At 45.1% G+C, this 57,671-nt stretch carries 53 protein-coding genes and 1 pseudogene (1 of these 54 running past the window's edge); 21 read left to right on the top strand and 33 right to left on the bottom strand.

Translation table 11 applies throughout. The features are described 5' to 3' along the window. The 13 genes and pseudogenes from FFM78_RS07530 to FFM78_RS07470 form a co-directional block, all read right to left on the bottom strand. Nucleotides 1-100 carry the 5' portion of a glycosyltransferase family 2 protein gene (locus FFM78_RS07530; protein ID WP_137637836.1) on the bottom strand. The gene continues 749 nt to the left of window position 1, outside the view, so 100 of the gene's 849 nt are visible here — the first part of the coding sequence; its start codon is at nucleotides 98-100; the stop codon falls past the left edge of the window. Between the two features lies 1 nt (nucleotide 101). Next, nucleotides 102-764: a hypothetical protein gene (locus FFM78_RS07525; RefSeq protein WP_137637835.1), complete on the bottom strand. Its 663-nt coding sequence runs from the start codon at nucleotides 762-764 to the stop codon at nucleotides 102-104. 71 nt (nucleotides 765-835) lie between these two features. After that, nucleotides 836-1,060: a glycosyltransferase gene (locus FFM78_RS07520; protein ID WP_137637834.1), complete on the bottom strand. Its 225-nt coding sequence runs from the start codon at nucleotides 1,058-1,060 to the stop codon at nucleotides 836-838. Nucleotides 1,061-1,104: 44 nt separating this feature from the next. Beyond that, nucleotides 1,105-2,034 carry a capsular polysaccharide synthesis protein gene (locus FFM78_RS07515; RefSeq protein WP_137637833.1) on the bottom strand — a complete coding sequence of 310 codons (930 nt, stop codon included), beginning with the start codon at nucleotides 2,032-2,034 and terminating at the stop codon, nucleotides 1,105-1,107. Nucleotides 2,035-2,064: 30 nt separating this feature from the next. Further along, the gene (locus FFM78_RS07510; protein WP_137637832.1) at nucleotides 2,065-2,880 is read right to left on the bottom strand and encodes a LicD family protein; all 816 of its coding nucleotides are present in this window, start codon (nucleotides 2,878-2,880) and stop codon (nucleotides 2,065-2,067) included. Beyond that, a complete protein-coding gene (cps2T, locus tag FFM78_RS07505) occupies nucleotides 2,880-4,058 on the bottom strand; it encodes a beta 1-4 rhamnosyltransferase Cps2T (protein ID WP_137637831.1) in 1,179 nt (392 codons plus the stop codon). The genes FFM78_RS07510 and cps2T overlap by 1 nt, the downstream gene beginning before the upstream one ends. A gap of 60 nt (nucleotides 4,059-4,118) precedes the next feature. Continuing rightward, the gene (locus FFM78_RS07500; RefSeq protein ID WP_171001860.1) at nucleotides 4,119-4,817 is read right to left on the bottom strand and encodes a sugar transferase; all 699 of its coding nucleotides are present in this window, start codon (nucleotides 4,815-4,817) and stop codon (nucleotides 4,119-4,121) included. A 20-nt stretch (nucleotides 4,818-4,837) separates the two neighbouring features. Further along, nucleotides 4,838-5,608 carry a tyrosine-protein phosphatase gene (locus tag FFM78_RS07495; protein WP_223877031.1) on the bottom strand — a complete coding sequence of 257 codons (771 nt, stop codon included), beginning with the start codon at nucleotides 5,606-5,608 and terminating at the stop codon, nucleotides 4,838-4,840. Then, on the bottom strand, nucleotides 5,605-6,348 hold the full coding sequence (locus tag FFM78_RS07490) for a CpsD/CapB family tyrosine-protein kinase (protein WP_137637829.1): 744 nt from the start codon (nucleotides 6,346-6,348) through the stop codon (nucleotides 5,605-5,607). Before FFM78_RS07490 ends, FFM78_RS07495 begins: the two co-directional genes overlap by 4 nt. Beyond that, entirely contained in the window at nucleotides 6,348-7,160 is an 813-nt protein-coding gene (locus FFM78_RS07485; protein WP_137637828.1) for a YveK family protein, read from the bottom strand. Before FFM78_RS07485 ends, FFM78_RS07490 begins: the two co-directional genes overlap by 1 nt. A 399-nt stretch (nucleotides 7,161-7,559) precedes the next feature. Continuing rightward, nucleotides 7,560-8,690: a serine hydrolase domain-containing protein gene (locus tag FFM78_RS07480; protein ID WP_137637827.1), complete on the bottom strand. Its 1,131-nt coding sequence runs from the start codon at nucleotides 8,688-8,690 to the stop codon at nucleotides 7,560-7,562. Between the two features lie 419 nt (nucleotides 8,691-9,109). Next, nucleotides 9,110-11,452, bottom strand: a complete 2,343-nt coding sequence (locus FFM78_RS07475) for an ABC transporter permease (RefSeq protein WP_223877030.1) — start codon at nucleotides 11,450-11,452, stop codon at nucleotides 9,110-9,112. Beyond that, nucleotides 11,452-12,066 (bottom strand): annotated as a pseudogene (locus tag FFM78_RS07470) (ABC transporter ATP-binding protein); the annotation flags it as partial. The pseudogene FFM78_RS07470 and the gene FFM78_RS07475, both read right to left, overlap by 1 nt. Nucleotides 12,067-12,920: 854 nt before the next feature. Between FFM78_RS07470 and FFM78_RS07465 the strand changes: the two are divergent. After that, nucleotides 12,921-13,310 (top strand): hypothetical protein, encoded by a 390-nt coding sequence (locus tag FFM78_RS07465; RefSeq protein ID WP_137637826.1) that lies wholly within the window; start codon nucleotides 12,921-12,923, stop codon nucleotides 13,308-13,310. On the opposite strand, the gene FFM78_RS07460 is transcribed toward FFM78_RS07465, so the two are convergent. The 5 genes from FFM78_RS07460 to FFM78_RS07440 all read right to left on the bottom strand — a co-directional run bounded on the left by FFM78_RS07460 (nucleotide 13,307) and on the right by FFM78_RS07440 (nucleotide 16,976). Then, nucleotides 13,307-13,681 (bottom strand): hypothetical protein, encoded by a 375-nt coding sequence (locus FFM78_RS07460; RefSeq protein WP_137637825.1) that lies wholly within the window; start codon nucleotides 13,679-13,681, stop codon nucleotides 13,307-13,309. The two genes, FFM78_RS07465 and FFM78_RS07460, sit on opposite strands and share 4 nt — an antisense overlap. A gap of 18 nt (nucleotides 13,682-13,699) precedes the next feature. Continuing rightward, nucleotides 13,700-14,269 (bottom strand): hypothetical protein, encoded by a 570-nt coding sequence (locus tag FFM78_RS07455; protein ID WP_137637824.1) that lies wholly within the window; start codon nucleotides 14,267-14,269, stop codon nucleotides 13,700-13,702. Nucleotides 14,270-14,313: 44 nt separating this feature from the next. Beyond that, nucleotides 14,314-15,078, bottom strand: a complete 765-nt coding sequence (locus FFM78_RS07450; RefSeq protein WP_137637823.1) for a YibE/F family protein — start codon at nucleotides 15,076-15,078, stop codon at nucleotides 14,314-14,316. Then, nucleotides 15,075-16,175, bottom strand: a complete 1,101-nt coding sequence (locus FFM78_RS07445) for a YibE/F family protein (RefSeq protein WP_137637851.1) — start codon at nucleotides 16,173-16,175, stop codon at nucleotides 15,075-15,077. The genes FFM78_RS07450 and FFM78_RS07445 overlap by 4 nt, the downstream gene beginning before the upstream one ends. A 273-nt stretch (nucleotides 16,176-16,448) precedes the next feature. Further along, the gene (locus tag FFM78_RS07440) at nucleotides 16,449-16,976 is read right to left on the bottom strand and encodes a GNAT family N-acetyltransferase (RefSeq protein ID WP_137637822.1); all 528 of its coding nucleotides are present in this window, start codon (nucleotides 16,974-16,976) and stop codon (nucleotides 16,449-16,451) included. 260 nt (nucleotides 16,977-17,236) lie between these two features. Here FFM78_RS07440 and FFM78_RS07435 point away from each other — a divergent pair, with 260 nt between their 5' ends. The 4 genes from FFM78_RS07435 (at nucleotide 17,237) to pgmB (ending at nucleotide 24,011) form a co-directional block, all read left to right on the top strand. Further along, entirely contained in the window at nucleotides 17,237-17,929 is a 693-nt protein-coding gene (locus FFM78_RS07435) for a hypothetical protein (RefSeq protein ID WP_137637821.1), read from the top strand. Between the two features lie 74 nt (nucleotides 17,930-18,003). Beyond that, complete coding sequence (locus FFM78_RS07430) at nucleotides 18,004-20,310, top strand: glycoside hydrolase family 65 protein (RefSeq protein ID WP_137637820.1); 2,307 nt, start codon at nucleotides 18,004-18,006, stop codon at nucleotides 20,308-20,310. 224 nt (nucleotides 20,311-20,534) lie between these two features. Continuing rightward, on the top strand, nucleotides 20,535-23,279 hold the full coding sequence (locus tag FFM78_RS07425; protein WP_137637850.1) for a glycoside hydrolase family 65 protein: 2,745 nt from the start codon (nucleotides 20,535-20,537) through the stop codon (nucleotides 23,277-23,279). Between the two features lie 60 nt (nucleotides 23,280-23,339). After that, on the top strand, nucleotides 23,340-24,011 hold the full coding sequence (pgmB, locus tag FFM78_RS07420; protein WP_137637819.1) for a beta-phosphoglucomutase: 672 nt from the start codon (nucleotides 23,340-23,342) through the stop codon (nucleotides 24,009-24,011). 227 nt (nucleotides 24,012-24,238) lie between these two features. On the opposite strand, the gene FFM78_RS07415 is transcribed toward pgmB, so the two are convergent. The 7 genes from FFM78_RS07415 to FFM78_RS07390 form a co-directional block, all read right to left on the bottom strand. After that, on the bottom strand, nucleotides 24,239-25,426 hold the full coding sequence (locus FFM78_RS07415) for an MFS transporter (RefSeq protein WP_137637818.1): 1,188 nt from the start codon (nucleotides 25,424-25,426) through the stop codon (nucleotides 24,239-24,241). 221 nt (nucleotides 25,427-25,647) lie between these two features. Further along, nucleotides 25,648-26,304 carry a DUF6198 family protein gene (locus FFM78_RS07410; RefSeq protein WP_137637817.1) on the bottom strand — a complete coding sequence of 219 codons (657 nt, stop codon included), beginning with the start codon at nucleotides 26,302-26,304 and terminating at the stop codon, nucleotides 25,648-25,650. A gap of 115 nt (nucleotides 26,305-26,419) precedes the next feature. Then, the gene (locus FFM78_RS07405) at nucleotides 26,420-27,247 is read right to left on the bottom strand and encodes an undecaprenyl-diphosphate phosphatase (protein WP_137637816.1); all 828 of its coding nucleotides are present in this window, start codon (nucleotides 27,245-27,247) and stop codon (nucleotides 26,420-26,422) included. An 83-nt stretch (nucleotides 27,248-27,330) separates the two neighbouring features. Further along, nucleotides 27,331-28,515 carry a hypothetical protein gene (locus tag FFM78_RS07400; protein ID WP_137637815.1) on the bottom strand — a complete coding sequence of 395 codons (1,185 nt, stop codon included), beginning with the start codon at nucleotides 28,513-28,515 and terminating at the stop codon, nucleotides 27,331-27,333. Between the two features lie 91 nt (nucleotides 28,516-28,606). After that, the gene (locus FFM78_RS13855; protein ID WP_171001859.1) at nucleotides 28,607-28,780 is read right to left on the bottom strand and encodes a hypothetical protein; all 174 of its coding nucleotides are present in this window, start codon (nucleotides 28,778-28,780) and stop codon (nucleotides 28,607-28,609) included. Between the two features lie 146 nt (nucleotides 28,781-28,926). Further along, complete coding sequence (locus FFM78_RS07395) at nucleotides 28,927-31,308, bottom strand: ATP-dependent DNA helicase (protein ID WP_137637814.1); 2,382 nt, start codon at nucleotides 31,306-31,308, stop codon at nucleotides 28,927-28,929. Between the two features lie 49 nt (nucleotides 31,309-31,357). Continuing rightward, on the bottom strand, nucleotides 31,358-31,819 hold the full coding sequence (locus FFM78_RS07390; protein WP_137637813.1) for a MerR family transcriptional regulator: 462 nt from the start codon (nucleotides 31,817-31,819) through the stop codon (nucleotides 31,358-31,360). A 171-nt stretch (nucleotides 31,820-31,990) separates the two neighbouring features. Here FFM78_RS07390 and FFM78_RS07385 point away from each other — a divergent pair, with 171 nt between their 5' ends. Continuing rightward, on the top strand, nucleotides 31,991-33,475 hold the full coding sequence (locus FFM78_RS07385) for an MDR family MFS transporter (RefSeq protein ID WP_137637812.1): 1,485 nt from the start codon (nucleotides 31,991-31,993) through the stop codon (nucleotides 33,473-33,475). Continuing rightward, the gene (locus tag FFM78_RS07380) at nucleotides 33,472-34,215 is read left to right on the top strand and encodes a DUF4811 domain-containing protein (RefSeq protein WP_137637811.1); all 744 of its coding nucleotides are present in this window, start codon (nucleotides 33,472-33,474) and stop codon (nucleotides 34,213-34,215) included. The genes FFM78_RS07385 and FFM78_RS07380 overlap by 4 nt, the downstream gene beginning before the upstream one ends. 129 nt (nucleotides 34,216-34,344) lie before the next feature. On the opposite strand, the gene FFM78_RS07375 is transcribed toward FFM78_RS07380, so the two are convergent. After that, a complete protein-coding gene (locus FFM78_RS07375; protein WP_137637810.1) occupies nucleotides 34,345-34,767 on the bottom strand; it encodes a MerR family transcriptional regulator in 423 nt (140 codons plus the stop codon). A gap of 157 nt (nucleotides 34,768-34,924) precedes the next feature. On the opposite strand from FFM78_RS07375, the gene FFM78_RS07370 reads away from it, so the two are divergent. The 5 genes from FFM78_RS07370 (at nucleotide 34,925) to FFM78_RS07350 (ending at nucleotide 39,529) form a co-directional block, all read left to right on the top strand. Next, on the top strand, nucleotides 34,925-36,394 hold the full coding sequence (locus FFM78_RS07370; RefSeq protein ID WP_137637809.1) for an MDR family MFS transporter: 1,470 nt from the start codon (nucleotides 34,925-34,927) through the stop codon (nucleotides 36,392-36,394). Continuing rightward, nucleotides 36,394-37,125: a DUF4811 domain-containing protein gene (locus FFM78_RS07365; protein WP_137637808.1), complete on the top strand. Its 732-nt coding sequence runs from the start codon at nucleotides 36,394-36,396 to the stop codon at nucleotides 37,123-37,125. Before FFM78_RS07370 ends, FFM78_RS07365 begins: the two co-directional genes overlap by 1 nt. 150 nt (nucleotides 37,126-37,275) lie before the next feature. Continuing rightward, the gene (locus FFM78_RS07360) at nucleotides 37,276-37,788 is read left to right on the top strand and encodes a TetR/AcrR family transcriptional regulator (RefSeq protein ID WP_137637807.1); all 513 of its coding nucleotides are present in this window, start codon (nucleotides 37,276-37,278) and stop codon (nucleotides 37,786-37,788) included. A 4-nt stretch (nucleotides 37,789-37,792) separates the two neighbouring features. After that, nucleotides 37,793-38,851, top strand: a complete 1,059-nt coding sequence (locus tag FFM78_RS07355; RefSeq protein WP_137637806.1) for an ABC transporter permease — start codon at nucleotides 37,793-37,795, stop codon at nucleotides 38,849-38,851. A 3-nt stretch (nucleotides 38,852-38,854) separates the two neighbouring features. Further along, complete coding sequence (locus FFM78_RS07350) at nucleotides 38,855-39,529, top strand: ABC transporter ATP-binding protein (RefSeq protein WP_137637805.1); 675 nt, start codon at nucleotides 38,855-38,857, stop codon at nucleotides 39,527-39,529. Nucleotides 39,530-39,671: 142 nt separating this feature from the next. On the opposite strand, the gene FFM78_RS07345 is transcribed toward FFM78_RS07350, so the two are convergent. From FFM78_RS07345 to rpmH, 7 genes are all read right to left on the bottom strand, one after another. Beyond that, nucleotides 39,672-40,607, bottom strand: coding sequence for an aldo/keto reductase (locus FFM78_RS07345; protein WP_137637804.1), 936 nt, complete (start codon nucleotides 40,605-40,607; stop codon nucleotides 39,672-39,674). Nucleotides 40,608-40,734: 127 nt separating this feature from the next. Further along, nucleotides 40,735-42,642 (bottom strand): tRNA uridine-5-carboxymethylaminomethyl(34) synthesis enzyme MnmG, encoded by a 1,908-nt coding sequence (mnmG, locus tag FFM78_RS07340; protein WP_137637803.1) that lies wholly within the window; start codon nucleotides 42,640-42,642, stop codon nucleotides 40,735-40,737. A gap of 67 nt (nucleotides 42,643-42,709) precedes the next feature. After that, nucleotides 42,710-44,101 carry a tRNA uridine-5-carboxymethylaminomethyl(34) synthesis GTPase MnmE gene (mnmE, locus tag FFM78_RS07335; protein ID WP_137637802.1) on the bottom strand — a complete coding sequence of 464 codons (1,392 nt, stop codon included), beginning with the start codon at nucleotides 44,099-44,101 and terminating at the stop codon, nucleotides 42,710-42,712. Nucleotides 44,102-44,281: 180 nt separating this feature from the next. Further along, nucleotides 44,282-45,025, bottom strand: a complete 744-nt coding sequence (gene jag, locus FFM78_RS07330; RefSeq protein ID WP_137637801.1) for an RNA-binding cell elongation regulator Jag/EloR — start codon at nucleotides 45,023-45,025, stop codon at nucleotides 44,282-44,284. A 198-nt stretch (nucleotides 45,026-45,223) separates the two neighbouring features. Next, nucleotides 45,224-46,051 (bottom strand): membrane protein insertase YidC, encoded by an 828-nt coding sequence (gene yidC / locus FFM78_RS07325; RefSeq protein ID WP_137637800.1) that lies wholly within the window; start codon nucleotides 46,049-46,051, stop codon nucleotides 45,224-45,226. Between the two features lie 2 nt (nucleotides 46,052-46,053). Continuing rightward, nucleotides 46,054-46,407 carry a ribonuclease P protein component gene (gene rnpA, locus FFM78_RS07320; protein WP_137637799.1) on the bottom strand — a complete coding sequence of 118 codons (354 nt, stop codon included), beginning with the start codon at nucleotides 46,405-46,407 and terminating at the stop codon, nucleotides 46,054-46,056. 93 nt (nucleotides 46,408-46,500) lie between these two features. Beyond that, the gene (gene rpmH / locus FFM78_RS07315; RefSeq protein WP_010010455.1) at nucleotides 46,501-46,641 is read right to left on the bottom strand and encodes a 50S ribosomal protein L34; all 141 of its coding nucleotides are present in this window, start codon (nucleotides 46,639-46,641) and stop codon (nucleotides 46,501-46,503) included. A gap of 521 nt (nucleotides 46,642-47,162) precedes the next feature. On the opposite strand from rpmH, the gene dnaA reads away from it, so the two are divergent. From dnaA to rpsR, 9 genes are all read left to right on the top strand, one after another. Next, a complete protein-coding gene (dnaA, locus tag FFM78_RS07310; protein WP_137637798.1) occupies nucleotides 47,163-48,524 on the top strand; it encodes a chromosomal replication initiator protein DnaA in 1,362 nt (453 codons plus the stop codon). A 203-nt stretch (nucleotides 48,525-48,727) separates the two neighbouring features. Then, entirely contained in the window at nucleotides 48,728-49,867 is a 1,140-nt protein-coding gene (gene dnaN, locus FFM78_RS07305; RefSeq protein ID WP_137637797.1) for a DNA polymerase III subunit beta, read from the top strand. 306 nt (nucleotides 49,868-50,173) lie between these two features. Beyond that, nucleotides 50,174-50,410, top strand: a complete 237-nt coding sequence (gene yaaA / locus FFM78_RS07300) for a S4 domain-containing protein YaaA (protein ID WP_137637796.1) — start codon at nucleotides 50,174-50,176, stop codon at nucleotides 50,408-50,410. Continuing rightward, complete coding sequence (gene recF, locus FFM78_RS07295; RefSeq protein WP_137637795.1) at nucleotides 50,410-51,510, top strand: DNA replication/repair protein RecF; 1,101 nt, start codon at nucleotides 50,410-50,412, stop codon at nucleotides 51,508-51,510. The genes yaaA and recF overlap by 1 nt, the downstream gene beginning before the upstream one ends. A gap of 26 nt (nucleotides 51,511-51,536) precedes the next feature. Next, nucleotides 51,537-53,489: a DNA topoisomerase (ATP-hydrolyzing) subunit B gene (gene gyrB, locus FFM78_RS07290; RefSeq protein ID WP_137637794.1), complete on the top strand. Its 1,953-nt coding sequence runs from the start codon at nucleotides 51,537-51,539 to the stop codon at nucleotides 53,487-53,489. Nucleotides 53,490-53,529: 40 nt separating this feature from the next. Beyond that, nucleotides 53,530-56,088 carry a DNA gyrase subunit A gene (gyrA, locus tag FFM78_RS07285; protein WP_137637793.1) on the top strand — a complete coding sequence of 853 codons (2,559 nt, stop codon included), beginning with the start codon at nucleotides 53,530-53,532 and terminating at the stop codon, nucleotides 56,086-56,088. A 310-nt stretch (nucleotides 56,089-56,398) separates the two neighbouring features. Beyond that, a complete protein-coding gene (rpsF, locus tag FFM78_RS07280) occupies nucleotides 56,399-56,698 on the top strand; it encodes a 30S ribosomal protein S6 (protein WP_137637792.1) in 300 nt (99 codons plus the stop codon). A gap of 40 nt (nucleotides 56,699-56,738) precedes the next feature. Continuing rightward, nucleotides 56,739-57,293: a single-stranded DNA-binding protein gene (ssb, locus tag FFM78_RS07275; RefSeq protein WP_137637791.1), complete on the top strand. Its 555-nt coding sequence runs from the start codon at nucleotides 56,739-56,741 to the stop codon at nucleotides 57,291-57,293. A 29-nt stretch (nucleotides 57,294-57,322) separates the two neighbouring features. Then, nucleotides 57,323-57,565 (top strand): 30S ribosomal protein S18, encoded by a 243-nt coding sequence (rpsR, locus tag FFM78_RS07270; RefSeq protein ID WP_137637790.1) that lies wholly within the window; start codon nucleotides 57,323-57,325, stop codon nucleotides 57,563-57,565. Nucleotides 57,566-57,671: the final 106 nt, after the last annotated feature.

The following is a 57,671-nucleotide window of genomic DNA, read 5'->3' as shown; positions in this document are numbered from 1 at the left end:
CAATAATTACTCGTTTATCACCATCTAACTCTAATATTTTATTTACAGTTTCAACGGTTTGTTCAATTGCCATATAATGTAAAATAACAAAACAAATCATTTTATCTCTCCTTTCTTAATAATTTGAAATTATTTTCAAATTCATTTTCTCGATCTAGCGGAATAAACTTAAATGTATTCAAATAAACATTCAAATATATCTCAAATTTTAGTAAAAATTCATACAGATCATCATCGCGTAATTCATCAATCTGGGTAGCATGACGGTTCCGATGAACAAATGAAATCATACAATTACTAAGTGAAATTTGATACACTGCATATTTAACTTTATTGAATCTCAAAACTTTACTTACTAAACCAATAAACTCATTTTCCTGTAATTCAAATTCAATAGCAAATATAATTAAAGACTGTGAAATTCCTTCATTAACCAGCAAATTAATATGTGTGTACTCCGCTATTGAATAAACTAACTTTAAAAAAATAATCCTAGTTACAAAAAAATCAACCGTATGTGATTCATTATATTGAGGATTATTTGTTACATAATTGGCCATTATACTTGATAATCTTTTATACTTATTGGTGTGTCGAATAATTGGATATGCTAGCGTATGACAAGCACGACCTAACAAAGTTGTACGGTCCCACTCAATAAAATTAATAAATTTCTTATTATCTTTTTTTCTAGAAGCATTACTAAATTGCTTTGAAAAAAAGCTTTTTCCACTAGCAGGTAATCCTGATAGATCAATAATCATATAATCCACCTCAAAAAAATCACAAGTCTATGTAAATAACTCCACAGTAATTATAAATCAGCCTTTCTGACCTAACACTTTATAGCAAAAGCAATATAAAATAAATATTCACCGCAAGCTTCTTTTATGCCAATATTTCTTGCTTGCGAAACACCCTGATTCTGCTGTGTTACAACACGAATATTACTATACTTTTCCTGATAGCTAATCGCAATTTTATTTGTATTATCAGTTGATCCATCATCAACTATTAATACTTCCAAATCCAGAGAATTCTGTTCAACCTCGCTTCTAATATTCTGCTATCTTTCATATTGTATTATTGTCCTCTACTTATCATTTAATTTAACGTTGTTAATAATTGTGTTAATTTTTCATAATTAATTGCTTCACGAGAGTTTTCAAATTTATTAGTGAATTTCATCATTTCAAATTTATCTAAGTAACTGGCTAATTCAGACTTATGCAAACTACTATGCCGCATTTTTAACATTAGAAAATGTGGTAATGTATTATCAAGTGGCGGCACACTATCCAAATAATCAGACATTTCGTGTGAAACTATGATCATAAAATGATGAAAAATAAAATAATCAATTGCTCTATCATTCTCTTCCCAATATTTAAAAAGCATATCCCTAACACGCAACAGAAATTCATTGTTATTTTCCGCATGAATAAACCAATTTGAAACAGGAATTGAATGGCCACTTCTTCCTGGTCCGTATGTTTGCGGAATCTGAAACTCCGGTAAATTAAGAATAAAATCTTTTTTTACAATTACGGTTGAATCAATCCAAGTTCCTCCATAAGTACATAACAATTGTACACGTACAATATCGGAAAAGTGAGTATTTGATATCTTCCCATTCTTCCATTTAAGTTTGATATACTCGGGAATATCGATATAATCAAAGATATTTTCTTCAGTTATTAAATTTACCAAGTTAGGAAATTTTCGCTTTAAATAATTAAAATTAGCCTTGCAAAAATCAGGAGCGTTCTCAATTCCTTGTAACCACATGAACCAAATCATATTATTTGGGACAATTTTAAGCGTTGCAGAATTAAAATTGTCAGAAATTTCTCTTTTAAAAAATTTACGCTTTAACGTTCTCTGAATTCCCAAATTCAATCTTTCTCGGAAAATTTCAAGTCCTACTCTATCCTTCCCAAGCGAAAAGGGAAGTAACCCTAACATTAACGGTAGCTTCCCAGCACGAAAATAAGAATATATAGTGTTAATAACCTTTTTTCTACGTATATTCACTTAATAACCTCTCAATATTATTAAACTTACTTATATTATCTCAAAATGTTTTTTGCTCTCACGTTGTTCTTTAGAAGGTAATTTCATATAATCACCATACATATGTTTTAAGTACGCATCATAATCAGACGGACCTTTAAATATATGACCTTCAAATTCATAAAGCCTACCCTCACCGAAATACTTACGCGGCACGATTTCTTTAACTCGATAAGCTCCCATAATCGTTCCAGCAAATTGACTATTTTGCTTTTGTTTTCTCAGCAATCTATCAATTTTATATTGTAGTTTATTAGCTGAAAAAAGGCGTTGCAATGGTAAATGTGTGCCAAGAAAAATCGTCAATTTTTCTAAAGCACCGCGTTTGCGTGCTTGATCTATGTTATCTTTCTGTACCAAAGAGATTAATGCTCGATAAGACAGCACTTGAAAATAATAGAACTTACGTAAAAATTCATTATTCGGCGTACCGTCGATTGGAAAAATATCGATTGATACATGTGCAAAGGATTCCTCAATATTATGATTACGAACTTCTCTCACCTTGTAATCAGTATTTTCTATTCGAGTAATATAATACTTATACTTCTTATTAGTTTTAAAATTATCAACGATCAAGTTAGTCGGTAACTCACGCGCAAACTGTGATAGAAATAATTCATAATCATGTCTAGGCATAGCGATATCCATATCATCATCCCAAGGAATAAAGCCCTTATGCCGAATTGCCCCTAGTAAAGTGCCACCAATCATATAATAATTCAAATGATGTCGATCTAAAATCTCAACGACATCTTTTAAAATATCAGTATCAATTAGCTGTAATTTTCTAATATCACTCGTCATTATTTTACCAACCTAAACTCTTTCTCATACTCACTAACAATAAACGACCAACTATAAGCATCTGTAATCCGCTGTGTTGACGCTTGATCAAACCGTTCGATTTCATCTGCCGATAAAGCGTCAGACTGTTCGATCAATTTAGCCAAAGCTCCAGATTGCTTGCTCCAGTAAAGTGCGCTGTCCTCACCAACTTCACGATTAAAGCCAACATCGAACAACAGATTCAACTTAGTACTAGCTAAAGCTTCAAGTAACGAGGGGTTAGTCCCCCCTACCGAATGACCGTGTAGATAACCATATGCCAGTTCACGAATCTTGCTTAACAAGTTCTGATCGTAAACCGTACCAACGAACTTGATGCGCTGATCCTGTTCAAAGTGGGTCTTAGCTTTTAACGCCTCATAGAACTGATTATGTTCGACATTAGTAATGATCACCAAGTCTTTTTGTGATTTTGAAGTCATAAATTCCCGAATCATGGTTTCATAATTATTTTCTGGGACAAAGCGACCAACAATCAAATAATACTCGTTAGCGCGAATATTGAATTTATGGAACCAATCAGTAATTTTAGCATCATCGTCGGCTAAAGTTGACCGCTGTACATCAGCGCCATACGCAATAAAGATTGTTTTCGGTCGATACTGCGCGTAGGTCGTTTGAATATATTTTTCAATATTCTTGCTGTCACAGATCAATAGATCCGCATGTTTTACCATCAAGCCTTCGGAATATTTCCAGTACTGTCTTACTGGCTTACTCCATTTAGCCCGCATCCATTCATGACCATCGGGATTAACGTAGACAACGCCGCCAATTGCATGCACGCGCCGTGTAATATCCCGCATAAAGGGTCCAATCCGGCAAGCCAAGATGTAAAAAATTGGCTTTTTGATTCGATGACGTCGTGCATAGCGAATCGCCTGGTTCAGCGCGGCAACATCATAATAGATCGCCTGTGCTGGACCGATATTCGGTACATAAACATTAAAACAATCAGCGTGATTATGCATAAAATGCTTCTGTTTGGCTGCTGTTTTATTGGTCACTTTACAAGCAACATGATATTTAATTGCTGTGTCCTGCTGCCCCTGAGTTAAATATTCCAAAAAGGTTTCATAACCACCATAATTGGCTGGAATCCCTTTTGATCCCACGATGAATACATGTTTTTCCACTGAATTTACTCCCCTATTTCAACACTCACACAAACGCCAACCTTAATACTAAAATAGCGCTTAATACGCGCTATTTGGCCATATCATAATCTTCACAGTTAAGAACATAATCTTCAGGTCAAACCAGAAGCTACTTTTTTCTATGTACTGTAAATCCAATTCAACCATTTCGTCAAAGCCTACACTGTTACGACCACTGATCTGCCATAAACCTGTACAACCAGGCTTAACGTATAATCGCTGTTTGGCGTATTCGTTATAGTTTGCCACCTCACGTTCCAATGGTGGTCGTGGTCCAACTAGCGACATGTCACCTTTGAGAACGTTAATCAACTGGGGTAACTCATCAATGCTGTATTTACGAATGAAACGGCCGATCCGTGTTACCCGCGGATCTGCTTTCATTTTAAACATCGCGCCATCAACTTCGTTATACTTCAACAAGTCCGCCAATTTCTTATCAGCGTCTACAACCATTGAACGAAATTTATACATTTTAAATGGCCGTTGATGCTTACCCAAACGGATTTGCGAATAAAATACTGGACCTTGGGGATCGTCGCGTTTGATCAGAATTGCGACGATTAAGAATGGGATAGCCAATAGGATCAAAGCAATACTACTAGCGACAATATCGAACAATCGCTGAATACTGTAATAGGCGTATCTATGGTCAAGCGCAATCCGATCTAAGCGCGCAGTTTTATAAGCTTTGATGCTTGGTTCGATATTGTGTTCTCCCGTCTTATCGATCATCATTCAGTAAATCCTCCCAACTATTACCTAAATAACCAAAACTTCTTTTTTTCTTTAACATGGTGGTACTCACTCGGCTCTAAGTCGTCGCCATTAATGATCTTTTTAGCGTTATCCTGCATCCAAGTGACCATTTCCGTCCCATTATGCTTTTCCAGCTTAGCGAACGCCTTCTGCATGCGGAAATTTCTGCCTCTCAGGTTATGCGCGTCAGAGGCGAAAACAAAGCCTAAGCCGGCATCAATGATTCGCTGCGTAAAGTCTTCGACCTCGGAACCAAAAACGCCTAAGTAGCTGCTAGCGGTAATTTGCGTTAAACAACCGCTAGCTACAAAATCATAGAGCAACTCGTGCTTCTTTTGAATACCATGATTCCGCTCTGGATGAACAATTACTGGTGTAATTCCTGCCGCTTGCAGTTCAAAAATCATCTGGTTCGTATACTCTGGCACTTCACCGTGGGGAAGCTCCAACATCAAGTAGCGATTAGTTTCATCAGCGAACAATACGTCATCATTTTTAATGGCTTGCATTAAGTCACCATTGATATGTGCTTCTTGCCCTGGGAAGACAACTAAATCGATTTTAGCTTCATCCAGCGCTGCTTGAAATTCTGCAGTCCGCTGAATCACGTCCGCCTTATGATTGGTATATTTGCCGTCCATGTGGTGTGGCGTCACCAAAACATGACTAATACCGTTATCCACAGCCACTCGGGCCATCGCTAAAGCATCAGCCATGGTAGGCGCCCCATCATCACATCCTGGTAAGATATGACAATGTAGATCGATCATTTCTTATCGTCTGTTCCGTAATAGCCACCATAGTAGCCACCATAGTAACCGCCAGAAGCTGTATCTGTCACGCGGTTAAGTACGGCACCGATCAGGTTAGCGTTCACCTTTTTGAGTAAATCGCGCGCCCGTAAAACAGCCCCTTTAAGAGCGATACCTTGGGGAACCACCAAGATCACGCCGTCAACCTTACTTGCTAGAATTTGTGCATCGGTGACCTTATTAACTGGTGGCACGTCCAGAATAATAATATCAAATTTTTCTTTTAAGACTTTCAGTAATTGATCCATTTTTGAGGAGTTAAGTAATTCAGACGGATTCGGTGGCACCGGACCGCTTGGTAAAACGTACAAATTCGGCACTTCAGTCTCATGAATACTTTCACTTAAATTCGCCTGTTTTGCCGTTAAAATCGTGGTTAATCCTTGACTATTAGAAACGCTAAAAGTACGCGCAACCGTTGGCCGGCGTAGATCACTATCGATCAACAGGACTTTATTCCCTTGATCCGCCCAAGTTACGGCTACGTTAGAACTAATCGTTGACTTACCTTCTGAAGGACCAGCGGACGTAAAGAGCAGCGTTTTCAGTTGCCGATCAGCAGAAGAGAACTGAACGTTAGTCCGAATCGTTCGAAACTGTTCGGCAATCGATGAGGTTGGCTTGGTTACGGTGATCAACCCGACCCCATTTTTCATACTGCTCGAATCCAACTGCTTTTTCTTTTTAAATAAAGCCATTAGTTCACCCTCCGTCGTAATTCTGCACTACGCGGCGGCAACTCATCGGTTGTTTCCGCAACCCGCGTATGATGTTCGTGTTGACCATGTTGCTGCCCAGCAAAGGCCCGCTTCTTAATGTCTTCAGCGGGAATTTCTGAAACGATCCCTAAGCTGGTCAAGCCAGCTTCAGCTAAGAAGGCTTCATCTTTGACCGTCTTATCCAAGGCTTCATTCAAGAAAGCCAAGCCAATTCCGGCTAATAAACCAAGCACGAAACCGATGGCAATATTCAATGGCAACCGCGGTGAAACTGGTGATTCATTGACTGTTGCCTTAGAAACCACCGAAACGTTATTAACACTCATGATCGACTTGATCTTGTCGCGGAAAGTCCGTGCCGTGATGTTAGCGATTTTAGCTGCTTCTTGGGGATCGGTCGTTTTAACGTTGACAGAGAATACCTGTGAATTCTGTTGGCTACTGATCGAAATTTCATTAGTTAATTTACTAACCGTTTGCCCATTACCCACATCCTTAGCGACATCCTTTAAGATCGTTGGACTAGTGATGATATCCTTATAAGTATTAATCATTTGCACATCAGCCTGGGTTTGTTGTAAAGCCGCCGTTTGTTCACTTGCATCTAATTTACGATTAACCAATAATTGGGTTGTTGATTGATACTTGGGGGTCATCACGAAGAACGTTACGACGAACGCCAATAACGTTACGATGATCGTTGATCCGATAATGATCTTTAAATGTTTGCGCAACGTCAACAGAATATCTTCAATACTCAGGGTTGCCTCTGAATGGCTCGTTTCGTTCATTTAAAAAGCTCCTCCTATTACACACTCTTAAGGTGAATCCATTAGTTAAATCTACTAATAAATTTTAGATGTTACAGTTGGTGACCATCCCTGTGGCTAAAAAGTCCCACAAGAAATATGACCAGATCATACATAGATGACGGGATAATTTATGCAGAGCATAAATTTGAATTTTTGATTTGTTTCGGCTACCTACCGAACAAGTTTCTTTTTGTTTTATATTTTCTAATAAGCACTATCATTGATTAAACTTATTGTTTAATTCACTGTCATTATAGTTTGTTTACATAACAGTTTCATGACAAACACGTGACAAAACGAATATTAATCGTTAAACGCCATACTATGTCGTATAACTTTTGGACAATCATTCGTAAATAGTGCCTTTTGTGCGATTAATTAGTCGTTTTTTTGCACCAGTTTCAAAATGGCTTTCGCCGTATCACTTAAGCTGCCATCTTTTTGATAATTGCTTAGTAATACGACACCAGTTTTACCATCCTCAGTAAAGGCTAGCGCATTGTGGTAACCAGCAAAGTCAGCCCGACTGACCAGCCGATTGCCATCAACGGCCAACCGCCCAGTATAGGCAGTCCCCGCTTTGGCGATGGCCCCTTGATGCATGTACTTTTCACCGACAAAACTACTACTGGTGATGTAATGAGTCAACTGTGCCATATCGCTAGCTGTGGTATAGAGCTGTTTTGAGCCTAACTGATCATTCATCGTTTGGAAAAGCGTGTCTTGCGTGACCGCTGAAGCACTGTCACTAGCCTTATCATAAGTGAATGATGGGGCTAACTTAGATTGTACCGCGGCGCTGGTGACAAAGCCTGTATGTTTGACCCCAGCTGGTTGCAAAAGCGTGTCCTTAATGAATTTCTGGTAGGATACGCCAGAGGCTTGCGCAATGATGCCAGAAAGTAACGCATAATTGACTGTCTGGAAGTTATACTGACCTGTTGTGGTCACAGTGGCGTTTGCTAGATTCCATGCGATCACGTCTTTATTTAACTCACTGGCCGGTAAAACATCCAACGTCAAGCCAGAAGTCATTTCCAAAAGGCTGCCTACCGTGACACTAGCATCGGCATTATCTAATAGGTAATATTTACTTACCGGTGTGGTCAGATCCAACTTGCCATCTTTGACTAACTGCATCACGGCCGCCGCCGTCAGCGTATTTTGTAGCGCCCCGATCTGGTACTTCGTTGTCGCTGTTTTGGTGTTCTTTTGTGGATCTTGTCCGTATGGCTGTTGATAGACCAGCTTGCCATCCTGAATGACCGCTACATTACCGACGAACTGGAGCTGTTTCAATTGCGCTTTCAGCTTTGTTTCATCAATGGTAGAACTTGCAGTCTTATCCGTTGTTGCCACTGGCGTTGTTTTCTCCGTCTTATCAGTCAACTTGTGAAAATAAACGTGAGCTAGACTGTTTTTTTGATAAATTGCTGCCACAGCCCCACCACCGACGATTATCAACAAAACCAGTAAGACTGCCACGATTCGTCCTGCTTTATGTCTCATGCGTACCTCCACCATCACTGCAATCTTCATAAAAAAATCATAAAAATATGCATTATCTATTACACTATAACATAATGGTATATACCCAACAACTTGAATTCAACCCTTGTCAGAAAGTTGTAACAATTGATGTCAACAAAAATAATCAAGTTTTTAGGATTTATTTTCACTTCTATATAATAGCAATATTCTTTACCGAACATCGTCATTTATTCGTATCAGCTATATATCAACCAATTCTTATTAGATAATTCATTAAGTTATAATATCAACTTAAAAATATTAAAACTAACTAAATAAAAAAGCATTTGTTTTTTATCAAAATATAGTGGCATTAATTTATGTGTATTGAATACAATTCTTCAATCAAAAACAGCTGATGGCATATTCGCCATCAGCTGATCTCAAAATTTCTTCACTTATTCCTTCGCCGCCAACGCGCTGATCATATCCACTCGCTTCAGCCGGAAATGAGTCACCACCATCACGATCACCGTGAAGACAATAGTCATGACTGCCGCAATGATGTAGCCTTGCCAGCCAATAGTCAGTGGAAAGATCACCGTACTAGTAGCCGCTTGGCGTAAAATAAACGCCGTCAGTAAGTTGCCGAGCCCGTAGCCGACCACGATACCAAAGATCGTCAGCACCACATTTTCCCGCACGATATAGTTAGTGACTTCGTTGTCGAAAAAGCCGAGAACTTTGATCGTTGATAGCTCACGAATCCGCTCGGAAACGTTGATGTTGGTCAAATTGTATAACACAACGAACGACAACAAGCCGGACAAGAAAATGAAGATCCACACGATTGGATTTAATTTAGCGGCTTGTTGCTCAATGGCGCGCTTTTGCTTAGAAATAAACTCGGTGTGCACGACTTTATCACTGGCCAATAGTTTTTGCGCATAAGCGTTCTCCTGGGCGGCCGTTTGCTTGTGCGTTTTAACCAAGCGGGTGTTGACCTGATAGCGACCGCTAAACAGACGATTCAGTGTGGCTTTGCTCATATAGGCAAAGTGGCCGGCATAATTGGCGGTGATGCCACGAACTTTGACCCGCGCGGTCTGGTTATCCGAGTTGGTCACCGTCACCGTGTCGCCAGTTTGCACGTTCAACAGCTTAGCTAGTTTATTGCTCAACACTAGCCCGTTTTGCGGCAATTTGGTCGTCAAGCTGACGTAGTGTTTAAATGCTTGCGGCTGATCAGTGGCGTCTAAGCTGACTTCGCCGACTTTTTCTTGACTGGTGCTAACGCTGATCACATCAGTGTACAACCCTAGTGAGCGTTGGTAGCGCGGATTTTGCGCTAATGTGGTGGTGACATTTTTTGGGTTATCATTTAGGCTGACCACCGCTTGGTAGTGCATGATCTGCTGGAACTGATTGATCCCCGACTGACTGATCGAGTCGCGAATACCGAAGCCGGTCAGGATCAAGGCCGTGCCGCCGGCGATACCGATGATTGCCATCCACATTCGCGCCTTAAAACGGAATAGATTGCGATAGCTGACTTTTTGATTAAAACTCAACCGCCGCCAGATAAAGCCGATCCGCTCTAACAGGATCCGTTTGCCGGCTTTCGGTGCTTTTGGTAGCATCAATGCCGCCGGTTTTTCGCGTAACTCTCTGGTCAGCACGATTGATACTGCACCCAGGGTGACGAAAAAGCTGAATAGCGCCGCTAGCCAAATGGCGTTAACGGGATAATCCAGCACCACTGCCGTGTAAACGTACTGGGTCATCGCTTTGAACACGATCAACGGCAGTGTATTGACGCCAATCACCACACCCAGCACGGTTCCCAACAGTGCTGCAGCGATACCATATAATAGGTAGTTACGCGCAATTTCCCATTTGGTATAGCCTAATGCTTTCAGTGTGCCGATCTGGCCGCGGTCCTCTTCGATCATCCGTGTCATCGTGGTAAAGGTGATCAAGCCGGCGATCAAGAAGAAGAATAACGGAAAAACATTGGCGATGGCAGCGATCCGCGTCGTCATATCGCCATAACCTTGAAAACCAGGATTGCCCGCCCGTTTGGTGTAGGTATACGTCGGTCGCTCAATCGCAGTCGCCTGTTGCCGCGCTGCAGTCAATTTAGCTTGGGCTGGTGCCAATTGTTTTGTCGCCGCCGTTGCGCCGATAGCTTGAGTCAGCTGGGCTTTTTGCTGGTCAAGTTGCTGTTGTTGCTGCTTGATCTGTGCTAATGCTTGTTGCTGTAAATTAGTTTGACGTGCTGTTGCCCGGCCGCGCAAGGCTTTTTTAACGGCAGCTAGTTTGCGCTGGGCCTGCTTTTTGTAGGTGCTGCTGAAACTGCTGTGATTTTGTAACTGCGGGAAGTGCACTGATAAAGCAGTGTAGACGCTGGCCTTGAAATTAGTGGCCGGTAAATAGGCAAAGTAAGCGACACTACCGTCGCCAATATTGGCCGCGCCACGTTCTTCGTCGTCGACAAAGAGCGGCGAAGTCACAAAACCGACGACGCGATAAGTCTGCGTTTTTAAGTTATTATTTTTAACGCGGTAAGTGTCGCCTAGTTGGTAGCCTTTGCTTTTAGCTAACTGATCCAAAACGATCTCGTCACTGCGCTGCGGTAAATGGCCACTTTTCAACTTCAATTGGTTTTGCGTATCGCTTTTGCGGTAAGCAAATAATTGCACCACATCGCTACGTTTTTGGTCCAAAATATAGACTGACTTTTCCGGCTGCACCTGAGCACCGCTGACTTTTTTGACGCGCTGCACATCTGCTCGGGTCAAGCGAGCGGTGCGATCGCCGCATTATGGGTAATGATGATCACCGTTTTACCGCGCTTGCGACAAACATCCTGCAGCAGCTGCAACACTTGTTTACCGGTGGTGTAATCCAACGCGCCGGTCGGTTCATCGGCTAGCAATAGCTTAGGGTTTTTCGCCAACGCCCGCGCGATCGCCACCCGCTGCTGTTCACCACCGGATAATTGTGCCGGAAAATTTTCTAGACGCGCACCTAAGCCAACCTCACGCAATGTTTCCGCTGGGTCTAACGCATCTGGCGCCACCGCACTCGCCAACTCCACATTTTCCAGCGCCGTTAAATTAGGGATCAAATTATAGAACTGAAAAACAAAGCCCACATCAGTCCGTCGATAAGCCGTCAATTGTTTTTCCGTAAACTGGGCAATATCGACGCCATCAATGTTGATCGCTCCTTCCGTCGGTGTATCCATCCCACCTAAGATATTCAATACCGTTGATTTTCCCGCACCACTGGGTCCTAAAATAATCGTCAGTTCACCTTGTTGAATGTCAAAAGTCAGATCATGATTAGCCACGATCTCGGTCTCGCCCATCTGATACCGTTTGGATTCGTGCTTCACTTCGATATACGCCATAATTGCCTCCGTAATTTAGATATTATCGTTATTATATGGGTGTCAAATTGCGAATGCAATCGATAATGGCACGAGTTAAGTGCGTTTTTGCCACCAAATTATTTCAAATCCGTTTCAGGTACCACGTGTCGCAAGCCGCATGAGCAGGCTTGGCCAATAGCATATCCATTAACGCGTACTCGTACTTTTTTAGCTAATCGGCTGAAATCGGTATTCTGACCATAATGTTGATCCAACTGATTAAATTTGCATTGTTCCATATGAAACATAAATTCATCACGTGTTTAAAATCCTAGCTACCCCTTTCTAGTGAATTTTGATACAGTTAAGATGGCTTTAATTCAATTAAGTAAGCAAGAATTTGAACCACGCTATTTCATTCAAAAACAAGCAACAACGAAACGACACTGAAGGCAGTGTCATTTTTTCGGCACACAAAAACCCGCCATAACAATAGTCATGACGGGCTAAAAAGGAGTAAGGGTGCGTTTATGATTGGGAGGTCATAAACGCTTTTCTTTTACTTTGGAGGAGTAAAATGAAAAAATGTTAGTTTCAAGCTCACACTTAAAACTGTTAGGGTTGTTAGGTTGTTTGGGAATATCAATAAGGTGGGTTCCTTATTGATATGTATCTATAATAATCAATAAATGTGAAGAAAGTATGAATTTTTGCTTGCTAAAGGCTTAAGAATCATTAAAGAAAATTCAGTGGCACGCCATTGCTGAATTCGCGGTATTTGTGGTTGCCAGATGCGGCAAAATTTGCAATAATGTAAGCAATTACATTATTGCTAGTGCGGCGATTTCACGAAAAAGCACCGCACTAAATTTAGACGAAGGGGGCACAGCTTAATGAATCCTATTATTCAAACTTATTTGCTGGAAAGTCACATCACTTTAACGGATATCGCTCGAAGCGGTCACCTTGAGCTTGCCACCGTCGAACAGTTGTGCCGCCAACCGCTGAATCAACTGCCGATCTATTTACTGAAAGCTTTGGCCACCACGCTGGAGCAATCACCGACCCAAATTCTTGAGGATCTCCTCAAGCTTGAGCTACAACATACAGTGCTGCTGCGAACGGATCTCGATCACCTCACGATCATGGGCATTCCCTTTCCTGACCAAGAGCATTATCGCCGCGGCCGTGACATGTTGCTGGCCTATATTCGCGCCGGCTTCTCGCCTTCGATCCGCGATGTTAAAACGGTGCGCAGTGCGCTGCAGCGTCAGGAAACTTAGCGCATCATTTTGCGCATCGTCGGTTGCCGTTTATGGCCTTTGACCCGGCGATTTTTGATGTGAACATGTTGTTTCGGATCCACGATCTTGAAATGGCGCATTTCTCCGAAGAACGGTTTGCCCGCGGCTTTGATCTGTACCCAACCGGCCAGCGCCGCCGCCATTGCTTGGGCCGTTTTGGCGCGCTCGGGCTGACCATTTTGCTGGGCCTCATTGACCACACTGACCGTTAAATAAGTCATTAACTTTTGATTGTAGCGCAACAACTCATCGGTTAACGGTGCATCCTTGTATTGATTAAATAATTTTTCCACGTAACGCATGGCATCCTTGGTGTCCTGCGGTTGATAATAACGTCCCTGTTTGACCATTTTGCTCTCCCCTTTTAATTATTCAGTTAGCGCCTTACCAGCCGCTGAATCGCGAGTCACGATCTCACCACTACTCAGCACCAATAGGTCTAATTCAGCCGGCGTTTTATGATCAGCCTGCTGGCCTTGAACCGCAAAATAAGGCTGGCCATTTTTTTCGCCGGTGGTGCCAGCTTGCCAGGTAATCTTGCCGGTACTATCTTGTTCACCACGCTGTTGCTTGACCCAAGTCACGGCTGCCGCCGGTGATGTGATCTGCTTTTGACTGACGGATTCTGCCGCTTCACTAACGGATGCTGCTTGGCTATCAATTTTAGCGCTGGCCGAAGATGACTGCCGATCTAACTTAGCTTGTGCTTGCGACTCGGTGACTTCCTTGGATTCAGATTCGGCGATCGACTGCGCTTCCATTTGACTGCGCACCTTGTCCAGTGAGCTTTCCCGCGCATCGAGCACGCTGGCTTTACGGTTCAAGCGCGCTGAAGATGACGCTAAGGTCGCTTTTTCTTTGCGTAGTTCGTCTTGACCACACGCACTGAGCACGCCGGTCAACAACACTAGTGAAAGCCCGAAAAACCATCGTGACATCGTGTTTCCCCCTTATTTCGTTTGATTACGTCTAGAATAGCATATTAACGCGGCTTTTTGCGCATCATTTGCAGACGCTTGGTCATGACCCACGTCGTCATCGGTACAGTCAAGATCACACTGATCAGCGAAAAAAGCACTAAAATCAATTCGGCATCGAGCACCTTATTATTCAGCAATTCGCCCCAAGAATAATTCAGATCCGCAAACCAAATGAATAACCCCAAAAAACCACCGAAAAAGCCAAAAAATAATGTGTTAAAGGTGGTCCCAATAATTTGTTGGCCGACGTGCATCCCGGCCTTAAATAGCGCGTGCGTATCAATGCTCGGGTGTTGCTGGATCAATTCGCTTAACCCAGCGGCAATCGCCATAGCTGCTTCCGCGATCGCCCCTAAGGTACTTAAAACGGCGGTGGCAATGGAGACCTTCACGAAATTGATCCCCACCAACAGCGACATGCCTTCCAATTCATCACTATCTTCCATGCCGAAACCTTGCACGGCGGCCCAGTGTTCAACCGGCACGATCAGTACTAACAAGATCAGCAGTACTAACACAGCCGCAAAAAACGCAGTTTGGGTGGTCATCAGATCGTCTTGGCCCACGAAGATCGTCAGCGCCAACATCAGGATCCCTAAAATCAATGTCACCATGATCGGTGAGAAATGGACGGACACTAAAATAATGGCTAAAAATAAGCAGCCAAAGTTAAGCCACAGACTTAAAAAGGCTAAGGCTCCTTTGTGACCGCCAACCAGCACCATCACCGCCAGCAGTACTAAACTTAACGCCATGATCGTACTCATTTAACCGCACCTGCCTTCGTCACCAATAACCGACTGGCCAAGAAGCTGACCACTGGAATCGCTAAGACGATCCCGATGCCGCTGATCAAACTTTGCGCCATGCCTAAGGACATAGTCATCGAGAAGGTATAGCCCCAGCTGTTCCCATTTTTCAGTAGCAATAAGGCGATGGGAAAAGTTTCTGCAATAAAGATCAGCAGGAGCACATTGATCAGGGGGCCCATGATCGCGGTGCCGACTTGGCGGCCCGCTTGAAATAATTCCAGCGCGCTGATCGCTGGTTTGTCGCTTTTTAACTCAAATAAGGTGGCGACGATATCCGTTGATTCATCCATTACGGCCCCTAGCGAACCTAAAAGCGTAGCCGCCATGAACAAAGGCTGCGGTGCGACTTGGGTCACATAGGCCATGGTTTCGTAATAGATGCCGTTGTGATGTGTCAGCGCCAAAACCAGCGCGCTGAGACCCATGGAAAGCACGGTACCACTGACGGTGGCCGCAAACGTGATCACCATCTGCTTAGTCGGCCCTAAAATCAGCCACAGTGTTAATAGCGCAAACAGCAAGGCCAGGCCGCCGAAAAGATACAAAAAGCCTACGCTGCGCAGCGCTAGATCCAGCTCGATCGCCAGGAAAAATAGAATCAGATTCAAGGCCACACTCAATAAGGCCATCAAGCCGGCCCGGTGCAGCAGCAACACTAACAAACAGACCGCCAGCCACAATAAGGCTACCAGTACGGTATCGCGTTTCAGCCCTTTGATCAGAATTGTTTTATGGCTGCGACTAATAAAGAGTTGATCGCCGACACGATAGCGCTGATCAAAGGCGCCGGAAGCCGAATAACTATTTTTCACTTGCAGCGTTTGGCCGCGATGTTTGCCGTTAAGCACCCGCCCCGTTAAATATTGCGTGTACTGGCGATCGCGATTATTGAACTCATCCTTGGTTTTGGTGACCGTCGTTACCTTGCTGGCGGTTACCTGCAATATCGGTTGGCGGTACAGCGGTGCCGCGTAACGGGTACCGCCTACCAGCAACAAGCCACCCACTAACAAAAGCGCCACCCGCCACCAACGCCGAAAAAACTGCCCCATCATATCATCTCTTATCTTGAATTGTGCTACTAAATTAACCACTAACTCGTTCTGCTCTGGCCGCCGAAAAAACTAACCGGCGATTAGGCGAAAAACGATCTTGCTGGATATATCTTAGCATAATCAGGTTACGATTAAATTAAGTTCCGGCCCGCAAATGAAAAAGCCAGCAACTGGGATCGTTGCTGACTAGTGGCATAAAATTAAATTGCGTTTCCATTTAAAGTTTAAGGTGTGGCCGTACCGTAACAGCACGCAACCTGTTGCCCCCGTTTAAGCGTTCAGCGTTAATTGGTAAGCGTACCGTGGTTCTTTAGGTTCGTGCATGTAAATAATGCCGCGATAGTCAAAGCCATTTTGCTTGATCACGTGTTGCATCCCTAAATTTTCTGGGTGGGTGTCGATGCGCACATCGTTATAGCCTAATTGTAACGAAACCGTCAATAAATTAGTGATCAAGGTTTCCGACAAATGTTGACCCCGATAACCGGCGGCAACGGCGATCCGGTGAATCGACGTGTAAGTCGCGGCTGGGTCGCCACGCCAACTGCCTTGTTCGATCACTTTGTAATTTTCATCAATTCCGTGCAGTAACGTTGCGGTCGCAACGATCACGTCATAGCGCACCAAAACATAGTTATCCCCAGCGGCGACATCAGCGCTTAGATCACTTTGTTCTGGATAGCCGTGTTGCCATTGATCAACGTTTTGCTGCTTTAAATATGCTTTCGCCTCATTTATAATCTTCATAATAACTGGTAGATCAGTTGTCTTCGCTTGGCGCAAATAAGTAGTTGTCATATTGTCTATCCCCTATTCAAATTGTTCGTTTAACACTGACCCAACAGGGGGAATCAGCGCTAAGCGTAGCGTGCTTAAACCACACGTTAACGCAAAATCGGTTGGCAACATTAAACTTCAGCAGCAGTCAATTGCGGTTGCGCAAAACTGCTGCCGCAAACAGCGTTTAAGTTTAGAGATCACTAACTAATTTTCTGCATTCAGTTATTATCAACATTTCTTACTTAAATTTCAAGCAAATTTGCTTACATTTTTAACAATTGCTGCCCCAACTGGAACGCCGCGTCCGCTGTCCTTGGCACGCTTACTACCCAGCGCAAAAAGCGGGCCGGCAGACGCCGATCGCTGGCGGCCACTTTCCCTTGATCATAACCCTTAATTTGCCGGCTGCCAGTGGTGCCCTTTTGGCCGCGGCTGGCAACATCGTCTGTCAGTTGCAGTTCCCGCCGCAGACCGCAACGACCCCAACCGATTATCCCCACTGGCTAGCGGCGCGGCCCCAGCTAATTGCCGCCAATAAGCAAGCCAGCAAGCAGACTTTATTGGTTTTAGAACAGTTATTATCCCCACGCCAAGTCAATAGCGCCACCTTACAGGCCCATATTCTAGCGCACCAAATCGGGATTTGCGGTAGTGGCCTTGGTGGTAGCGTTGCGCTAGAATTACTGCGGCGTTCCCATTTAGTCACCGCCGCCAGCGGTGCCACTAATTTTCTGGCTAGCCAGAAATGGGCCGTCGCTTGCCAGCAACCGCAATTATTGGTCCAAACTGCTGCCAATCCTGGGTTAACGCCTATTTTCAAGCGCGCTAGAAAACGCGCTTATCTTTATACTGCACCGCACTTGCTCACTGCCACAGCCTACGCGCAGCTAAGTGCCGCCTTCTTCGCGGCCAGCTTTGCCCAGCAAAGCTTTCAGCCCCCAATGACCCAAAATTGGCTGAGTAAATCGTGAGCATCCCCCCGGAACCCCGTGTTAGAATGAAGCCGTAAGCGACCATGCTCGCGGAGTAGAAAGGGAGGAATTCTATGGCAGCTGATGAACAATACCAAATTCATTTACAACAACTTAAACATAAAGCACCTGGTTTTGTCGAAACGATCTACGCACTAGGCAATGGTCATCTCGGCGTGCGCGCCAGCAATCCATTACAAGGTAATTCGCCGGCTTATCCTGGTAATCCCGGCCTGTACGTCAACGGTTTTTATGACCTGAGCCCGATCACCTATGGCGAAAGTTATTTCGGTTACGCCCGCAATAACCAGACCATTTGTGAACTACCAGATCCGCGTTACCTGATCTTCAGCGTTGACGGCGTACGTTCCGACGAAACCCCCTACCAAATTGAAATGGTGGACAAAACATGGGACATGGCTAGTGGCTTGTTACTGGAAACTTTCCACGTCACCACGCCGACGGCTAAGAAATTCGCCTTGACCATGGAATCCTTTGCCTCGCAGGCAGAACGGCATATCTACGTGGTGCGCTACGATGTGCGCGCGCTGAATTTTAGTGGGCCCTTAACGCTGATCAAACGCCACGCCTACGTCAATCAGCAGATCCCGCGGGACAACGCTGACGTGCGGCGCGCCCAGCGCGGCAACCAGCTGACCCAAACTTACCTGCATACTGCAGTCCCAACAATGCAGCTAGCCACCCAAAAAAGCCAATTAGGCTTGTTGGTGACCATGGAATATTTAGGTAGCGATCCTCGGGTACAGCTCAACGCCGACGCCGATGTGCCTAATTATGAGATCGCCCTTGACTTAACGCCTGAACGCAGCGCCCAATTTACCTTTGGTTATTCGGTAGGCGAGATCCACAATTTATTGGCTTTCAAATTAAACCAAGCCCGCTACCTGGAAAAAGATCTTGCGCGCCTAAATGATGAAAGCTTCACCTCATTATTTGAAGCTTCCGCAGCACGGACAAAACAATTCTGGCAGGATAGCGACGTCTTGATCGAAGGCGATCCGATTTTACAAAAAGGGATCCGTTTCAATTTATACCATCTTTACCAAGCGGCCGGCCGCGATCATCGCACTGATATTCCGGCTAAAGGCTTGACTGGCAGCGGTTATGAAGGGCATTATTTCTGGGACACAGAAATGTACATGTTGCCTTTCTTCATTTATACGCAACCGCAAATTGCCAAGGCCTTACTTGGCTACCGTTACGCCACACTGCCAGCGGCTGGGCAGCGCGCTCGCGAAATGGCGATCAAGTCTGGCGTCCTCTTTCCGTGGCGCACGATCAATGGTGAAGAAGCCAGCGCTTATTTTCCAGCCGGCACGGCTCAGGTTCACATCAACGCCGACATTGCCTACGCCACCGACCAATATATTCGCGCCACTGGTGATACGGATTTCCTGCAAAATGCAGGCTTCGAATTGATTTTAGAAACCGCCCGCTTTTGGATCGCGTACGGTAATTACGCGAAACATGGGCCGCAAGCCGGGCACTTCGTCATCAATCGGGTAACTGGCCCCGATGAGTACACCGCGCTGATCGACAACAATTATTACACCAACCGGATGGCGCAGCAGAACCTGCGCTTAGCGGTTAAATATGCCGCTGAACTGCGCAAGCTCGCCCCTGAAAAATTGACTAGCTTAGCGGTTACTGAAGAAGAGCTCGGTGCCTTCAAACAAGCTGCAGCTAAAATGTATCTGCCTTACGACCAGAAGCAACAACTTAAATTACAGGACGACAACGCCTTAAATCGACCGCGTTTTGACATTAAAAATGAACCGGCGACGAATTTTCCGTTGTTACTTCATTACCACCCGCTAGTCCTTTATCGCTATCAGGTCAACAAGCAGGCCGATACTTTAATGAGTGACTTTCTTTTTCCGGTGGACCAAGATGAAGCACAATTACGGCGCGACTACAATTATTACGAAGGCATCACCACCCATGATTCTTCGCTGTCGCGGGCAATTTTCAGTATTTTGGCTAATCGGATCCACGAGCCAGCTAAGGCTCAAGCCTATTTTCTAGACACCGCCTTAACGGATCTAACCGATCTTCAAGGTAACTCCGAAGATGGGATCCACGCCGCCAACATGGGTGGTAGCTGGTTATCGCTGGTCTACGGCTTTGCCGGCATGCATTACGGTAACGCTGGCCTGACCTTTGTTCCCCAGCTACCCACAGGTTGGTTGCGTTTGGCTTTCAAAATCAAATACCGCGGTCGGCAAATTCAGATCGACATCCACCAAAATAACGCCACGTTTACTTTATTAAGCGGCGAACCGTTTACGGTCTACTGCGGCCAAGCGCCTTGTGCCTTGAGTCAACAAATGCCCGTTACGGTTAAATTGAATAATGCCTAAAAGTTGCTAAATCAAGATTTTCGCTCTAAGATTATTAGTAGCGGGTGTTCGTTCTATCACATGATAACCTTATTCATATGGTCACCGCGGACACCCTTTTTGTGTCGTGTTGCGGTGTTTTAATACCCGCACAGATTTTTTCAGTTGTTTAATTTAAACTACATTTAAGATTTAGCGTCAATGCGCTTGGCTTTAATTATTTTTGGGGAAAGGCAGTGGATATTGTGAAAGTTATTTCATTACGCGTCACTGATGATGCAATCGTGCTGGCCTATGAGCGGGCCAACCACCAGCGGCAGCAAAGTGTGATCGCTTATGATCCGCAACAAAGTATCGGTGATAATTTAGAAAAAATTCGCGAACGGTTGGTCGGCATTAATTTTGATGTGGCGGTGATCGAAAATCCGCTAGCTTATGAATTTTCGGACACGATCGTCGGAATCAATCATCAACGGATCGATATCGGCTTGGCGTTGACTAATATGCTCAACGTACCGGCCGTCAGTCAGCAAACGGTCCAAACTCTGGGTTTGGCCGAAGCGGCGGCCCGCAAACAAACTTATAATCAGTGGCATTTAGACTATTATGGTGAATACACCGGTAAGCGCAATTACGGCCAGGAATCAATGTTAACGCTGGGCAACGGCTTTTTCGGCCTACGCGGTAGCTACGTGGAAGCCAAAGCCGACGCTGACAACTACCCGGGAACGTACATCGCTGGTTTTTACAATCAATTGACCACGAAGATCAACAAGCGTGACGTGGTCAACGAAGACCTGGTCAACGTGCCTAACGCGCAGTATTTGACCTTTGGTATCGACCACCAAACACCATTTACGATCAAGGCAGAGAATATTCAGGATATTTATCGCAGTCTTGACCTGCAAACCGGGGAGCTACGCACCACCATGTTGGTGCAGTTAGCCACTGGCCACGCCTTAAAAGTCGTGACCACTAAAGTCGCTGATATGCACAATTGGCATCAATACGCCATTCGCTACCAATTAACACCACTTAACTTTTCCGGAAGCTTACAAATTTATTCTGAGATCGACGGCAGCGTCACCAACAGCAACGTCGAGCGCTACCGTAATTTCAATTCACGGCATTTTGACGTGACGGAAATGAGTACCGCTGGTGCCGAAGCTTATCTGGCCGGCGAAACTAAAACCTCGCACATCAAGTTCGTCATCGGTAGTAAATTAGTCAGTTGTAATGATGTTCCGACTAAACTGACCACCCACAACCAAACCAATGTGATCCGCCAAGAAGTTAATTTAGCGGTGACGCAAAATCAATCTTATACTTTTGAAAAAAATGTGGCGCTGTTCACCAGCTTGGAAACCAGCACTGATCTAATGACCGCCACTATTGCGGAATTACATCAAGCTAGCTTTAGTGCCAGCGAACAGCATAGCGACAGCTTTTGGCAGGAGACTTGGCACAACGCCGACATTCAGATCGACGGCGATCTGACTAGTCAAAAACTGACGCGGGTCAACATTTTCCATACCTTCGTTTCCGCTACGCAGGTCGCTAATCAGCATTTAGACGCTTCCGTTGGTGCCCGCGGGCTACACGGCGAAGCTTACCGCGGTCATGTTTTCTGGGACGAAATGTTCATCATCCCCTTCTACACCTTGCACTACCCGAAGTTGGCGCGACAACTATTGATGTACCGCTATCACCGGTTAGATGCAGCTAAGCAATACGCCGCCAGTGAAGGCTATCAAGGCGCCATGTTCCCGTGGCAATCCGGTAAAGACGGCGATGAACAATCACAATTTGTGCACCTTAATCCGCTGACCCAGCAATGGGATCCAGATAACAGCCGGCTCCAGCGCCACGTTTCCTTGGCGATTGCCTACAACGTTTGGGTCTACTACCATTTGGCCAACGACCGCGATTTCATGCAGCGCTACGGCATCCAAATGTTACTGGATATCGCCCGCTTCTGGATCAGCAAAGCCGAATACAACGCGACCACCAAGCGCTATGACATTAAAAAAGTCATGGGGCCCGATGAATTCCACGAAGGCTACCCCAATAGCGACGAAGAAGGCTTGACCAACAATGCTTACACCAACATCATGGTCAGCTGGCTTTTTGAAACCATCGCCTACTTGCGCGGCAATGTAGTGTTGGAAGCCACCTTCACCAAAGCGCTGCAACAAGCAGGGATCAATACCGCGTTGTACAAAAAAATGGCGGATATTGGTCACCATTTAACTTTAGATGTAGACGCTGCCGGCGTGATCGGCCAATTTCAAGGTTACTTCAAGTTGCCAACGCTGAACTTCGAAAATTATCGTAAAAAATATGGCGATATTTCGCGGCTAGATCGTATTTTGAAGGCTGAAGGCCACACTCCAGACGCCTATCAAGTCGCCAAACAAGCCGACGCGCTAATGGCCTTTTACAACTTCGACTTTAGCCACGTTAACCAGATCCTTAAGCAAATGGGCTACGATCTACCAAACGAATTTTTGACCCGCAATATTGAATATTATTTGGATCGTACGACCCACGGCTCCACGCTATCGCGGATCGTCTACGCTGTATTGACCTTGGTCGACGGTAATATGGATCAATCCTGGCATCTATTTTCACAAGCGCTACTGTCAGATTATTACGATATCCAAGGTGGCACCACCGCCGAAGGGATCCACCTCGGCGTGATGGCGGCCACCCTAATGTTGGAGACCCGCAACTACGCTGGGGTCGACGAGTTAACGGATACGATCACCATTGCACCGCATTTACCAACTCATTGGCACCGGATCGCTTTCCGGCAATATTTCCGGGGCACGCAGTACCACTTCCAGATCACGCAAAAGGCGATCACCGTTACCGCCGATCACAGTGCGACGATCAAAGTTGGCGCGCAAGAATTAGTGCTGAAAGCCAATAAACCGCTGACCGTCGATTACCACGGCCAGCCCCTAACTGCAATTGCCCAAGCAAAATAGCCAGCATTAGAAAAAAATGACCGATAAAAAATTGCTAAATATGCCCTAGGAGGAACGCACATGGTAAAATTTACAGATATTAAAGGCTTCGTCTTCGATCTAGATGGCGTCATCACCGACACATCCCGCTACCACGCCCAAGCTTGGGGTCAACTGGCCACTAAATTAGGTGTGGATTACCCGAATCTTGGCGACGCAGTTAAAGGTATCAGCCGAATGGATGCGCTGGAAATGATCTTACAAAAAGGCGGCTTGGAAAATAATTACACCGCAACTGAAAAGGAAGCGCTGGCCACCGAAAAAAATACCAATTACGTCCAATTGATCCAGAATATGAGCGCTAAGGATATTTTACCGGGTATGGCCGCCTTTTTAGCTGATCTCAAACGTGAAGGTTACGGGATCGCCCTAGCTTCCGCTTCCAAAAACGCCCCGACGATCTTAGCCAAGATCGGCTTACAAGATTACTTCACTAAAACCGTTGATCCAGCTACGTTGCAACACGGCAAACCCGACCCAGAGATCTTTATCAAAGGCGCGCAACTACTCGACTTAATGCCGGCACAATGTATCGGCTTAGAAGACGCTGCCGCGGGAATCGCGGGGATCAACGCTGCTGGTGAAACTTCAGTCGGCATAGGCGATCCACAGTTGCTTCACGCCGCCGCGATCAACTTTACCGACACCAGCCAAGTGACTTTGGCCAATATTCAACAAGCAATGAACGGATAGAAATAGAGAGTGTAACATAAGGCGCCCAGCTTTTGAGCATTAGCCTAGAGCGGCGAATAATTCACGTAGTGGATTATTTGACGATCGTAGCTAAGCGGAAAAAGTTGCCTTATGGCACACGTTTTGGCTATATTGTTCGGAAGTACAAATAAGGAGTTGGACATAAATTACTTATGTTACAACTCCTTTTTTATGGAAAATTCATTTATTTAGACACTGAATACCCCTTAGCCAAGCGCGTTGACATTGCGCTTCATCCGAATCAAATAGGTCAGACCAAACGAAGCGAGCAAGAACCCAGCAACCACCAAATAAGGATAATGATGATTCATATCCAGCAGCGCACCGGACATGATCGGGCCGATCACGTTGCCGACGCTAGTCAGTGACATATTCAAACCATTGATCAGGCCTTGATTACTGGTGCTGGCTTTAGTCAGCAAGGTGGTGATCGCCGGCCGCAGTAAGTCAAACGCTGTGAATACGATCAAGGTGGCCACGATCACTTCCCACTTACTGTGCGCCAAAATGATCCAGATCGTGCCGACAAAACTGAAAAAGAAGCAGTAGCGAATGACCCGCGTCTCATTGAACGCCACCACCAAACGGTCAAACAAGGCGACTTGCATGAACAGTGAGATCAGCCCATTCAACGTCAGTACTAGTGCAATATTACCTAACGTGAAATGGAAAACTTCGTTAACGTAGATACTGTAAATACTTTCAAAGCCTTGGAGGCCAAACGAAGAAACAAGGATCATCACAAATAGGAGGAGCACTGATTTAGTCAGGAAGTCTTTCATATTGCCAGCTGCGGCCGATTTTGCTTTAGCAGTGGCCACATCTGTCGCCACCAATTCGTCTTCAGCCGGCAGAGTCATGAGCAGCGCAATGGTGCTCAGCAGGCCCAGCACGGCGGCGCTCCAAAATGGCGCTTTGTAGTCAATATTCGCCATCAAGCCGCCTAGTCCGGGGCCGAGGATCAGGCCACCGCTAAACGCCGCCGACAGCCAACCGATCACTTTGGCACGCTGGCTGCGGGTGGTGATATCGGCAGCCATCGCCATTGCCGTCGGCGTGACCATCGCGGCGGACAGACCGCCGACCACCCGGGAAATATTGAACATATACAATTTATTGGTCAACGCAAATAAGATCTCCGACACCATAAAAAGGAACAAGCCAACCGCTAATACCGGCTTGCGGCCGACGCGGTCAGACAGTCGGCCCACCAACGGCGAAGCCACAAATTGCGCGAACGCAAACAGCGCGCTCATGATCCCCATGTCAGTCGCACTTAAATGCAGTTCGTTTTTGATAAACGGCATGACTGGGATCACAAGCCCAATGCCTAAACACACCAAGAACTCACTGAAAATCAAGATGAAAATCGCCCGTTTTGCCTTCGCTGTCATGTTGACCACGCTCCTTTGATTAGACTGAATTTTTAACGCCACTGAAAAATAGCCGTCACGCAACCGACGACTATTTTTCGCAATCTTATTCAGTATACCGGTAAGCAACGTTTAATAGCAAGCTAGAAGGTTTGAAAAGGTTTAGTGATCAACACAAAAAAGCGTGTGCGGCATCAGGTCGCCAGTGACTACCTTAAGCGCAAAGTTAAGCGCGCTTGATTTTAAATATCCACATGATGCTTTAACCGCGGGAAAACGTGTAAGTCCGCCCACTTCATCATGGCGCCTTGAGCAACCAAGGCTAAAACGGTACCGTAGCCGATCGCGTCTAACTTACCAGTGGCCAGAAAGGCGGCCAACGTGATCAACAGCGGTGGCGCGTAGCTGACCCACTGGCCTAAGATCGCGGAACCTTTGAGAAATTTAAACCGCAGAATATAAGATAAGTCATCATTGGGGTGCATCAAAAGATTAGCGCGCTGATAAATCGAAACCGCGGTGGCAATAGTCATGATCCCCACGGTATCGATCACCAACCGTAAAACCAAATTTAGCTGGGGCACCCCTAACCAATTCCACCCTAAGGTAAATAGTGAGACCAAATAACTAAACGGCAGCGTATATAACAAATTCGAGAAAAAGCGCCGGCGATCGAAGTGGCCTAATAATAATTGATTGGCCAACGTGACGGCGATGCCATAAATAAATAGCGTTGTGCCCAACGGAATGTGGATCCAATTGGCTAAATTAACCGAGGATCCCGTCCAAACAGCACTCCCTAAATGGGTCGCGATCGTTAACCCATTACCAGCGGCGTTCATAAAAATTGATAAAATCAAAAAATCACGGCGCTGCCGAAAGTCTTTTAGTTTTGCCATTTGCCTATCCCCACCTTTAATCGACTAAACTTCATTTAAGTCTCATTCTAACACTAAAAATTCCGGCATTTCGGAAATTAATGACCACTACGGCAACGTATTGCGCAATTTTCTATTAACCAAATAACGTGAAGTAGCCGATAACCAGGATCCCTAAAATAATCCGGTACCAACCAAAGGCTTTAAAGTCGTTTTTCCTAATATAATTCAATAAGAAGCGGATCGACAGGTAAGCGACCACAAACGAAACCACTACGCCGACTAGTAAAACCACACTTTGCAGGCCGACTAGGCTGTTACCATGCATATAGAACTTAAGAATTTTGAGTACCGAAGCCCCTAACATTGTGGGGATCGCCATGAAAAACGAGAACTCCGTGGCAACGTAGCGGGAAGTTCCAATAATGATCGCACCTAAAATCGTTGCTCCTGAACGCGAAGTACCGGGAATCAGTGATAATAGCTGGAAAACCCCGATAAACAACGCCGTTTTATAGGGCAATGTATTCAGATCAGTAAATTTAGGTGTGATCCCGTGATTGTGATTTTCAATGACGATGAATAAGATCCCGTAAATGATCAAGGTCGCTGAAACCACGGCCCAATTCATTAAATGAGCGTCCATCCAGTCATTTAACGGCAAGCCGACAATGACCGACGGTACCACCGCCAGCAAGACTTTCCACCATAACGTCCAAGTCTGGGAACGTTCCTGCGTTGTTTTGCGCCCTGACAACGGATTTAGTTTATGGAAATACAGCACCACAACCGCCATGATCGCTCCAAGTTGGATCACCACATTGAACATATCAACAAACGCTTTTGATTCCTGCAGCTGAATAAATTCGTTGACCAGCACAATATGGCCTGTCGAACTGATCGGCAGGAACTCAGTGATCCCTTCAACGATCCCGAGGATCACCGCTTTAAAAACATCTAACAAATGTATGTACCCCATTTCAAAAAATATGTAAAATGCGGAATAAAAGGTCGCAACCGACCTTTCGTTCCGCGCCAAACACTAAGTTATAGACTACCATTTTCCTTTAATTGACGCTCAGTCAAGTACGCATCCAAATAGTCAAAGGCTAATTCGCCGATACTATCGAGTGAGAAACTAACTTGATCCTCAGCTTCAAACCCTTCTTCATCAACTTCACTGCTGGTCACAATGTGTAAGGTGACCATCTCGCCGTCGAAATGCAGCGGCACCCCAGTGAAAGTAGCCGGATCCTGGCTCATTCGCAGCCGGATGACCCGCTTAAATACACGCGCCTGCTGAATCAGCGCCGCAAACAAATCAGTAGTGCCATCAAATAAGCGTTCATCATTTAACACTGGTTGCTTAACAAAGTGACGCTGGCGATTTGCTTTCACGAAGTAGTGCATCATCTGTAAATAATCGGCGGCGGTCGTCAGGCGCTGAATTTCATCAAGCCGAAGCAAAACGTAACCACCAAACTGACCATTCATATCGATCAAGTTAAACAGCACCGTTTTTTGGTTCAAGGTATTAACCGTTCCCACAAAGAAGTTATCCTGATCTTCACCTGTATAGATCATCACCAACTCGTGACCCTTTAACGCTAACCGTAACTGTTGGTTGATGGCAACTGGAACTGTAAAATCAACGGCCTCAATATGTTGCTGCGCCGCCTTTTCCAGCATGAATTTGCCTACCAAGGTCAGTTCTTTGCCTTGCAGCTCAATGATCTGCACGTCACGCAAAGCGACGGTCACTAACCGCTGACTGCTAAAATCAAATTTATCGAATACCTTTAAAGTCACCGTATCCGCAGTTAGATCCGCAACGACTCCTTCTAGGAAATTATCCTGACCGGCTAAAATCAATAACATAAAATACTGTCGTTCAAAGCTTTGCTGCAAGATCTGCGGTAGCAACAAATTAGCCGCTTCAAAATACAAAGGTTGCGGTGTCAGCTTAATAAACTGTTCCAGCTGCGCGTTTTTGATGCGAAAAGCCATATTAGTCAGGTCTTGGCCATCTAATTCGACCTCACTGATCACACTGATCGCCAAATAAACTGAGCCATCGCGCAGGCCACCGTCATCATACGTATCTAACACCACTGCCAGATCGTTGACCGTGGCCACGTAGCCAGTGTACACGACTTCTTGTGCTTCCTGATAAATATTTACCAGCAAATGCTGCTGAGCAGCGGTTTCCAAGTCGACCAAAATTGAATTCATTGCGCGACACCTCACTTTCTGGCTTTAGTCTATCCTTCATTATACCGACAAAAGTCCAGAAACGATAGCATTTATACGCAAAATTTAACGACTAGTTCCGGGCGCGGCGCAACCAATTGACCCCCCAAACGATCCCACCGATCAAAATAGCGGCGAAAATAAGTTTGAAGAAGAGACCAAACACGAGCGGAAGTAAATGCAAGACTAAGTTTAAAACAAACAGGCCAACAAACACCATACCCACAAGGCGCAAGAAATTATTCATAATGGTAACCTCACTTTTTATAATAGAAGACTTAAACGGTGCAGCGCTTTTTGAACACCGCGCCACCAATTATCCGCAATCATTTTTAAGTCCCTTTTTAGTTGTTGGTTTCAGTATAAAGGGCGAGTGTACTGCGAACCTCGGTCTTAAGCTTTATTTTTTGCTGCGACCATTTGCCAAAAATTCGTGATCTGAGTGGTTAATTGCGTCAATGAATAGCAACGCTGAAAATGTTGCCAGTGAGCCGGAAATAATTTGGTGTAACGCGAGCTAGCAAAGCGTTGATCTAGCAACAAGATCACGCCAACATCGTGGCTGCCGCGAATCAGCCGGCCGGCCGCCTGCAGCACATGATTCATGCCGGGTAATTGGTAGGCAAATTGAAAACCAGTGCCTTGTTGCGTATCAAAATAAGCGCGCACCAAATTACGTTCGGTGGACAAACCTGGCAAGCCAACGCCAACAATGGCAACGCCGATCAAGCGCGTTCCCTTTAAATCAATGCCTTCTGCAAAAATTCCGCCTAGGACACAAAAGCCGACCAACGTCTGCGTTGGCGCAGCGCTAAATTGCGCCAAAAAGTCAGCGCGCTGACTTTCATCCATTTGCGGCGTTTGGGTCAGCGTGGTCACCTGCGGATAGGCCGCTTGAAAGGCCGTTTGCACAGTTTCTAAATAGCCATACGAGGGTAAGAAAACCAAATAGTTTCCACATTTTGCATTGACCATGGCGCCGATACTCGCCACGATCCGCTCAAGGTTTTGTTCGCGTTGCCGATAAGTGGTTTGAATATATGGTGTTACCAATAACGCTTGCTGTTGCGCTGGAAATGGCGATGCCAAACGAAAACTTAAACTAGCAGTATTGTTACCTAACACTTGCTGGTAGTAGCTTAGCGGCGATAAAGTAGCAGAAAATAAAACCGCGCCGGCCCCTAAACTCAGCGCGCGGTCTAAAAATGCACTAGGGTCAAGACATAATTGTTTGACCACCGTTTGGTGCGTGGTCTGATCGTAAGTGACCAATGATTGGTAAGTTTCATCATAGAGATCAGCGATCTTCAAATAAGTTAAACTGGCGAAATAAGCGTCAAGTAACGGTTCAACCAAGGGCTGCTCCGGATATTCAGCTAACCAGTCGTGAACTTGCGCCACCCAATCTGCCAGCGCCTGATTAACTGAATCCAGCGGTGCTTGGCCCGTCATTTCCGTCACACCATCATCCCGCAGCGGCCTACTGATTTTAGTCAGCGCCCGCTTAACTTTGCGTGTGCATTTTTCCAGCGCGCTGGTACCGGCGCTGGTTTCGCCTTTGGCCTGTTGCAACACCGTTTGAAAAGTTTGGCTACTAATACTAGCCGAGTACATAGCCCGCGAACGACCGACTAAATTATGCACCTCGTCGACTAAGAAGAAGTTGTCTGGATCCGGCGCACTGAAAAAGCGCTGCAAGTAAACGAGCGGATCAAATAAATAATTGTAATCGCAAATGATCACGTCAGCAAACAAACTAGCGTCCAAAGAAAATTCAAAGGGATCAACGATATGTTTGCGCGCATACTGTTCGATCACGCCGCGCGTCAACTGATTTTCATGGGTCAATAGATCGCGTAGCGCAGGCTTGATCCGATCATAATAGCCTAGCATGTACGGATTATTTTCTGGCGCTAGGTCAGCTTCTTCCGCGAAGGTGATCTTATCTTTGGCCGTCAAGGTAATGCTTTTCAACGCCAGCCCCTGCTGGCTCAATAACGCCACGGCCGCTTCGGCAACTTGGCGCGTGCTCTGCTTAGCCGTCAAATAGAACACCCGCTGAATTTTATCTTCACCCAACGCCTTGATCGCCGGAAATAAGGTTGAGATCGTCTTGCCGGTTCCTGTCGGCGCCTCAACAAACAGCCGTTTTTGTAGCAAAATCGTTTTGTACACCGCCACCGCCAATTCCCGCTGGCCTGCCCGGTACGCCGGAAATGGAAATGTAACCTGCTTAACGGTTTGATTGCGTTGTGCCCGCCACTGATCGCGTAGCACCAGCCATTCTTCGTATTCAGCGATCAGTTGCTGGAAAAAGGTTGTGAGTTCAGCGCGTGTCATTTTCTTAGTCGTTGTGGTGACTGCTTCGGTCGTCGTTTGAAAATAAGTCAGTTGCAGCTCCACGCTGGCTAATTCCTGTTGCTGGGTCAAAATATAGCCGTAGACCTGCGCCTGACCCCAATACAGTTGCAGTGTATTTTCACTCACTTCGGGAAAGGCCAGCTCTGACGTTTTGATCTCTTCGATTTTATAATCGTTAGTGGTGGTATGGCTGATGCCATCGGCACGACCGTCGATCACATATTCGCGGCCACTCATGGTAACTGCTTGTTTTAAATAAACTTCTTTTTCGTAGTCAGCGCCGCGTTGTTTCTGCAGCCGCCGATGGATCCGTGCACCATTTAACGCCGTATTTTGACTGCCTTGGCGCTGATTAAGGTCGCCGGCGCGCAGTACAAATTCAACTAATTCGCGCACGCCAATTCGTGTGGCCATTCCCAGCACCTCCTTTGCATCAGCACACCATTATACCACGCCAAGTAAATTATTCTGGCACTACCGCGCGTAATTCAAATTTCACTGGCTGGCGGCCTTGCAACACTAAAATTAAATGCTGGCTGGCAGCCAGACCTTCTATTTGGCCAAAGTCAAGCTCATAGCCCTCGGTAATATTTCTAAAATCTAACAAACGTTCACCGATCAGCCGCCGTAGTGCTTGGGCCATTTCTTCATGCTGCTCGGCTTTTTCCACCGCAGCATTTAACGTAAATCCAGAAGTCATATACGATTGGATCATATAGACTTTCATCAAGGTAAAATACGAATACTTACGGTGTTGATGAGTTTTAGCGGTATGTTCCGCTTGAATATAGCCTTTCGTTTCCCAATAGCGCAATTGCCGTTGCGAAACACCGGTAGCCGTGGCCAACTCCCCGATGCCTAATACAAATTTTTCTTGCTTGGCAATCGCCTTGACCCGCTGAATAAAATCAAATTCGCTATTCATAAGTTGCTCCTATCTATCCGTTTATCGCATCGTTTAAAAAAAGTGTGTCGTTTCAACTGACACCAATTGTATATTTTTTACTAATTGTGTCAAGTAAGTTGACAATTAAAAAAGAGTGGCTTACACTGGAGCCTGATTAAATTAACTGCTAATTTGAAGGGAAGCCTTATTTTGGGAAACGCAATTGATGCAAACGGCAAACCGTATAATCGGACCTGGCTTGTCGTTCTCTTACTCGTCGGTACTTTTTGTACCGTCTTAAATCAGACTATTCTAGCTACTGCTTATCCAGCGTTGATGAAAGCTTTTGACATCGACACTTCAACTGTTCAGTGGCTGACCACTGGTTTTATGTTGGTCAATGGGATCATGATCCCCATTAGTGCGTGGTTGACCACCCGCATTAATACTAAAATTTTATATGAAAGTGCGATGATCATTTTCCTGATCGGCACGATCACTTGTTACATGGCCCCTAATTTTTCGATTCTATTAACCGGCCGGCTGATCCAAGCCTTAGGGGTCGGTGTCACCATGCCTTTATTGCAGACCTTGATGCTGACGATCTTCCCAGCAAATAGTCGGGGAACTGCCATGGGTCTAGCCGGTTTAGTTATCGGCGTGGCGCCTGCCATTGGCCCCACCCTTTCTGGTTGGGTCATTGATACTTACACTTGGCGCCTTCTTTTCGGCATGCTGATCCCGATCGTCTTTATCGTCGTTATCGCTGGGATCTGGTTGATGAAAAGCGTGCTGCCAACTGAGAAGAAAGACTTGGATTGGTTATCTGCTTTACTTTCCACCATTGGCTTCGGCACGCTTTTATACGGCTTTTCTGAAGTCGGTACCGAAGGTTGGGGCAGCATGATCGTCATTGCCAGCTTAGTTATTGGTGTGGTTTTCATCTTACTCTTTGGCTGGCGGCAATTAACAGTAGCCGATCCCTTCCTAGAATTACGGGTCTTCAAAAATCGTGAATTTTCCGTTTCTGCTTTGCTTGGCTCTGTTTCCTATATGGCCATGGTCGGGGTTGAAATGGTGTTACCGATGTATTTACAGATCGTGCGGGGCGATTCCGCCTTGGATTCTGGCCTAACGCTATTAGCCGGAGCCTTGATGATGGGGGTTATGAGCCCGATCACTGGGCGGATCTTCGACCGAATCGGCGCCAAACGTTTGGCCATCACCGGAATGTTTTTGCTGACCATCGGCACGATTCCTTTTGCCTTTATTACTAGAGACACACCGGTTATTTACCTTGTAACTTTATACGCCGTGCGGATGGCCGGTATCGCCATGTGCATGATGCCAGTCACCACTTCCGGCATGAATGCTTTACCTCTGAAATTAATGAGTAACGGGACTGCCGTCAATAACACGTTACGTCAGGTAGCCGCCTCGGTTGCCACCGCAATTTTGGTCAGTATTTTAACTAACGTCACCAACAATCAGATGCCGGCCAAAAGCTTGCTGAAATCAGCGCCGTTATCCTATAAGAATCAGGCACTGAACGCCACGGTCAGCGGCTACCACGCTGCTTTTTGGACTGCCATCGCTTTCTGTATTTTAGGCTTGATCGTTGCCTTCTTCGTTAGCGAACGCAGTCCTAAAGAAACTAAAGTTGATGAAAAATTAGCTGGAGGTGAAAATAAATGATCATTGCAGCCATTATTATTTTCGCGATTTTACTATTTATCAGTATGGTCAGCCTGTCCAAACCAGTGCTGCGCAACGTGATCAGCCTTATTTTTGCAGTTTTACTGTCCGGCGCGATCTTTTTAGTGGTCGCCAATTACCATGACCACTTTGGCATGAAAAAAGTGACCACCACCAGTACCACCGACTTGATCTCCGTTTCTCCTTCGAGCCAAATGAAGCTATTGCTTTACCAAAATGTTGGTACCTCTGGGAAAAATCGGGTCTACATTTATAAGCAACACAAGGTACAGAAAAAATCGACTGTGACTAACCCTGATCCAACCAAAACCGCTAATAAAGTCAAGGTGATCACCGGCACACCGAAAGTCACAACGAAAACGGTTCGCTGGGAATACAAAAATAACGCCTACAAACTTTGGTTTGGCATCGCCAATAATGACCATAAATTTATTAAGCGCTATAACACCTTTGGTATCAATAAAGATTGGCTGACTTTAAGCAGTCAACAGGCCAAGAAATTACAAAAGTTGGTTAAGGCTAACGCGGCCAAAATGAAACAAGATGGGCAAACCTACGTCACAGCAGCCGTTAAAACGGCGCTGACCAACGCGTTGAAACAAGATCCAACCCTATCAACTGCCCAGCAACAAGCACTGACTAAAGCAACCACCGCCAAAGCAACTGCCGCCTACCAGGCGCAAGCTATGGCTAAACTAGTTGCTCAGGCCAAACAATAAACCACGCTTAGCTCCGGAACAAATAAATAGCGTCAGTAAAAGTGAAAATTACTTTTACTGACGCTATTTATATTAATTAAAGACTTTAATTACGATTGCTATGAGGCACTAGGTTAGGTTGGGAAAATGCTAGGCTTTTTCCTGCAATTTAAATTCAGCGTGCCCATCTTCGATCACACCGTAGAGCCGCTGTTTAGCATTTAGATCACCAAAATCTAAGGCCAGTTCCCCAGCTAATTCAGTGGTACCCTCAAAACGCTGAGCAATAAAATGACGTAATAATTCATTACGTTTAGCAAAATACGCCACCTTTTCCACTGCGGCAGCTAAGGTATAGCCTTCGTCTAAAAATTGCTTGATCCCAATTATTTTAATGGTCATTTTTAGATTATATTGCCGACTGGCACCATCTTTGTTTGATAAGGAACTAATATAACCACGTTTTTCCCAATAACGCAGTTGCCGCGGAGAAATAGCGGTCATCTGACTGATCTGGCTAATGCCAAAGATCAACTTATCAATATCAATTCCGAGCCTAGATTGTAAACTCATATGAAAACTCCTCCATATCTATATAATGCTACTCGTATTATCTCATAGTTGACGCGCTTGTCAAACAAGAAACTAGTATTGTCAATTTACTTGACAATAGAAATTGAGAGGTTTATAGTTTTCAACAGTGATTTTTTCATGAAAGAAGGATAACAACTTGGTTAAAACACAACCTGTCGATGCCAATGGCCGGCCATATAATCGTGGCTTGTTATTGGCAACAGTCATTATTGGAACGTTTGCGACGGTCTTGACCCAAACTTTATTGGCTACCGCCTACCCAACCTTAATGAACGCATTTAATATTTCCACAGCTACTGTCCAGTGGCTAACCACTGGCTTTTTGCTGGTTAATGGGATCATGATCCCGATCAGTGCTTGGCTGATCAATCGGTTCAATTCAAAATACCTGTACATTAGTGCCATGGCGATCTTCTTCATCGGCACTTGGATCTGTTGGCAAGCCCCTAATTTTGCAGTCTTGCTGACTGGCCGCTTAGTCGAAGCTGTTGGGGTCGGTTTATCAATGCCTCTAATGCAGACGATCGCACTATCCATTTTCCCACCAGAACGCCGGGGCGCCGCAATGGGAGCTGCCGGATTAGCTATTGGTTTAGCGCCAGCCATTGGGCCTACACTTTCTGGCTGGGTCATTGATACTTACAACTGGCGGGTGCTGTTTAGCATGATTTTACCGATCGCCGGTTTGGTGATCGTCGCTTCATTTTTCACCATGCGGAAAGTTTTGAAAACTGAAAAACCCTCTTTGGATATTTTATCGGCTGTTCTTTCAACCATCGGTTTCGGTAGCCTATTATACGGCTTCTCTGAAGTCGGTACCGAAGGTTGGGGCAGTCTGATCGTCATCGGCGGTATTTTAATCGGGCTTATTTTCATCGCTTTATTTGCTTGGCGTCAATTAGTTTCTGAAAATCCATTTTTGGAACTGCACGTTTTCAAAACACCAGCATTCACAATTGCCACCATTTTAAGCGCCGTCGTCAATATGGCGATGGTCGGTGCCGAAATGGTGCTGCCCTTATATATTCAAACGGTTCGTGGCGAATCAGCGTTCCATTCTGGCTTAACCTTATTGCCAGGCGCGCTGATGATGGGGATTATGAGCCCGATCACTGGGCGGATCTTCGACCGTTTAGGAGCACGTCATTTGGCGATCACCGGGATGACTTTATTGACCATCGGGACGATTCCGTTTATTTTCCTAACGAAAGCAACGCCAATGATCAATTTGATCATTTTATACGCGATCCGGATGTTCGGGATCGCCATGGTGATGATGCCCGTCACAACTGCCGGGATGAACGCCTTGCCGCTGAACTTGATCAGTCATGGGACTGCCGTCAACAACACGTTGCGGCAGGTAGCTAGTTCCGTTGGGACCGCCATTTTGATCAGTGTGTTGACCAACGTGACTAACAACCAAATGCCAGGCAAACATGTCTTGCATAGCTTGCCACTACAATACAAAACTAAAGCAATGGACGCTGTTGTCTCCGGCTATCATGCTGCCTTCATTGTTGCCGCGATTTTCTGTGTTATCGGCTTAGCCGTCACATTCTTCGTCCGCGACAAAAAAGCGCCTAGCGTTACAGGAGGTGTCAAATAATGCTGATCGTTCTTGTTTTATTAAGCGCCGTTTTATTTGCCGTCATGACCATCTCTACGAATCAACGAGGTGCTATGCGCAACAGTATTATTGGTTTACTGTTAGTTGTTATGATCGGTTCGATTGGGCTACTGTTCACCAATGATAATCAACACTGGGGAATGAAAACCGTCACAACGACTACCGAAAAGCCGTTAACTTCTGCTGCAGCGCTATCTGGCGCCAAACTGTTATTGTATCAGCCCCTAGGCAATGGGCATGAGAAGATCTTCATTTATAAAAATAGCACGACCCAGAAAAAAGTGGCGCACACTACGGCCGATGTGACCACCACTAGTAGCGTTACCAAAACCAGCAGTCAAAGCGCCAAATTAGTGACTAAAACTAGTCGTTACGTTTACCGAAATGGCTTTTATCGCTTCTTATTTGCTGGCGTAGGTAATAATCACGAATTTAAAGCGCGCCACCACGAATTTAAGGTTGGCCGTGACTGGGTAATTCTCAGCACAACGCAAGCTAAAAAGTTGCAGCAACAGGCTAAAACAGCACAAGCTAAAATGAAAACACAACTGGCCGCCGCCGTCAAAGCCAAAATGACCGCTGCGATCAAACAAAATCCACAAATGACCACTGAGCAACAACAGGCGTTACAGAAACAATACACAACGGCGGCTAAGCAACAGGCGCAACAACAGCTACTAGCTCAGTTGCAAAAAGAATCGCTGAAGTAAAAATAAGTATCAATAATAACTTTAAAAAATACCCTAGCAAATTAATTTGCTTAGGGTATTTTTTTATTCGCTCAATAGTTGACACGGTGTCACCAATGCAGTATATTAGTGACACGGCGTCACTAATATGATGATCTAAGGAGGTTAGCCATGGTTTCCACCACGTTTCTCAACTTAGCTGCAGCTAAAAAAGCACGTATCGAAGCCGCATTGCTACAAGAATTTTCCAATTACCCGTTGGCCCACGCACAAGTCGCCCGGATCGTCGCACAGGCTCACATTGCCCGCGGTGCCTTCTATAAATACTTTACTGATCTACCTGATGCGTACCGTTACCTTTACAAACAAGCAATGACCGCCGTCCACCGGGATGTACCGCGCAACGGCACACCGCAGGATTACGTTGCGCAAATCAAGGCATTCGTCGATCAAAGTGCCAATAGTGACTACTATCGGCTGATCCAGCGCCATATTAGCCAAAATGAAGCACTGCTCGCCGACAATACCAAACCGAGCATGCCGGCCAATATTCCCAGCGCACTGTGGTCCAGCGCCATTTTGAGCCATGCAACTATCAAACAAATATTACTTGATCCCGCCAGTGAGGATCAGGCTTTACAGCGTTTGGAGCAAGCGCTGATCGCCTTGAATAGAAAGGATTAATCACATGTTTTTAGCCCTTAAAGAAATCAAACACGAAAAACTGCGTTATGGTTTGATCATTGCAATGATCGTGCTGATCAGTTACTTAATTTTTATTTTGACCAGCTTAGCACTAGGTCTAGCCCGCCAAAACACCACGGCCATTGATTCTTGGGGGATCGACCGAATCGCGTTGAACCAAGATGCCAACGTGAATATGAGTCAATCCTTATTGACTAAGCAGCAAGTTCCCACTAAATTATCGCGTCACGAAGCCTACTTAGGCCAAGTTCCGGTGGTCGCCAAAGCCAGTGGCTACACCAAAACCAGTGCCCAATTTATTGGCTTAGACGCCCACCAATTTATTGCCAAAAATATGCAGCTGGTTACCGGTCATAAACCGACCACCAACCAAGAGATCGTCGTCGATACTGCCTTTCAAAACGCCGGTTATCACCTCGGTCAGTGGATCCATTTAAATTCTTACGGGCAACGTTTCAAAATTGTCGGCTTCGTCAAAGATGCCAAGATCAACATTGCGCCGATCGTTTATGGTAGCTTAACTGCTTGGCGTAATCTAAAAAACGTTGGTCCCAACCTGATTGCCAGCGCGATCGTCAGCCAAAATGGGCACTTCACGCAAAAAAATGATCAGCTGCGTTATTATTCAACTGACACCTTTATCAGTAAATTACCTGGCTATTCCGCGCAAAATACGACCTTCACCTTCATGATCGCCTTCTTGATGATCATTTCCCTGATTGTGATCGCGGTGTTCCTGTATATTTTAACTGTTCAGAAGCTCCAAAATTATGCCGTTTTGCGCGCGCAAGGCATCCCCGCCAAAACCTTGATTGGTGCCACCATCGGCCAAGCCGTGATTCTAGTGGTCAGCGGCTTGATCATCGGCACCTTGCTTACGGCGATCACTGCCTTCGGAATGCCTGCCAGCGTGCCGATGACCTTTGATATTCCGATCTTAAGTGCCGTTGCTGCCGGCTTGGTTGTTACTGGTGTGATCGGCTCCCTATTCCCGATCCGCATGATTTTACGGGTGGATCCTGTCAGTGTTATTGGAGGTTAAATAATGAGTGCCATTCAGTTAACAAATATTAATAAATTTTTTGGGCAAAAATCTAGTCGTGTACATGTACTGCACGACATTAACTTTACTGCCGAAGCAGGCCAATTAAGCTTAGTTATCGGTCCGTCTGGTTCCGGTAAAAGTACTTTCTTGACCATTGCCGGCGGTTTACAAACGCCTAATAGTGGTAGCGTTAATTTGGATCAACAACCATTGTATGATCTATCCGCCAAACAACGGGATGCGCTGCGGCTCAACAAAATCGGCTTTATTTTACAAGCCTATAACTTGGTTCCTTACCTTACTGTGCGCGAACAATTCGGCTTAGCGGACCGCGTTAAAAAACAAGGTAACCTGACCGTTGCCCAATTAGATGCTTTATTGCACCAATTAGGCATTGCTGAATTTCAACAAAAGTACCCGGCTGAACTTTCAGGCGGCCAAAAACAGCGCGTGGCCATTGCGCGGGCTTTATATACCAATCCAGATATCGTTTTGGCCGACGAGCCTACGGCGGCTTTAGATAGCACGCGGGTCAAGGAAGTCGGTCAACTTTTAGCTGATCTAGCGAAAACACAAAATAAGGCCATCGTTGTCGTGACCCACGATCTGCGCTTGCGCGATTACGCTGACCAAGTATACGAGATCATGGATGGTAAAATCAGTAAGACAGCTTAATGAATGACGACGCTGCTGCAAGGCTGCAGGCTGTTCAAACAAACACAATAGCGCCAGTAAAAGTGAAAACGACTTTTACTGGCGCTATTTATTTAATCAGCGCGCTTTAAATTAACGTTGATCTAACTTATGGGGCTTATTTTTATTTGAATAGTTGATCAATTTGCTGATATTCAGCTGTCGTTAAGTGTAGCGCCAGCGCTTGAGCATTAGCCACCACTTGGGCCGGCTTTTTGGCACCAGGAATGACCACCCCGACCTGCGGATTCTGCATGTACCAGGCCAAAACCACTTGGGCGCTTGTTGCCTTATGGGCCGCAGCGATCGGCTGCAACTGTGCGACTTTCTTAACGATCGTCGTGTAGCGTTCACCTTTAAAATCAGGGTTACTGTGCCGCAAATCGTCTGCCGGGAAAGTCACATCGGCACTATATTTCCCGGTCAACAAACCAGATGCCAATGGATAGTAAGGGACGAAACTGATCTGTTGCTGCTGGAGATAAGGCAGCAAGTCGCCTTCTGCTTCCCGGTGCAATAAACTAAACTGATCTTCAACAACATCAACATAGCCATCCCGATTAGCTTCCTTAACTTGAGCCAAATTAAAATTAGAAATGCCGATCGCCCGGATCTTACCAGCCTGCTTTAAATCATTTAATGTAGAAACGGCTTCATCTTTAGGGGTTTGCGCATCCGGAAAATGAATATAAAAAATATCCAAGTAATCCGTTTGTAAGCGGCGTAAACTATCATCAACTGCCTGCCGTAAGAACTTAGGCGAATTATTCAGCACCTTTTCACCACTGGAGAAATCCTGTGCGGCTTTAGAAGCCAGCACGACCTGATGCCGATCATAATCCTTTAAAACTTGGCCGATCAATTCTTCTGAATGTCCTAGTCCATAAGAAAAAGCCGTGTCTAACAAGGTGATCCCGGCATCTAATCCTGCCCGTACCACCGCCTTACCAGTAGCGTCGTCTAATCCCGGAAATAAATTATTACCGCCTACCGCATTGGTACCTAAACCTAAACGCCGTGTTGTAACGGCAGATTTACCGATCGTCACTTGTTCTGTCATTTAAAAACCTCCTTGATCACTCATATCTCTAACCGTACCACTTTAAGTATTGCAACCGCAAACATTTATAGACAGTAAAAAAAGCCACCAAATTTTGGTGGCTTTTTAAGCGCGCTTGAAAGTGCGCTTAACCGGTAACTTTAGCGATCCGGCCTTGCTCAATGTAAACACTGAGAATGGCGATGTCAGCCGGATTTACCCCACTGATCCGCGTCGCCTGCGCCAAAGTTTCTGGCTGGATCTTCTTCAATTTCTGATGTGCTTCGGTAGCTAAACCGTTGATCGCATCATAATCAATATTAGCCGGAATTCGCTTAGCTTCCATTCGTTTCAAACGGGCAACCCGCTCTTCCGCTTTTTTAATGTAGCCAGCGTATTTCAATTGAATTTCAATTTGTTCGATCACGCGCTGATCCAATGGTTCTGCTGGCGCTGGAATAAAGCGCAAAACATCGGCATAAGTCATTTCTGGTCGCCGTAAAAATTCACTGGCTAAAACACCATCCTTCAATGGCGTTGCCCCTTTGCTAGCCAAGAAGGCGTTAACTTCTTCATTAGGCTTGATCCGTACTGTATTCAAGCGCGCTAATTCATTTTCGATCGCCGCTTTTTTAGTTAAAAACTTAGCGTAGCGCGTATCGGAAATGAGGCCTAATTCATGACCACGCTCGGTTAACCGCAGATCAGCATTATCGTGCCGTAAAATCAAGCGGTATTCCGCCCGGCTAGTCAACAAGCGATAAGGCTCATTGGTTCCTTTAGTCACTAGATCATCGACCATAACCCCAATATAAGCGTCGCTACGTTTTAAAATAAAGGGTTCCGCAATTCCTTTAGCCCGTAAACCAGCATTGATCCCAGCTAATAAGCCTTGGCCCGCGGCTTCTTCATAACCAGAAGTGCCATTCATTTGCCCAGCGGTAAACAAGTTAGGGATCAATTTGGTTTCTAAGGTTGGACGCAGTTGGTAAGGTTCTACCACATCATATTCGATGGCATAACCCGGCCGCATCAATTGAGCGTGCTCCAATCCAGCCACTGAGTGCAACATTTTTTGCTGCACTTCTTCCGGCATGGAAGTTGAAAAGCCTTGAACGTACCATTCTTCAGTGTCGCGGCCTTCCGGTTCCAAGAATAATTGATGGTGATCCTTATCCGCAAAGCGAACAATTTTGTCTTCGATCGAAGGACAATAGCGCGGACCAACCCCTTCGATCACACCAGAAAACATCGGTGCCCGGTCTAAATTATCGCGAATAATTTTATGCGTAGCTGGATTAGTATAAGTCAACCAGCAAGAAATTTGATCCTTCAAATAAATTGAATCTGGTGTGTCGTAACTAAAATGATTAACTTCCTTGTCACCAGGTTGTTCCTCAGTGGCCGAGTAATCAATGGTCGTGCCATCAACTCGTGGTGGGGTCCCAGTTTTAAACCGCCGTAACTTCAAACCTTGAGCCATTAAATCTAGCGATAATTTATCGGATGGTTTGGAATTATTAGGACCGGAAGAATACATTAACTCACCAATAATAATTTTGCCGCGGGAGGCCGTTCCGGCAGCCAAAACAACACTTTTAGCCCGGTAACGTGCGCCTGTATTAGCAACGATCCCAACACAAGCGCCGTTTTCCATCAATAAACGATCGGCAGTACCTTGGCGCAACGTTAAGTGCGGCTGTTTTTCAATCGTATCTTTCATTGCGCGGTGATAAGCGTGCTTATCCGCCTGTGCCCGTAATGCTCGTACTGCTGGGCCTTTACCGGTATTCAGCATCCGCATTTGGATATAAGTTTTATCAATGTTGTGGGCCATTTCACCACCTAAGGCGTCGATCTCCCGGACAACGATGCCTTTAGCTGGTCCCCCGACTGAAGGGTTACACGGCATAAAAGCCACCATATCCAAATTGATCGTCAACAACATGGTTTCATTGCCCATCCGCGCAGCGGCCAAGGCAGCCTCTGAGCCAGCATGTCCAGCACCAACAACGATCACATCATAATTCTGCGCATCATATTCGCGTACTTCCATCTCTTAATTTCCCTCCGTCAATAAAGCCAAGCGCCGCTTTAAGCGCGCTTAATTTTAACATTTACATTTATTTACCTAAACAAAATTGGCTGAATAATTGATTGAGTAACTCGTCTTGGTAAGCATCACCAGTGATCTCACCAAGCAGATCCCAGCAACGGGTCATATCGATCTGCACTAGATCAACTGGCATTTCGGCTTTGATCCCCGCAAGCACATCATCTAAGGCTTGGTCAGCTTGCTTAAGTAAGCCGATTTGTCGGGCGTTGCTGACTAAGGTCGTACTTTGACTATTATCAATCCCGCCCCAGAAAAGATCGGCGATACGTTGTTCCAATTGATCAACGCCAGTGGCTGTCAACGCCGAGATCGCAATGATATTTTCCGCCGGTACACTTTGTTGTAATTCGGTGGCCGCTAATTTAACGGGTAGATCCGTTTTGTTCAGAATAATTAAGCGTTTCTTGGCCTGCGTCGCCGTCAGTAGCGCTCGATCTTCATCCGTCAGTGCTTCACTGTTATCTAAAATCAGCAAGACTAGATCGGCTTGGGTGATCGCCTGGCGTGACCGTTCAACGCCGATTTTTTCTACCTTATCCGTGGTTTCACGAATACCGGCCGTGTCGATTAATTTCAGCGGAACATCGCGCACACTGACGTATTCTTCGATCACATCCCGGGTGGTGCCGGCAACATCGGTGACAATGGCCTTATCTTCATGGAGTAAATAATTTAGCAAACTGGATTTGCCCACATTGGGTCGCCCAACGATCGCCGTAGCTAAGCCTTCACGTAACACCTTGCCTTGATTAGCAGTCGCCAATAATTGCTCGATTTGTTTTTTGACGGTGGTTGCCTTTTCCAGCAGCATTTTCGTGGTCATCGTTTCCACCGCATCATATTCAGGATAGTCAATATTGACTTCAACTTGTGCTAATGCATCGAGGATCTCCTGCCGAATATGCTTGATCAACCGCGACAAATTACCATCTAATTGGTTGACCGCCACTTGCATTGCCCGATCAGTTTTTGCTCGAATAAGGTCCATCACTGATTCGGCTTGGGTCAAATCGATCCGCCCATTTAAAAAGGCACGTTTGGTGAATTCACCAGGTTCAGCTAAGCGTGCGCCGTGGCTAAGCAATAACTGCAAGACATGGTTTGTTGCAACAATACCGCCGTGCGTATTGATCTCCACCATTTCCTCACGTGTATAAGTCTTTGGCGCCCGCAATACTGATACCATAACTTCATCGACTACTTCACCATTCTCAGGATCAACAATATGGCCATAATTAATGGTGTGGCTGGCAACTTTTTCCAGATCACACCCTTTAAAAATCTGCTTAGCAACAGGTAATGCCTCTTCACCAGATAAGCGGACGATTGAGATCGCACCTTCACCAGGTGGCGTAGAGATCGCCGCAATGGTATCAAATTCAGTGGTTGTATTCGCCATAAATTAACTTCCTTTCAATTTTTTTCAACAAAAAAAGCGCCTACACCACGCCCCTTGATTTACGGAACGTGACAAAGCACTTTGACTACTTTATCGAACTCATATTTAAGCCTACTATAAAAGTTGACTTACGTTTTGTCAACGATTTTTTATATCAGCGGCAAGCTAAGCGCGCTTGATTCAGCCTACATGGGGTTTAGGTGCGATCACCACGTAGCGATGTGGTTCCTCGCCTTCCGAATAAGTCAGCACATGGGGGCTGTTTGCCAAGTGGGCATGGATCTGTTTGCGCTCAAAAGATGGCATCGGTTCTAGCAAAGTCGGCTGGCCAGTAGCAATTGCTTCCCGCGCTGTTTTATCAGCTAAGCGCGCTAGAATTCCGTTACGGCGCTCACGATAATCACCAATATTTAACAGTAAACTAAATTTTGAATGTGCGTGATGATTTAAATAGACTTGGCCGAGATACTGTAAGGCGTTAATGGTCTTACCGTGATGACCGATCAGCAAGCCTTCTTTGGGAGTGATCAACTGCAATTGCAGGCGGTTTTTAGAAGCACGCTGATAGGTGATCTTTGCCGGTGCGCCGATTGCGGCCGCCAAGGCTGTTAAATACGTAGTCAACGCCGTTAGCGCCTGAAGATCGGCCTGCTTATGCGCTGCAGTCATTTGCTGTGGCTGGGCTACCGCCGCTGCCTTAATCGGTGCTGGCGCCGCACTGCTCGGCGTTGGCGCGATCGTTGGTTTAGCCGGTGTCGCCGGTAATGCCGTCAATGACACGATCGCTGGTTTGCGCCCAAGGCCGAGAAAACCTTTGCGCCCTTCTGAAACAACCTCGACATTCACCGCATCCCGTTCTAAATTAAGGTGCGTCAGCCCTTTTTGAATGGCAGTTTGGATCGTACTTCCTTCAAATGTCGGCATAAATAAAAGCTCCTTGTCTTATCTTTTTCAATGCGCCAATATAATGACGCGAACGTGTGTATTAAGCGCATGCCAAAAAAAGCGCGCTTTTAGACACTCTCTAGTCTACACAATTTTAGCAAGCAAAGCTAGCCGCTAGCAGTTAACAAAAACGAGTTGAAACCAATGTTGCTTGGTCTCAACTCGTTTATTTAAAACTTATTTACGTTTTTTACCACGCCGAGCTTTAGCAAGTTGCCGCTCGAGATCCCGCTTCTTCTGCTGCTTAGCTTCTCGCTCCGCCCGCAGTTTAAATGGATTCATCAGCAACATTGTTTGCCCAACGGAGAAGGCATTGGTGACCACCCAGTAAACAGCTAACGCAGAGGGTAAGCTGATCGCCATGATCAAGATCATGATCGGCATCCCCCACAGCATTAACACGTTTTGAATGCCACTTTGTTGCGCTTGGCCCATCATCGTCAGTTTCGAGGTCGCAAAAGTCAACGCTGCCGCCAAAATCGGTAAAATGAAGTATGGATCAGCCTTACCTAGTTCCATCCATAAGAAGGTCCCAGAACGTAGCACAGACGTCCGCTGGATCCCTTGATACAAGGCGATCAAAACTGGCATTTGTACCACTAAAGGTAACATACTGGCAAAGGGATGCACACCTGCATCCTTATACAATTTAGACATTTCACCTTGTAGCTTCTGTTGCGTGTCCACATCCCGTGAAGAATATTTATTTTGCAGTGCCTTCATTTGCGGCTGAATATCCATCATTTTTCGTGAACTATTCATCTGGTACTGCATTAACGGTAAGATGATGATCCGAATAATAATCGTAAAAACAATGATCCCAACACCATAACTGCCACCAAATAAGTTGGATAACCACACGATCGCCCGCGAGAAATTCCAAATAATATAGTGATCCCAGACACCAGTGCTGCTACCAGTTACTGGCTTAGTGCTACACCCGGCTAAGAATAAAACTAAGGTGATCAGCCCAGCGCCACCAAGCAATCGCTTTTTCTTTTTCACACTTATTCCCTCACTTCATCCGTTAATAGGCCAGCCAAAGTCAAGACGTGCACTAAATTAGCTTTAGCTTCGTCTTGGGTCAAGTGATCAGCACTAGGCCGTGCAATGACCAAAAAATCAACGTCGGTTTTCAATTGTGGTTTGAGTTCTTGCAGACTTTGGCGGATCCGGCGCTTGACCTGGTTACGGTGAACCGCATTACCGATTCGTTTACCGACTGAAATACCGACCCGAAAATGTTTTTGTCCCGGCTTTTCCATCTGATAGACGATGTAGTTACGATTAGCTTTGGAATCTCCGGTTTGAAAAACGGTCTGGAAATCTGCTTCTTTTTTGACTCGATAAGATTTTCTCATGACGTATTTGATTACTCCAAGTCCTATGTACTGTGAGCAAACAATCGCTTACTCACTCAAAAATAATAAAAAAGACCACTGAGGGTCAGTGGTCTATGCAGACAATACTTTTCTACCTTTACGGCGTCTACGTTGTAACACATTACGACCGTTGCTTGTGCTCATTCGTTTCATAAAACCATGGACACGTTCACGATGACGTTTCTTTGGTTGGTATGTGCGTTTCATTGCCATGTGCGATTAACCCCCTCGCAAAAAATTAAACCTATTTAATCAGTTATTTTCTAGTATACCGAATTTAATACACTGACGTCAATAGCAATTACCAGAATATAATAGCATATTCGGCTTTTAAATGGAACTCTAAAAAAATAAAGTTATCCACAGAAGCAAGGGATTAAGTTCTCTTTCTTGTGGATAGCTTGTTTATTTTCGCCAACTTAAAAAAACAGTTTCCACAACCATTTCCCCTAGTTGTCCACAAAGAAACAGGCTGGTAAAAGTCTGTCCACTTTTTAATTTAAGCTGTGTATAAGTCGTGAAACATTTGCTACATAAAGACTTCTAATCAACAATTTCCTGTCACTAAGTTAAAAAATAATCTATTTGTCCACAGGATACGTTTGGCTGTGGACAACACTTTTAAACAGCTTGTTCACAACTTTTGGGTCCGTCAAACTTGTTGCGAAAGTTGTGGAAAACTTTTTTCGAGAATGCTAAAATAAAGATATGTTTTTAGAAAAGGAGGCGTTTTTGTGCCTGAATTGGAAGATTTATGGGCGATAATTCGGGATGAACTCAAGCGTTCACTTACCCCCGTGGGGTATAAAACTTGGGTCACCACCGCGAAACCGATCGCGTTAAACCAGAATCAGCTCATTATCGAAGTTCCCGAAGATCTACAAAAAGATTATTGGGAACGCAACCTGGCTACAAAAGTGGTTGAATACGTTTATCAGCATACCGGCGGTGAAATCACACCGATCATTCAAACCGCCACGCATGATGCAACCCCGCTGACCACTACCATATCGCCGAAGGAAGAGTTTGGGGAGCGCAATACCGCAACGGTCACACCAACATTTATGCGGCCGACACATTTAAATAGTCGTTATACTTTCGATACCTTTGTTACCGGTAAAGGTAATCAAATGGCCCATGCAGCGGCTCTAGTGGTTTCCGAAGAACCTGGGACAATGTATAATCCACTCTTCTTTTATGGTGGTGTTGGTTTAGGTAAGACCCATTTAATGCACGCTATTGGCCACCAAATGTTGGCTTTACGTCCTGAGGCTAAGGTTAAATACGTGACGTCTGAGGCTTTTGCCAACGACTTTATCAATTCGATCCAAACCCGGCAGCAGGAACAATTTCGGCAGGAATATCGCAGTGTTGATCTACTATTGGTCGATGATATTCAATTTTTTGCTGATAAGGAAGGAACCCAAGAAGAATTCTTCCATACTTTTAATGCGCTTTATGATGATAAGAAACAGATCGTGTTGACTTCAGATCGTTTACCTAACGAGATCCCGAAGCTGCAAGAACGCTTGGTCTCCCGGTTTAAATGGGGCTTATCCGTCGATATTACCCCACCAGATTTAGAGACGCGGATCGCTATTTTACGCAATAAGGCTGATGCTGAACAGTTACAGATCCCTGACGAAACCTTGAGTTATATTGCTGGGCAAATCGATTCCAATATTCGTGAGCTAGAAGGCGCATTGGTTCGAGTACAGGCCTATGCCACGATGAAACATCTAACGATTTCGACCAGCCTAGCCGCTGATGCTTTAAAGAATTTAAAGTTGGCAGGTAAAAATAATGAGCTTTCAATTGCGGATATTCAAAATGAAGTGGCTAAATATTATGAAGTTTCCGTAGCTGAACTTAAAGGTAAGAAACGGGTCAAAACCATTGTTATGCCACGGCAGATCGCTATGTATCTTGCCCGTGAATTAACGGATAATTCATTACCTAAGATCGGCAAATCATTTGGTGGCAAAGACCACACAACCGTTATTCATGCCCATGAAAAAATTGCCCAAGCCCTAAAAGATAATGAACGGCTCCAAAACGATGTCCGCGAGTTAAAAAATAATTTACGGTCAAATTAGGACTGTGGATAAAGCACTAGTTTTACCCGGAGATATCCACAGGTTATGCACATGTGGATATCTTAGCTGGCCTTGCTCACTTAGACTTTTCCACAGCATTAACAGTGCCTACTACTATTACTTAAAAATCTTTTATATAATATAACTACCTTAATCGGTAAACGATTCAGGTACGGTTCTCAAAAAGGAGGTTCTACAACCACATGCAATTTTCAATTAAACGTTCTTTATTCGTTAAAAATCTTAACGATGTGCAACGAGCAATTTCATCCAAAACAACGATTCCGATATTAACAGGCTTAAAGTTAGTGTTAACCGAAGCAGGCTTAATGTTGACCGGTAGCGATGCCGATATTTCTATTGAAGCCTTTATTTCTGCGGCCGATGAAAAAAACGAATTAGAAGTTGGCTCAACTGGCTCGATCGTACTTCCAGCACGTTTCTTCGGTGAAATCGTTAAGAAATTACCTGAAGAAACCTTGACTTTAGAAGTGAAGGATAATTTTCAAACAGAATTACGTTCCGGCCCGGCTGCTTTTACTATTAACGGGCTTGACGCCAACAATTATCCTAATTTACCGGTGATCGATACGGATAAACAAGTTGTTTTAGATGCAGCCGTTTTAAAACAATTGATCGCGCAAACGGTGATCGCCGTTTCTAATCAAGAAAGTCGGCCGATCCTGACGGGGATCCATTTGGTGTTAGCTGATGCCGAATTATTGGCTGTAGCCACTGATAGCCACCGCTTAAGCCAGCGGAAGATCAAACTCGATATTGATCCAGCTATTCATTATGACGTGATCATTCCGGGCAAAAGTTTAGTTGAACTATCACGGACTTTAGGCGACGATGTGGAAACCGTAGAGATGCGGATCGCTGAAAACCAAGTTTTATTTGTGGCCGGCACGACGTCCTTTTACTCCCGCTTGTTGGAAGGCAATTATCCCGAAACTTCCCGGTTGATCCCGACAAGTTCGTCTACCCAAGTCGAATTTAATGCGCCAGAATTGTTAGCGGCGATCGAACGTGCTTCTTTGTTATCCCATGAAAGTCATAACAATGTGGTTAAACTAGCGCTTGATCCAACCACTAGTCAGGTGACTATTTACGGGAATTCACCGGATGTTGGTAACGTTGAGGAATCTTTAAATGGCCAAAATTTAGCGGGCGAGAACTTGGAGATTTCGTTTAATCCAGACTATATGAAGGATGCTTTACGGTCCTTTGGTCAGACGGAGATCCGCGTCGCGTTTACATCCGCGTTACGGCCCTTCACCTTAGTTCCTAGTGAAGATGCCGATCATTTTGTTCAGCTGATCACGCCAGTCCGAACATTCTAAGCTAAAATAGTGCTGCCTAGATGCAGCACTATTTTTTTGCGCAAAATTTCGGTAAAAAAATGACTAAATGGCTGATACGCGCTTATTTTTTATTTTTAGCCCTTTTTAGTGTTTCTAGTGTCTTTTGCTTATTTTAAATTAAATTGCTTTAAACGGCGAAAATTAGCCGATTAGATTGTAATTTAGGTATTCAAAAGGTATAATATAAGCAGTAATAAAACGACATTGATCGTTTTACAAGCCTATGAGTAAGCTGGTGGACTTAATTTACCGGCTTATTTCATAACGGAAGCGTGGGGATATAGTTTGAAGAAAATTGTCTACCTCGAAACCGCCTATTTAACGTTGGGTCAGCTATTGAAAGAGCAGGCCTTAGTCGATTCTGGCGGTCAAGCCAAATGGTTTTTACGTGAGCAGACTGTTTTTGTAAATGGAATGCCTGAAGATCGGCGTGGTCGCAAGCTGGTGGCTGGCGATACGGTGGAAGTTCCCGATACAGGCAGCTTTTTTTTGCGGTCGGCAACCACACAGGCTGATGACTGATGTACCTCGATCACTTGCAGTTAACTAATTACCGTAATTATGCTCAATTAGCGGTCGATTTTTCCCCAGGAGTCAACGTCCTTCTAGGCGAAAACGCTCAGGGTAAAACCAACTTGTTGGAAGCTATTTATGTGTTGGCGTTGACTAAAAGTCACCGCACGCATAATGAAAAGGATTTTATCAAATGGCAAGCTGATTTTGCTAAGATCACTGGGCGGGTGCAGAAAAGTAGTGGTAAGGTTCCCCTGGAATTAGTGATCAGCAAAAAAGGAAAAAAGGCCAAGATCAATCATTTGGAACAGGCCAAGCTTTCCCAATACATTGGCCAACTAAACGTTATTTTATTTGCACCAGAAGATTTATCTTTGGTCAAAGGTTCACCTGTGGTGCGGCGGCGGTTTATTGATATGGAATTCGGCCAGATGAGTCCCAAATATTTATACAACAGCAGTCAGTACAAGCAAGTTTTACGGCAACGTAATCAATATTTAAAACAATTAAAGTATAAACAAGCGACTGATCAGGTATTCTTGGAAGTTTTATCCGATCAATTGGCAACCTTTGGTAGTGCCATTATTCAGCAGCGACTTGATTTTCTCACCAAGCTGGAAGGTTGGGCGCAGGTGCTCCATCACGATATCAGTAAAGGTCGCGAAAAACTAACTTTTAGTTATGTGAGTCAATTGAAGGGTGGGCTGACCTTACAACAGGCATTGCATGCGGACGTGGCTCATGAAATTGAACAAGGGACGACCTTAGTTGGACCACACCGGGATGATGTTCGTTTTTTAGTTAACGGCAAAAATGTGCAAACGTTTGGATCGCAGGGACAGCAGCGAACGACGGCCTTGGCAGTCAAGTTGGCTGAAATCGACTTGATGAAGGAACAAACTGGCGAATATCCAGTGTTATTGTTGGACGATGTTTTATCGGAACTTGATGATATGCGGCAAACACATTTACTAAAAGCCATTCAGCATAAGGTTCAAACCTTTTTGACCACCACTAGTTTAAGTGGTGTGGCGCAGACTTTGATCGAGGCACCACGGATTTTTCAGATCAATCAAGGGCAATTGCAGCAGACGACAGATAAGGCTTGATCAATCAACTATAGGAGGAAACTCACTTGACGGATGCAGAGAAAAAAGAAGAACGTTTAGAAAAACTGGCGAAATCGTATGATGCTAGCCAGATCCAAGTTCTGGAAGGTTTGGAAGCCGTACGTAAGCGGCCCGGAATGTATATCGGTACAACAAGTTCACAAGGCTTGCACCATTTAGTTTGGGAAATTGTTGATAATGGGATCGATGAAGCCTTAGCTGGTTTTGCCGATGAGATCAACGTAACCGTGGAAAAGGATAATTCGATCCGGGTCACGGATAATGGACGGGGAATTCCTGTTGATCTGCAGCAGAAAACGGGCCGTCCAGCGGTGGAAACAATTTTTACTGTGCTCCATGCCGGCGGTAAGTTTGGCGGTGGCGGCTATAAGGTTTCTGGTGGCTTACACGGTGTTGGCGCCTCAGTAGTTAACGCATTGTCGTCGAAGCTAACCGTTGAGGTCATTAAGGAAGGCCATCGTTATTACATGGACTTTAAGCGTGGGAAGGTAGCCACACAGCTAAAAGATGTTGGAACCGCACCAGAGCATGAACATGGTACGATCGTACGTTTCTGGCCGGATCCAGATATTTTTAAGGAAACGACCGTTTATGATATTAAGATTTTAACCACGCGAATTCGTGAATTAGCTTTCTTGAATAAAGGGCTGCGAATCACGATTGAAGATCTACGTGGTGAAAAACCAAGCCGCCAGGAATTTCATTACGAAGGCGGTATTAAGAGCTACGTTGAATTCTTGGACAACGGTAAGCAGGATCTTTTCCCAGAACCGATCTATGTTGAAGGGGTTGAAAAGGGGATCACCGTTGAGGTAGCGCTACAATATACTGAAGACTATCACACTAACTTGATGACCTTCACCAACAACATTCATACCTACGAAGGTGGGACTCATGAGGCTGGTTTTAAAACTGCATTGACCCGGGTGATCAATGATTATGCCCATAAAAACGGCCTGATGAAGGATAACGAAGATAATTTATCTGGTGAAGACGTGCGTGAAGGGATGACTGCGGTTGTCAGTATCAAGCATCCAGATCCGCAATTTGAAGGTCAAACTAAGACCAAATTAGGGAACTCTGATGCCCGGACCGTTACCGACCATACCTTTGCGGCGACGTTCTCACGCTATTTGATGGAAAATCCTAAAATTGCTAAACAAGTCGTGGATAAGGGCTTACTGGCTTCAAAAGCACGGCTTGCAGCTAAACGGGCTCGTGAAGTAACCCGGAAGAAATCTGGCTTGGAGATCAGCAATTTACCTGGTAAATTAGCGGATAACTCTAGTAAGGATCCCGAGATCTCTGAATTGTTCATCGTCGAAGGGGATTCGGCCGGTGGCTCCGCTAAACAAGGCCGTTCGCGGTTGACCCAAGCGATTTTACCGATCCGCGGGAAAATTTTGAACGTGGAAAAAGCATCCTTAGATCGGATTCTAGCCAACGAAGAAATTCGGACGTTATTTACGGCGATGGGAACTGGTTTTGGCGACGAATTTGATTTATCCAAAGCGCGTTACCACAAGCTGATCATCATGACCGATGCCGATGTCGATGGCGCGCATATTCGGACGTTACTGTTGACCTTATTCTACCGGTTCATGCGGCCGGTAGTTGAAGCCGGCTACGTTTATATCGCACAACCACCGTTGTATCAGGTACGCCAAGGTAAAATGCAACGTTATATTGATTCCGATGAAGAGTTGGAACAAGTGCTAGGCACGTTGCAACCTAGTCCTAAACCAGTGATCCAGCGTTACAAAGGGCTTGGTGAAATGGATGCTTCTCAACTGTGGGAAACGACAATGGACCCAGATTATCGGCGTTTGTTACGGGTCAATGTCACTGACGCTAAGGAAGCCGATGAAGTTTTCTCAATGTTGATGGGTGATAAAGTTGATCCGCGGCGGCAATTTATTGAAGATAATGCGCATTACGTTGAAAACTTGGATGTTTAGAGTAGCGTGAACGGATTTTTTGAAGGGAGTTAAATAGTTAATGGCAGATGAACCACAAAATCGGCGGATTCAAGATGTCAATTTAGCCAAAACCATGCGCACTTCATTTCTAGATTACGCAATGAGTGTGATCGTGGCGCGGGCTTTACCTGACGTGCGCGATGGCTTGAAACCTGTCCATCGGCGGATCTTGTACGGGATGAGTGAATTAGGGGTCACCCCTGATAAGCCATATAAAAAATCCGCCCGGATCGTCGGTGATGTTATGGGTAAATTTCATCCCCATGGCGATTCAGCAATTTACGAATCAATGGTGCGGATGGCACAGGACTTCAGCTATCGCTACATGCTAGTTGACGGCCATGGTAACTTCGGTTCTGTCGATGGTGATGGTGCCGCCGCAATGCGGTATACCGAAGCTCGGATGAGCAAGATCGCCTTAGAAATGTTACGGGATATCAACAAAGATACCATTGATTATCAAGATAACTATGACGGTTCAGAAAAAGAACCCGTTGTTTTACCGGCCCGTTTTCCCAATTTATTGGTCAATGGGGCTACCGGGATTGCTGTCGGGATGACCACCAATATTCCGCCGCATAATTTAGCGGAAGTCATTAGCGGCTTGCATTTATTGATGGATAATCCGGAGGCGACCACTGCTGACTTAATGGAGGTCATTCCGGGACCTGATTTTCCTACTGGCGGTTTAGTGATGGGTAAGTCCGGTATTCGGCGGGCTTACGAAACTGGTAAAGGGACGATCACTTTACGGGCTAGAACCGAGATTCAGGAAGAAAAGAGTGGCAAGGAGCGGATCATCGTCACCGAAATTCCTTATATGGTCAACAAAGCGAAATTAGTTGAACGTATCGCCGAATTGGCGCGGGACAAGCGCTTAGAAGGAATTACTGACCTGAACGATGAATCTGATCGGGATGGGATGCGGATCGTGATCGACATTCGGCGCGATATGTCCGCGTCAGTTGTTTTAAACAATTTGTATAAATTAACGGCCATGCAAACATCTTTTGGCTTTAACATGTTAGCCATCGTTGATAACGCACCACGCTTACTGTCATTAAAAGAAATTCTGCAGTATTACCTTAAACATCAGGAAAAGGTGATTCGCCGGCGGACTGAGTTTGATTTGCGTAAGGCGAAGGCACGAGCGCATATTTTGGCTGGTTTACGGGTTGCTTTGGATCATATTGATGAGATCATTCGTATTATTCGTAGTTCTAAAACTGGCGAAGTCGCTAAAGCATTATTGATCGAACACTATGAATTAGACGATAAGCAGGCACAGGCTATTTTGGATATGCGTTTGGTTCGCTTAACTGGCTTGGAACGCGATAAGGTTGAAGCTGAATACGCTGACCTAATGGAAAAAATCGCTGACTACCAAGATATTTTGGCGAAGCCGGAACGGATCCACAATATTATTTATCAAGAATTGCTGGAAATTCAGAACAAGTTTGGCGACAAACGACGGACTGAATTATTAGTCGGTGAAGTCTTAAGTCTGGAAGATGAAGACTTGATCGAAGAAGAAGACGTGGTCATTACGTTGACCCATAACGGTTACATCAAGCGCTTACCAGCGGCTGAATTTAAGACGCAAAATCGTGGTGGTCGTGGGATCCAAGGTATGGGGGTTCACGATGATGACTTTATCGAACACCTAGTCTTCACTTCGACGCATGATATGTTGTTGTTCTTCACCAACACTGGGAAAGTTTATCAGGCTAAGGGTTACGAAATTCCTGAATACGGCCGGACAGCTAAAGGGATTCCAGTGATCAATTTGCTTGGTATTGATTCTGACGAGCGGATTCAAACGGTGGTCAACGTTGCGGCAGATGCCGACGATAATTATTTATTGTTCACCACGCGCGAAGGGGTCACCAAGCGAACTGCGGTCAGTGAATTCCGTAATATTCGGAGCAATGGTTTGAAAGCCATCACCTTGAAGGAAAGCGATGAACTGATCAACGTTTGCTTAACCGATGGCAAACAAAATATCATTATCGGGACCCATTTAGGGTACGCGGTCAGCTTTGCAGAAACTGCGGTTCGTTCCATGGGTCGTTCAGCAACCGGTGTTCGTGGTATTCGGTTACGGGAAAACGATTACGTGGTGGGTTCCGATCTTTTGACGCCAGACAGCGAAGTGTTGATCATTTCCGAAAAAGGTTATGGTAAACGGACGGCTGCCACACAGTACCCGATCAAGGGTCGTGGTGGTAAAGGGATCAAAACTGTCAACGTTAGTGCTAAGAACGGCCCGCTAGCTGGTTTAGCCACGGTCAAAGGCGATGAGGACATTATGCTGATCACCAATACTGGTGTGGTTATTCGGTTCCACGTGCATGATGTTTCGCAAACTGGTCGGGCAACCTTAGGTGTGCGGTTGATCCGCGTTGATGATGACGCAAAAGTTGCGACAATGGCAAAAGTTGCCGCTGAAGCTGATACGAAATCAGCAGCAACTGATCAGGCAGCTGATGACGCTCCAACGGCTACTGAGCAAAGCAACGCGCAGGTCGACGAGTTAGTGCGTCGTGCTGAAGCGGATCAGAATAATGATCAAGAATAAAATTGAACAGCAAAAATAATTAAAGCATTTGCGCGTAGTTTAAATATAGACGGCGCGCAAATGCTTTTTGTGTTGGGGCATGTTGATTGAGGAAAGTTATCATTAAAATAGATTTAAGCCAAGTTCTAATTATTAAATGCAACCAAGTTAAAAACGAGGTAATTTTGCCACACTGGTAAAAAAAGAAAACAAAGTTGAAACTTCAGGCGGCGCATGCTATAATTTTATTTTGTGAGTATCTAATGTTTTAGATTCTCCTTGTTCTTACATTTGGGTAAGAACCTTAAAGACCATAAGGAGGTGAACAGTCATGGCTCAATCGAAGAAATATGAAATTCTTTACATCGTACGTCCTGATTTAGAAGATGCAGCTAAAACGGCCTTAGTTGAACGTTTTGACGGTATTTTACGCGATAACGGTGCTGAAGTGGTTGAATCAAAGGACTGGTCGAAACGGCGCTTAGCGTACGAAATTAAGAAGTATCGCGAAGGTTTATACCATGTAATTAAGGTAACAACTGACGACGATGCACCACTTAATGAATTCGACCGTCTGGCTAAGATCAATGACGATATTTTACGTCATATGATCACACGCGAAGAAGACTAATAAATAAATATTAAAAATTTTTAGAGAGGGGAGCGATAGGATGATCAATCGAGTAGTCCTGATTGGACGTTTGACCCGGGATGTTGAATTACGCTATACCAGTGGTGGGGCAGCAGTTGCTTCATTTACTTTAGCCGTTAATCGCCAGTTCACTAATCGTAATGGAGAACGTGAAGCTGATTTTATTAACTGTGTGATGTGGCGTAAATCGGCCGAAAACTTTACTAATTTCACTCATAAAGGGTCGTTAGTTGGTATCGAAGGTCGGATTCAAACGCGGAATTACGATAACGCTGAAGGCCAACGTGTTTACGTGACCGAAGTTGTTGCCGATAATTTCTCACTACTGGAATCACGCTCTGCTGATGAACGCCGTCAACAAAATGGTGGTGGTCAAAGTGCTTCTGGTTATAATAATAATCAAAATAGTAACTTTAACAACAACAGCAATAGCGCATTCAACCAAGCTCCTCAATCAACAACTAATCCTGCTCCTAGTAATGGTCCAGCCAGCAGCGCAAATAGCAATCCCAATGACCCGTTTGCAAATAATGGGGAATCGATTGATATTTCCGATGATGACTTACCGTTCTAGTAACTGGTATTTTGAGGGAGGAATAAGCTATGGCTCAACAACGTAGAGGCGGACGTCGCCGTCGTAAAGTCGATTTTATCGCCGCTAATCATATTGAACATATCGATTATAAAGATACTGATTTATTGCGTCGTTTTATTTCCGAACGTGGTAAGATTTTGCCACGTCGGGTAACGGGCACAAGTGCCAAGAACCAACGTAAAATTACGATCGCAATCAAACGCGCACGTATCATGGCATTATTGCCATTCGTTGCCGAAGATGCAATGTAAAAAAAATGGCTCTCTGTCAAATCCTGTTGATAGTCAATTTTACAGCATTAGAAGTTATTTAACTTCTAATGCTGTTTTTTTACTTGGTTTGGTCCGCATTTGTTGT

The organism is Loigolactobacillus binensis (genome assembly GCF_005405165.1).
Taxonomy (GTDB): Bacteria; Bacillota; Bacilli; order Lactobacillales; family Lactobacillaceae; genus Loigolactobacillus; species Loigolactobacillus binensis.
Note: the sequence above shows the minus strand (reverse complement) of the source record. Positions and strands in the feature narration are given on the sequence as shown.

What these genes read in the sequence shown, in the direction of transcription:
- FFM78_RS07460 (WP_137637825.1), bottom strand. Translation starts at nt 13,681, where the DNA reads ATGGTCAAACAGGGACGTTATTATCAACCGCAGGACACCAAGGATGCC.
- rpsR (WP_137637790.1), top strand. Translation starts at nt 57,323, where the DNA reads ATGGCTCAACAACGTAGAGGCGGACGTCGCCGTCGTAAAGTCGATTTT.
- FFM78_RS07410 (WP_137637817.1), bottom strand. Translation starts at nt 26,304, where the DNA reads ATGGCAAAACTAAAAGACTTTCGGCAGCGCCGTGATTTTTTGATTTTA.
- FFM78_RS07375 (WP_137637810.1), bottom strand. Translation starts at nt 34,767, where the DNA reads ATGAGTTTACAATCTAGGCTCGGAATTGATATTGATAAGTTGATCTTT.
- rpsF (WP_137637792.1), top strand. Translation starts at nt 56,399, where the DNA reads ATGGCTCAATCGAAGAAATATGAAATTCTTTACATCGTACGTCCTGAT.
- dnaN (WP_137637797.1), top strand. Translation starts at nt 48,728, where the DNA reads ATGCAATTTTCAATTAAACGTTCTTTATTCGTTAAAAATCTTAACGAT.
- FFM78_RS07400 (WP_137637815.1), bottom strand. Translation starts at nt 28,515, where the DNA reads ATGAATTCAATTTTGGTCGACTTGGAAACCGCTGCTCAGCAGCATTTG.
- jag (WP_137637801.1), bottom strand. Translation starts at nt 45,025, where the DNA reads ATGCCGACATTTGAAGGAAGTACGATCCAAACTGCCATTCAAAAAGGG.
- FFM78_RS07485 (WP_137637828.1), bottom strand. Translation starts at nt 7,160, where the DNA reads ATGAACGAAACGAGCCATTCAGAGGCAACCCTGAGTATTGAAGATATT.
- mnmG (WP_137637803.1), bottom strand. Translation starts at nt 42,642, where the DNA reads ATGGAAGTACGCGAATATGATGCGCAGAATTATGATGTGATCGTTGTT.
- rnpA (WP_137637799.1), bottom strand. Translation starts at nt 46,407, where the DNA reads ATGAGAAAATCTTATCGAGTCAAAAAAGAAGCAGATTTCCAGACCGTT.
- mnmE (WP_137637802.1), bottom strand. Translation starts at nt 44,101, where the DNA reads ATGGCGAATACAACCACTGAATTTGATACCATTGCGGCGATCTCTACG.
- FFM78_RS07395 (WP_137637814.1), bottom strand. Translation starts at nt 31,308, where the DNA reads ATGGCCACACGAATTGGCGTGCGCGAATTAGTTGAATTTGTACTGCGC.
- ssb (WP_137637791.1), top strand. Translation starts at nt 56,739, where the DNA reads ATGATCAATCGAGTAGTCCTGATTGGACGTTTGACCCGGGATGTTGAA.
- FFM78_RS07525 (WP_137637835.1), bottom strand. Translation starts at nt 764, where the DNA reads ATGATTATTGATCTATCAGGATTACCTGCTAGTGGAAAAAGCTTTTTT.
- FFM78_RS07355 (WP_137637806.1), top strand. Translation starts at nt 37,793, where the DNA reads ATGTTTTTAGCCCTTAAAGAAATCAAACACGAAAAACTGCGTTATGGT.
- rpmH (WP_010010455.1), bottom strand. Translation starts at nt 46,641, where the DNA reads ATGGCAATGAAACGCACATACCAACCAAAGAAACGTCATCGTGAACGT.
- FFM78_RS13855 (WP_171001859.1), bottom strand. Translation starts at nt 28,780, where the DNA reads ATGAATAATTTCTTGCGCCTTGTGGGTATGGTGTTTGTTGGCCTGTTT.
- FFM78_RS07380 (WP_137637811.1), top strand. Translation starts at nt 33,472, where the DNA reads ATGATCATTGCAGCCATTATTATTTTCGCGATTTTACTATTTATCAGT.
- FFM78_RS07430 (WP_137637820.1), top strand. Translation starts at nt 18,004, where the DNA reads ATGGCAGCTGATGAACAATACCAAATTCATTTACAACAACTTAAACAT.
- FFM78_RS07345 (WP_137637804.1), bottom strand. Translation starts at nt 40,607, where the DNA reads ATGACAGAACAAGTGACGATCGGTAAATCTGCCGTTACAACACGGCGT.
- FFM78_RS07440 (WP_137637822.1), bottom strand. Translation starts at nt 16,976, where the DNA reads ATGACAACTACTTATTTGCGCCAAGCGAAGACAACTGATCTACCAGTT.
- FFM78_RS07390 (WP_137637813.1), bottom strand. Translation starts at nt 31,819, where the DNA reads ATGAATAGCGAATTTGATTTTATTCAGCGGGTCAAGGCGATTGCCAAG.
- FFM78_RS07415 (WP_137637818.1), bottom strand. Translation starts at nt 25,426, where the DNA reads ATGACAGCGAAGGCAAAACGGGCGATTTTCATCTTGATTTTCAGTGAG.
- FFM78_RS07500 (WP_171001860.1), bottom strand. Translation starts at nt 4,817, where the DNA reads ATGATGATCGATAAGACGGGAGAACACAATATCGAACCAAGCATCAAA.
- recF (WP_137637795.1), top strand. Translation starts at nt 50,410, where the DNA reads ATGTACCTCGATCACTTGCAGTTAACTAATTACCGTAATTATGCTCAA.
- FFM78_RS07350 (WP_137637805.1), top strand. Translation starts at nt 38,855, where the DNA reads ATGAGTGCCATTCAGTTAACAAATATTAATAAATTTTTTGGGCAAAAA.
- FFM78_RS07455 (WP_137637824.1), bottom strand. Translation starts at nt 14,269, where the DNA reads ATGTCACGATGGTTTTTCGGGCTTTCACTAGTGTTGTTGACCGGCGTG.
- FFM78_RS07495 (WP_223877031.1), bottom strand. Translation starts at nt 5,608, where the DNA reads ATGATCGATCTACATTGTCATATCTTACCAGGATGTGATGATGGGGCG.
- FFM78_RS07490 (WP_137637829.1), bottom strand. Translation starts at nt 6,348, where the DNA reads ATGGCTTTATTTAAAAAGAAAAAGCAGTTGGATTCGAGCAGTATGAAA.
- FFM78_RS07450 (WP_137637823.1), bottom strand. Translation starts at nt 15,078, where the DNA reads ATGAGTACGATCATGGCGTTAAGTTTAGTACTGCTGGCGGTGATGGTG.
- FFM78_RS07445 (WP_137637851.1), bottom strand. Translation starts at nt 16,175, where the DNA reads ATGGGGCAGTTTTTTCGGCGTTGGTGGCGGGTGGCGCTTTTGTTAGTG.
- FFM78_RS07365 (WP_137637808.1), top strand. Translation starts at nt 36,394, where the DNA reads ATGCTGATCGTTCTTGTTTTATTAAGCGCCGTTTTATTTGCCGTCATG.
- FFM78_RS07465 (WP_137637826.1), top strand. Translation starts at nt 12,921, where the DNA reads ATGAATCCTATTATTCAAACTTATTTGCTGGAAAGTCACATCACTTTA.
- FFM78_RS07480 (WP_137637827.1), bottom strand. Translation starts at nt 8,690, where the DNA reads ATGAGACATAAAGCAGGACGAATCGTGGCAGTCTTACTGGTTTTGTTG.
- FFM78_RS07510 (WP_137637832.1), bottom strand. Translation starts at nt 2,880, where the DNA reads ATGACGAGTGATATTAGAAAATTACAGCTAATTGATACTGATATTTTA.
- gyrA (WP_137637793.1), top strand. Translation starts at nt 53,530, where the DNA reads ATGGCAGATGAACCACAAAATCGGCGGATTCAAGATGTCAATTTAGCC.
- FFM78_RS07360 (WP_137637807.1), top strand. Translation starts at nt 37,276, where the DNA reads ATGGTTTCCACCACGTTTCTCAACTTAGCTGCAGCTAAAAAAGCACGT.
- pgmB (WP_137637819.1), top strand. Translation starts at nt 23,340, where the DNA reads ATGGTAAAATTTACAGATATTAAAGGCTTCGTCTTCGATCTAGATGGC.